Genomic DNA, 57671 nt, shown 5'->3' on the forward strand with positions numbered 1-57671 from the left:
CCCCTTTTTCTAGTCATACCGATGCGTTGGTTTACGCGCAATATAATTGCAATCACGCCGCTACGGTATCAGGAGCTTGAGAACAGAAACCGGCCCCGATCAAACGCCTATTTCACGATAAATCCATGCGCGTAAGGATCACGGTCATCAATGAAAATCGTGTTGTAACCATGCTTGCGTGCCCAGCCCTCGATCCCGGGCACGACCGCGTCATAGTCGCCGACCTTTGTCTGTTCGACGACGGAGACACGGAACTGCGATCCGATAATGCTTTCATGAACCAGCTCATGCGCTGGGTCCCACTTCCCCTTGCCAACCAATTGTGCCAGACGCGCAGAAGAGCCCGTCCCGCAGGGAGATCGATCAATCCCCTTATCACCGTAAAACACTGCATTGCGATGGGTGCTGTCAGGCTGGGTCGGTTTTCCAGTCCACTGGATATGTGACAGGCCCTTGATATCCGGGTGAAGTGGGTGAATGAACTCGCCAACCTCGTTCAGGCGACGACGAAGTTCCGGACTGATGCGCTGAAAATCGCCAACCGCGTATTCGGCCATGTCACGGAAGTTTTCCTGTGGCTCGACAATCGCATAGAAATTGCCGCCATAAGCAACATCAACCTTGATCGGGCCAAGATCGGGACAATCGACCTCGATATCCGTTTTATACAGGAAGGACGGTACATTGGTCAGCTTGACCGATTCCACGTAATCGCCAACCTGTTTGTATTCGGCAATCACCAGCCCGGCAGGCGTTTCAAGACGCAGTACTCCCGGGGTTTTCGGCTTTACCAGACCTTCCTCGATTGCCATGGTGACCGTCCCAATTGTGCCGTGACCGCACATCGGTAGGCAGCCAGACGTCTCGATAAACAGGATGGCTACATCGCAATCATCGCGGGTCGGTTCATAAAGGATCGAGCCCGACATGATGTCATGGCCACGCGGCTCGAACATCAGTCCGGTTCGTATCCAGTCATATTCCGCCTGAAAATGCGCACGCTTTTCAAGCATATTTGCACCTTCAAGCTTTGGTCCGCCACCGGCAACCACACGCACCGGATTACCGCAGGTATGTCCATCAATACAGAAGAAGCTGTGTTTTGCCATTTGGGGCGGCCTTATCCTTGGAAACGATCAATACGATACGGGGTCATGTTAATAGGCGGAGTCGCTTCACTCATCAGGTCGACGATCAGCCGTCCGGTGGTGGCCGCCATGGTCAGGCCAAGATGGCCGTGACCGAATGCGAAGAAGACATTTTCATGTTTGGGGCTTGCCGAAATCACAGGCTTGGAATCCGGCATTGAGGGGCGGAATCCCATCCATTCGGTGCCACCTTCAGCACTGAGTTTCGGAAGAACTTCCTTGCCTTTGGCAAACAGAGCCTTGGCGCGATCATAATTGGGGGCAGCAACCAGACCGCCAAGCTCAACCGCCCCGCCCACACGAATACCCATTTCCATCGGCGTCAGAACAAAGCTGTCATCGGCACAAATAATCATGCGCGATAGCTTCACGCCATTATAAGGGACCGTTGTGTTATAACCCCGTTCGGTATCAAGAGGCACCGATGAACCAAGTCGCGTGGCCAGCGTTTTTGACCATGCACCGCATGCAATAACAACCTTGTCAAAGGTAATCTGTTCACCTTGTGCCGTCATCGCGGCACGCGGTTTGCCATCGCGGTAAACGAAATCGATAACCTCGGCATTCTGAAACTTTCCACCGCGTTCGATGAAATGGTTGTAAAGGCCGGTAACAATCCTGAACGGATCCAGAACCCTGCCCCAATCCTCCTCCATCACACCACACGCGAAGATCGGGGCCAGATCGGGCTCAATATCCCTGACCTCATCCTTGGTCAGATCACGAATTTTGACCCCGTTACGACGGCGAAGATCAATTCCGTATCGGGCATCCCGGCGTGTTTTCTCGCTGCGATAAACACCCATAGCGCCTTCTTTTTTAAACACCGCACCGGAAAGACCTGCTTCTGCGATCACCGGATCGTAATCTTCCCAAGCACGGTTGAGGATGGCTGCTAATTCGGTCGCAATCTGCTCTACCCGGCTTTTCGAACTGGCGGCCAGGAAACGGATCAGCCACGGCATCATTTTAGGCAAATAGGACCAGCGCACCGAAAGCGGCCCCAGCGGATCCATCAGCCAGCCTGGCACATTTGTCCAGATACCCGGCATGGCAATAGGCGCGCATTCCGTGACGGCAATTCCCCCAGCATTACCAAAGGATGCCCCCATCCCCGGTTCTTCGCGATCCAGAAGGGTGACGTCATAGCCCTTCTTCAAAAGAGCCAAACCGACATTGACCCCGACTATCCCGGAGCCGACAACGACGGCATGCTGTTTTGACTGTGAGGGGGACTTTGAAGCGGAAGAAGGTTTTGGCATGTTCCGGGCCCTGACTGCTTTGGTGTGCGCGTTTTATCTTGATCTCTCGTCTCGTGCCAGAGGGCAGCAAACTCCCCTGCGAAAATCACAGGAGAGTTCACACTTGCCATCAAATCATACGCAAATGCAATCACGCCTTACGGAGCTGATGCGATGAATGCGTTGATTGCAAAGCGAATTAAAGTTTCGGGCGTGTGTCGATGGCTTTCTGGATGGTTGCGCGGATGCGTTCCATCTCCTCGCCAACCAGCGGAAGACGCGGAGCACGGACATGGGCCTTACCCACGCCGGTCATCTCCTGTGCCAGTTTGATATACTGAACAAGCTTGGCATGAACATCCATATGCAGGACCGGGGTAAACCAGCGATAGATTTCAAGCGCTTCCTTGTATTTCCCCTCAGACAGCAGCTTCCAAAGTGCGACCGATTCCTGCGGGAAAGCATCGGTAAAGCCCGAAATCCAGCCAACCGCACCCAGAACCTGGGTTTCCATGACAAGGTCATCCATGCCGCAGAACAGAACGAAACGATCACCACAGGCATTATAGATGTCGGTAATACGGCGCGGGTCGCCGGAGCTTTCCTTGATCGCAACCAGGTTCTTCACATCGGCAAGCTGGTTGAATTCTTCAGGCTTGATATCGATGCGATAGGCACCGGGGTTGTTATAGATCATGATCGGTAGCTTGGTCTTGGCAGCAACCGAGCGGAAATGCTTTATATTTTCGCGCGGATCGGCGGTATAGATCATACCCGGCAGAAGCATCAGGCCATCAGCGCCAAGTTCTTCGCATTTCTGCACGTAGCGAATGGCAGCCTGGGTCGAGTTTTCGGCAACGCCCGACAGAACCGGTATGCGACCGTTGGTAACTTCGACAGCAAGCTTGAGAACCGCGATTTTTTCTTCCGGCTCAAGGGCTGCGTTCTCGCCAACCGAGCCCAGCATGACAAGGCCGTCAACACCGGCCTTGATAAGGGCTTCGATCTGATGGGCGGTCATATCGAAATCGATTGAACCATCTTCATTCATCTGGGTGGCAACGGCGGGGAATACGCCAGTCCAGTTTACCTGCATGGAAAGTAACCTCCTGATTTGGTCGCGCGCCCATTAGTGGGTTAGACCGTTTAATCGCCCAAACCCGCGAATTCGCAGGCCCAAACTGCATATATGTATATTGTATACAAATTTTAGAATTCGATAGCAATGGGAAATTTTAGAAAACAAAAGGCCCCGCCATGCGGAGCCCATCTTGGTTTCATAGTCTCAGTTTTCCAATTTTATTACGGCATTAATCCCGGCTTGCCGGAGATAACATCAAGGGTCTCGCGGATGATCACTGCATCACACAGCTCCTGCTCGACCATGACACGCGCATTCTGGCCAAACTTCTGACGCTTTGCATCGTCCTCCATAAGGTTCTCAATCGCATCTGCCAAAGCTTCCGCATCACCCAACCCTACCAGCAAACCGGTCTGTTCCTGTTTTACGATTTCACGACAGCCTGGAACATCTGTTGCAACCATCGCCAGACCGCTCGCAGCGGCCTCAAGCAAAGACTTCGGCAACCCTTCCCGCCAAGATGGCAGAACAGCCAGATCAGATTGCCTGAGCAATTCAGCAACATCACTTCTTTTGCCAAGCCACTCTATCAAACCGTCATTCTGCCATTTCACAAGGCTTTTGGTATCGGCAGAGTCAGGATTTACCGGATCAGAATCACCGACCAAAAGTATTCGGTAATCTCGGGTTCTGGATTTGAGGATACGCGCGGCATCAACCAGTTCCGCCAATCCCTTGGACCACAACATTCGGGCCACGAAGATCACAGTTTTGCGTAAACCATCAATTCCATCCTGCTTCCCCGGATGGAATTGCCTGATATCCACCCCGGAACCACGCACGAGAGAAAGGCGCGTCTTGCGGAAGCCAAATCCACGCATCAGATCGAAATCATCCGAATTCTGAACAATGATGTGGATTGATGGGCATCTGGCATAAAATCGCAACAACATCGAAACCACAGCACGCACCAAACGCGCTTTGGTCCCGTTTGAAACGAACATGAACCCGAGCCCGGTTACCATGTTTACGGAACGACGCGCGCCAACCATCAACCCAGCAAGGCAAGATAAAACAACACATTGTATTGCGACATTGATAACCACATCCGGTTGCTCTCGACGGATAAGGCATGCAAGCGCCCTGATCGTCTTCAGCGATTTCAAAGGGCTAAGTCCACCGCGCGCAATCGGCACATCGATAACACGGAAACCCTCGGATCGCAGTTGGACAGCGGCGTCATTCGCGTTGCACGCGACAATCACCTCATCGCCACGCAAAAGTGCGGCCCGACCCAAACCAATCCGATGGGAAACGAAAGACCAATCCTCTCCGCAGACGAATAACAGTTTGCGACTACGCTTTGCCGAGACATTTTTTTTCATATGACGGATTCCGTGATTATGACATCGGCTTTGCTAAACGCCTGCCAAAGTCCCGTCAATGACGGATCGACCTGCACATACTGATATGATTTAATTCCTGTTCCATATTTCATCCCTAACGTGCATCAGGACGATATCATGACGGATATGCGGGCATTATTACGGTTTCCCGGTGAAAGGCGGCTTGCCGTGGCCGACTGCCCCGTTCCCGCCCTATTGCCCGGTACCATTCTGGTCCGCACAGAGATATCTGTCATCAGTAATGGTACGGAAAGACAGCAAGCTAGCGAAACCAAAGCGTCCCTTATTAGAAAGGCATGGCAGCGACCGGATCTGGTAGCGTTGACAATTGAAAAGTTTCGTCGCGACGGCGCGCAGGCAACCCTCAATGCCGTTAAAGGACGCCTTGGCAGACCAATGGCGACCGGATACGCCAATTGCGGAACTGTCGAGGCAATGGCCCCGGATGTCACCGACTTTGATATTGGTCAGCGCGTTGCCTGTGCGGGTATGGAGCATGCCAATCATGCAGAATATAACATTGTCCCACGCAATCTGGCTTGCCCCGTCCCCAACACTGTATCAGACGAGATGGCAGCTTTTGCCACCCTTTACGCCATCGGACTTCATGCCGCCCACCAAGGAGAACTTGAGATCGGGCAGAAGGTAGCCGTGATTGGATGCGGCCTAATCGGTCAAATAGTCACTCAAATCACAATCGCAGCCGGTGCGATTGTGACCGTGATTGAACCGTTTTCGGAGCGCAGAAAAAAAGCAGAAGAAAGCGGGGCCAAGTATGCCTATGCAGATATCAGCACCGCCCCTGTTGACCAGTTCGATGCTGTGCTTGTTTGCAGTAATAATAACAAAGCAGCACGCACCGTAATTGAATCGGCCGCAAAGCTTTGCCGTGATCGTGGCATCATTGTCTGCGTTGGAGACGTTGCTGTGAACGCACCGCGCAATATCCTGTATCGCAAGGAAATTACCATCCGGCAGGTGCGGTCCTATGGCCCGGGCCGTTATGACGCGAACTACGAGCAACTGGGACAGGACTACCCGATCGGCCATGCCCGATGGACGGTAAAACGGAACATGGCGGCAGCACTATCCCTGATGGAAAGTGGAAAGCTCGACCCGGCCTCGCTTATCTCCCATCGGATTAACCTGCATGAAGCTTCTGATTTTCTATCAGGAGGTGATGACCCGACCATAATGGCGACGGTCATTAAATATCATCGAACCGATAGCAAACCGCAACCACCAGCCCCAGTCAAAAAGATCAGCAAGCCTAATGTCATGCCGGTCCGGATCGGATTGATAGGCGCGGGAAATTACATGAACAGCGTTTTGCTCCCTCGATTAAAGCTGCGCAAAAAGGTCGCATTGAATGCGGTCGTCTCGGGCAAAGGTCTTTCGGCACTGGCCATCTGCCGGCATATGCCGGATATAACTACCGCGTCCGATCCGGATGAAATTCTGTCAAATCACGATATCAATACGGTGTTTATTGCCACCCGGCACGATAGCCATGCTGACCTCGCCAGTAAGGCCTTGGGCGCAGGGAAACATGTCTGGCTGGAGAAGCCGCTTTGCATCCATCCGAAACAGATCGGCGCACTCAAACAGGCCGCAGGATTGAGCCAAACACAGGTATTCATGGTTGGACATAATCGTCGCTTTGCGCCGATGACAGCCTGCCTGAAACAGCATCTAGTCAAAGGCAAAAAGCAATTCCGCTATCAGGTACGTCCCAATCCACTCCCTTCCGATCACTGGCTGTACCGTCCTGATCAAGGTGGCAGAACAATCGGAGAAATCAGTCATTTCATTGATCTGATTGGCTATCTGACAGGTGCTGAAATGATCAGCCTTTCATGTGACTGGATTGATCGCAAGGCCGGTGACAGCGTTTGGTACATGCACTTTGCCGACGGATCACGAGGCGAAGTTTCTTACATGCATGCCGCCCGACGCAATATGCCAAAGGAAACTCTTGAGGTCCTTGCACCGGGATTTTCTGCCACGATCCAAGATTGGCGGAAGCTTGTGATCAATGGCAACACTGTCATGCGAAAAGGCATTTTTAAAAGCCCTGACAAAGGGCATGACAACGCCATTGATTGCTTCATTGATGCCCTAAGCTCAGGCATCCACGACCATCGAATGCAAGGGATCGCAGCAGAAATAAGCTTGATGGACCAAATTCTGTCCGCGGCCGAAGGCAGCCGTCATGATGCCCCGGCATAAAGCACAATAAGCGGCAAAGTGATCACACTGATCAGCGTCGTGATCAGAATGGTCGTGGAAGACCGATCGATACAAACACTGTAGCTACCAGCAATGATTGCCACATTCGCCCCCGCAGGAAGAGCTGCAATCAGAACCACGATGGTCAACCACAGCGGTTGCAAGTCAAAAATAAAATGAGCGATCAGGAACACAAGAACCGGCTGCACAAACATTTTCGCAACAGTGCACAGCATGCTTGCGGACATATTGCCACGAACGGACTGCCCATAAAGCCCAGCCCCGACCAGAAGCAACGCGATTGTGGGCCCTGCCGTCCGAAACCGTTCGAGTGTTCCATCAATCATTTCGGGCAATCGAAGATCAATCAGGGACGCCAGTACACCAAGGATAATCGCAATGATAATCGGATTGCGCAAAACCCGAATGACACTGCGAACGACATTGGGCAACCAATGCCCGCCGCCAGAACGCGAACCTTCCACGATCATCACCGTAAGCCCCAACAAGGTCAGCGGATGGATCGACAGGATAATCAGAAGCGGTACCAGACCTTCTTCACCGTATACCGCCTGAACCAGAGGAATACCGAGCAGCACAATATTGGAGAAAACCCCGCCCATGGCGGTTACAGCCGCCTCGTCCGTTCTCGCCTTAAGCCACGCCCGTGCCACCATAAACACCAGTAAAAAGTTCAGAAGTGCGCCCGCATAGTAGCTACCCCACAAGCGCAAATCGAAATGCGCACTGATGTCGGATTGCGACAGGGTTTGAAACAACATAGCCGGAATAAAGGCATTCATCGCAAGGCGGGCAAGGAACGGAATGCCTTCGCGGCTGATAACGCGGAAACGGGTTAAAAGATAACCACACAGGATCGTCAAAAAAACAGGTCCAACTTTTCCAACGATCAGATCAAGCATCTTCCCCCCTGGCCGCCCGGTGACGGTCCCCAAACGGTCGCACCCTGTATCCAATAGCAGCAGTTCTATGAAAATACGGACGAATATCCGCAAAAAGAAAGGACAGTACCACGTGGTACCGTCCCGATCTTACAAAGCAATTTATGCGATGACCAGTCTGTAAAGCCATCGGACAACAGCGAAACTATTCAGCCCTGCTCTGTCATGGTTCGCTTGACCGCACTCTTCCAGCCGCCCAAAAGATGTTTCCGGCGACCAGCTTCAAGTTCTGGTTTGAATTCAGCATCCATATGCCAGTTTTCGGCGATATGATGGAGGTCGCGGTAAACCCCCGCCTGCAACCCCGCAAGATAGGCGGCACCAAGTGCAGTTGTTTCCGTCACAACCGGGCGCTGAACCGGAATATCAAGAATATCTGAGAGGTTCTGACACAACCAGTCATTGGCAACCATACCACCGTCAACCCGAACGGCCTTGGGCGAAACACCGTCTGCCGCCATCGCTTCGAACAGATCAAAGGTCTGATAACAAACGCTTTCAAGTGCGGCACGAACGAATTCACGTGGCCCCGTGTCACGGGTCAATCCGAAAATGGCACCGCGCGCATCCGGATCCCAATAAGGCGCACCAAGTCCGGTAAAGGCCGGAACAAGATAAACGCCGTGATTATCGTCAAGCGATTTGGCCAAACCTTCACTTTCGGCGGCCGATTTGATGATGCCAAGACCATCACGCAGCCACTGCACCGCCGCTCCGGCAACAAAAATCGCCCCTTCGATGGCATAGCTGGTTTTGCCATTCAAACGATAACCGACCGTGGTCAGCAAACGATGCTGCGATGTCACAGCATCATCCCCGGTATTGAGAATCACAAAACAACCGGTGCCATAGGTGCTTTTGATGTCGCCTGGCTCAAAGCAGCACTGACCGAATGCGGCCGCCTGCTGGTCGCCTGCCATACCCAGGACAGGAATTTCACGCCCAAAGATATCGGCATCCACCATTCCGAAATCGGCAGCACAATCCTTGACTTCCGGCAACATGCGCTTGGGAACACGGAAGATTTCGCACAACCTGTCATCCCAGACATTGTCGCGAATATTGAAAAGATTGGTGCGTGCGGCATTGGTGGCATCCGTCGCGTGCGATTTTCCGCCGGTCAAACGCCACAGCAGGAATGAGTCGACCGTACCAAACGCTAGGTCACCCTGTTCGGCCAGCGCCCGTGCACCGGTGACATGATCGAGTATCCACGCAGCCTTGGTTGCCGAGAAATACGGATCGATCAAAAGCCCGCTTCGATTATTGACATCAGTTTCAAGGTCCGGATCACGCTTTTTCAAATCATGGCACAAAGCCGCAGTCCGACGATCCTGCCAAACGATGGCATTATAAACGGCTTTGCCCGTCTTGCGGTCCCAAACCACGGTGGTTTCACGCTGGTTGGTGATGCCTATTGCCACAACGTTGGCAATATCGATCCGCGACAAAGCTTCGCGACAAACCGCAACAACCGTTTCCCAAAGGTCTTCAGGATCATGTTCCACCCAGCCACTATTGGGAAAATGTTGGGGAAATTCCTGTTGCGCGACCGCCACGGATCGGCCAGCGGCATCGAACACGATGGCGCGTGAGCTGGTGGTACCCTGATCAATTGCCAGAATGTAACGTGTATCGGTCATTTCTGTTTCCTCCCGAGCCGACAGTTGGTCTGCCGTACCGTTCCGGTCCTTTGCGGCGGCTGATTTTTACCGTGCATCCGACCGGTTCAACTGATTTTCTGTTTCTATTTAGAAAAGAAACACACCAAAAAACAATTCGTTTTCGAAAATTTTATCACATTTATTGACAAACCACCTATCCCGTTTGGCAGCTGATCAGCCAAAATGATATAAAAGACAACACGTTATCATACGCTCATCCAGCTTGAGCATTCATCAGGAAAAACGCCGCAATGATCATCGATCTGGTCTATGGCACCCGCCCCAACCTGATCAAGGCTGCCGCCCTTTATCTGACGTGGTGGGAAAGGCGCGATGATTTACCTTTTACCCTTCGTCTGATCGATACCGGCCAACACTGGGACCCGGCCCTTTCCGAAGGTTTGCGTTTTTCGCTTGGCATACCTGCTCCTGAAATCCGACTTGGAATCGGGCAGCCGGGAAATAACCGGAGCACACTCGTTCAGAATGCAGACGATGCCTATTGCCGGGTGCTAGACCAATCACTGCCGCAGGCAACGATCGTCATCGGTGATGTTAACGGCTCTTTGGGTGTCGCGCGCGCGGCAAGAAGACATTCGATTTTTCTGATCCACCTCGAAGCCGGCTTGCGAGGCGGGTTTGATGCCATTGCCGAAGAAGCCAACCGGACTGAAATTGACATCCTTTGCGACATGCATTGGGCCCCGGATGAAACTGCGGCCAACAACCTGCGCAAAGAAGGCATCGACGCAAAGGGAATCCAAAATGTCGGTAATATCATAATTGATGCGATGCTCCGCTTTGGTGGAACGAGCATACCAATTGATCCTTCTTCGCCCGGTACCGGGCCTGTATTACTGACGCTACATCGGGCTGAAAATATTGATAACCTTGTTCGACTATCATCAATCGTGAATGCGATTGTTGACCTTGCCCGGGAAACTCAAATCGTCTGGCCGCTTCACCACCGCGCGCAAGAATCCCTTGTAAAAAGCGATCTTTGGCGCCGTATTCGGGATGCCGAAAACATCAAGGTCACATCCCCCATGCTCTATCCCGATTTCCTGTCAGTTCTTTTTCACGCCCGCTATGTGATAACGGATTCTGGTGGTATGATTGATGAATGCGCCTGGCTTGGAAAAGCTGGATGTATTTTGCGACCGACAACAGAACGTCCGACTGCATTGAGTGCTTCCGCGCTGGAAATTTGTGAACCGGAAGACCTGGTCAAAAAAGCCACCAGCCTGTTCGAGGTAAAAATGCTCCCGTCCCCTTTCCGGCCTGCCGGCTGGGATGGTAAGGCAGCCGGGCGAATGCTTGATACGCTAATTCCGTTTGTTCGGTGAAGCTCACCGATAAATCGCGGCACGGGATTTGCAACCTTAAGTCCCATGACAGGATTTTACCGGCATTATTTTCCCATGGAGGATCGGGATGACAATATATGACACCCTGATGAGCATCACCAACACGGCGTCCAGCGTCAAAAGCACCTATGCGGCGGCAAAAACCATTGCGTCGAACAGTCGCCCCCTGCCCGAAGAGAACAAGGAAAAAAATGCCGATATCGCCTATATCAAGGAACACGGCTTCACGACTTATGTGAAGGAGCTTGAAGAACGCAAGATCGAAGAGATGCGCCGCAAGATCCTTCAATCGATGGGCCTTGATGAGGAAAGTCTGGCCAAGATGGGCGCAACCGAACGTCAAGCCATCGAAAAAGCGATTGCTGATGCGATCGAGGAAAAGCTGAACGGCGCGTCACTCGCCAACAAGCAAAACAACGACGATGAAACACCGTCAGAACGACGTGATCGCATGCAGGCTGAAATTGCATTCAACCCGAATATGTTCGACGTTTTCACAGCCCTTCAATCTGAACTTTCGGATGGCTCGGTCCAGTCGATCACATCCGATAACAAGAAAAAGAACGAGAACGCAGCATAACATTGTGATTGCGTGTAAAAACCAAAGGCGCTGTCATTTCGACAGCGCCTTTTTCGTTTCGGAAGTCCGAAAATGCCTTAATCGTCAATGCCTGCCATGCAGACATATTTGACTTCAAGGTAATCCTCTACCCCGTATTTTGAACCTTCGCGGCCGATACCGGATTGCTTGTAGCCGCCAAACGGGGCAACTTCGGTTGCGATCACACCAGCATTGACACCGACCAGACCGGTTTCAAGGCCCTCGGCCAGCTTCCAAATGCGGCTAATGTCGCGTGAATAGAAGTAAGAGGCCAGACCGAACTCTGAATCATTGGCCATTTCCAGCACTTCATCATCACTGTGGAAGCGGATCAGCGGTGCCATCGGACCGAAAGTTTCCTCGCGGAAGACCAGCATATCCCGGTTGGCATCGGCAATCACGGTTGGCTCAAAGAAGCTGCCGCCTTTTGCGTGGCGCTTGCCACCGGTCAGAACCCGGCCACCTTTGGAAACGGCGTCGGCAATCTGGTTTTCAACCTTCTCGACAGCCTTTTCCGTGATCAGCGGGCCAAGGACAACACCTTCTTCGGTGCCATCGCCAACTTTCATCGCCGATGCCTTGGCGGCATATTTTTCGGCAAATTCGTCATAGACAGCATCATGAACAAAGATACGGTTTGCGCAAACACAGGTCTGGCCACTGTTGCGGTATTTAGAGGCAATCGCCCCTTCGACTGCGGCATCAATATCAGCATCTTCACAGACTATGAACGGAGCATTGCCACCGAGCTCGAGGCTGATTTTTTTGACCGTGTCGGCACATTGACGCATCAGCAAACGTCCAACTGCGGTTGAACCGGTAAAAGTCAATTTGCGAACCGTCGGGTTTTCGGTCATTTCGGCACCGATGGTTTTGGCATCACCGGTCACTATAGATAGAAGCCCCTTTGGCAAACCGGCGCGTTCGGCCAGAACTGCCATGGCCAGAGCCGAATATGGAGTTTCTATTGCCGGCTTGACGACCATCGCACAGCCCACTGCCAAAGCCGGTGCCGCCTTGCGCGTGATCATCGCGGTGGGGAAGTTCCACGGCGTGATTGCCGCACAAACGCCAACCGGCTCTTTCAGAACAACAACCCGGCGCCCCTGTGCAAAAGTCGGAATAACATCGCCATAGATGCGTTTGCCTTCCTCGGCAAACCATTGGAGGAAAGACGACGCATAGGCTATTTCACCGCGCGCCTCTGCAAGCGGCTTGCCCTGTTCGGCCGTCATCAGGCGTGCCAGGTCTTCCTGATTTTCCATCATTAGGTCGTACCATTTCATCAAAATGGTCGAGCGTTCCTTGGCAGTACGTTTCTTCCACTGCTTTTGCGTCTTTTCGGCGACTTCAATCGCGTGGGCAACGGCATCGCGGCCCAAAACAGGCACAGTGCCAAGCACTTCGCCATTCGCGGGATTGGTGACCTGCTCGGTTTTGCCGTCTGGGGCGTCGACCCATTCACCGCCAATATAGGCTTGCTGGGTAAACAAGGACGGGTCTTTTAAAGAAACCATAGGAATGCCTCCGGAGTTTTGCTTTGGGATCGAAGCATGAAAGTCATGAACTTCATCTAGTTCGATCCGTGGTGGTTGCCACATCTTCGCAAGTTAAAAGACCATTTGGCAATCGCAAACACCTCGACCGCCGCGCTTTGCAACAAGATTGCGTTGCCCATCAGCCATGGCTGGCATTTTCGCATAGTCGGCTGGCAAAACCGTAAGCTTCCGCGCCCGGGGGCAAATTGCACCGGGCTGACGTTGCAATCTTATGCAATTAGGGAACAGGTGATCTGTTTTATTTTTTTCGGATTCAAACGATTCTGATCAACTTTCCAGATCAAACCGGATCATCCCGACATCGAACGGAGAGCCGAAACAAATCGTGCAGAATCGAAGACCTCAATTATAACAATACACTACAACCCCACATTCTTATTTCGTTATCGAAAATTAAAATTCTTCATAATTTTCGCTTGCAATTATTTTGGGTGGTTCGTAACGTTTTTGACATAACAGAATGACAGTTGAGAACATCTGTCACAAATCAGGGCAATCAGGGAGGAAGCGGTTGCTCACTTCAGAAACATACGACATTGCCATTATCGGCGGTGGCATCAACGGTGCAGGCATTGCGCGCGATGCGTCCGGCCGCGGCCTTAAAGTCTTTCTTTGCGAGAAGAACGACCTTGCAAGTGCGACTTCATCGGCCAGCACAAAGCTGATCCATGGCGGGTTGCGTTATCTGGAACATTACGAATTCCGTCTGGTGCGAGAGGCCCTGATCGAGCGCGAAGTGCTTTTGAACGCTGCCCCGCACATCATCTGGCCGCTACGCTTTGTTCTCCCCCACGTTAAAGGATTGCGTCCGGCCTGGATGATTCGATTGGGCCTGTTCCTGTATGATCATCTGGGGGGGCGCGAAAAACTTCCCGGCTCCGAAGGCATCCACCTTGATCATCATGTCGCCGGTGCCCCACTGGTAACTGGCATGAAAAAGGCGTTCATCTATTCCGATTGCTGGGTGCAGGATGCGCGCCTTGTTGTGCTTAATGCCATGGATGCCCGAAATCGCGGCGCAGTTATCCGTGTCGGCACCGAATGCGTATCGGCACGTCGCGAGGGCGATCTTTGGTCTGTTGCGGTTCGCGACAGTGCGGGTGAACACACGATCAAGGCCCGCTCGCTGGTCAATGCTGCCGGTCCATGGTGTGCCGAAATCCTTGACAAACGCGTCGAAGCGAAAAAGAAGCAAGGTATCCGCATGGTGCAGGGCAGTCACATCGTGGTGCCAAAACTGTTTGACCATGATTACTGCTATATCTTCCAGAATCCCGATGGCCGCATCGTATTTGCCATCCCCTACGAACAGGATTTTACTCTGATCGGCACTACGGACCGCGATTACGAAGGCGACCCGTCCAAAGTCGCGATCAGCAGCGATGAAATCAGCTATCTGTGCGAATTGTCCAACACCTATTTCGCTCACAAAATCGCACCGGCCGATGTCGTCTGGTCCTATTCCGGTGTTCGCCCGCTTTATGGGGATGGCTCCGAAGACGCATCCCAGGTCACGCGCGACTACGTTCTTGAAATCGATAATGGTGACAAGGGTGCGCCACTTCTGAACATTTACGGCGGCAAAATCACCACCTATCGCAAACTGGCCGAATCAGCGATGAGCAAACTTTCGCCCTATCTCGGGTTTGCGGATGATCGCTGGACCGATAGCGTGCCCCTTCCAGGGGGCGACATGCCTAATGGCGATTTCGAAAGCTATCTTGCTGCAACGCAAAAGAAATTTCCGTGGATTCCGGCGGCTCAACTCTACCGCTATGTGCGAAACTACGGCACACTGACCCACACCATCATTGGCGATGCATCCGACCTTTCGGGGCTGGGCACGCATCTTGGCGATGATATTTACGAATGCGAACTGCGCTATCTGGCGGCTCAGGAATGGGCGCGTACTGCCGATGACGTTCTGTGGCGCCGATCCAAACTCGGCCTGCATCTGTCAAAGGACACCCAGACCGCCATTGCGCAATGGTTTGCGACTGAAACCAAATCGAATAACGCCGTGAAAACGGGCGAAGGAACAAATGTGAAATGACCCTTACGCTTGAAAACATAACCAAGACCGTGGAAGGGGAAACCCACGTCGACGATGTGTCGATGTCGCTGGAGCCGGGATCATTTAACGTCCTGCTCGGGCGGACACTGGCTGGCAAAACGACGCTTATGCGCATTATGGCCGGTCTTGAACCACCAACCGGCGGACGCATTCTGGTCAATGGCAAGGATGTCACCGGCATGCCGGTTCAGAAACGCAACGTCGCCATGGTCTATCAGCAGTTCATCAACTACCCGTCGATGAGCGTCTATGACAATATCGCATCACCGCTTAAATTGCAGGGCGTTGATGCTGCTGAAATTGAACGCCGTGTGAAATCCACCGCCGAACTGATGCATATCGAACATCTGCTAGACCGACTGCCACAGGAACTTTCGGGTGGTCAGCAGCAGCGCACCGCCATGGCGCGCGCCATGGTCAAGGATTGCACTCTGCTGCTGCTTGATGAACCACTGGTCAACCTTGACTATAAACTGCGCGAAGAACTGCGCGAAGAAATCCCGAACCTTCTGGCGAAACGCGACACAATTGTCGTTTACGCCACCACCGAGCCGATGGAGGCCCTTTTGCTGGGCGGCAAATGCGCGGTGATGCATGAAGGTCGCGTAACCCAGTTCGGCCCGACGACGCAGGTCTATCACAACCCGGCATTTGTCGAGACGGGTCTGATCTTTTCCGATCCGCCGATCAATCTGGTCAAGGCCGAAGTCCGCGATGGCGCACTTTATCTGGCAAGCGGCCATCAGGTCCCGCTGACCGGCCATCTTTCGGTACTCGCGAATGGCCAATACACCATCGGGGTTCGTGCCAATCATTTGTCGGTCGATCAGACCAGTACGGAATGCGTTGCGATGCAGGGTCAGGTTGAACTTGCTGAAATCACTGGCTCCGAGACTTTTGTCCATGTCCATTTCAATGATGTTTCCTGGGTGATCCAGGAAGAAGGTGTGCACAACCCGCGGCTTGGCGAGGCAACCACCTTCTATGTCGATCCCAAACGTCTGTTTGCCTATGACGCCAATGATCGCCTTGTGGCGGCACCGCCCGTTGAAATTCAAAACGGCAAGGCCGCCTGAGGTTGGAGAATTAAAATGGCACGTATCGATCTTAAAAGCCTTGCGCACTCTTATTTCCCAGACCCGAAAGGGGACGAGGGCTACGCCCTTCGCCGCATGGAACATGTTTGGGAAGATGGCGGGGCCTATGCCCTTCTTGGCCCGTCGGGCTGTGGCAAGACCACTTTGCTTAACATCATTTCCGGTCTTCTGACCCCGTCCGAGGGACAGGTCCTTTTTGATGGCAAGGACGTCACCAGACTGGCCCCGGAAGAACGCAATATTGCGCAGGTTTTCCAGTTCCCGGTCATTTACGACACCATGACCGTTTACGAAAACCTTGCCTTCCCGCTGCGCAATCGTGGCGTTGATTCAAAACGGGTTGACGAACGTGTTCGCGAAATTGCCGGAATGCTCGACCTGACCGGCAAGCTAAAGCAAAAAGCACGCGGTCTGGGAGCGGACGAAAAACAGACGATTTCGCTTGGCCGCGGACTGGTTCGCGACGATGTTTCGGCGATCCTGTTTGACGAACCGCTAACCGTGATTGACCCGCATCTGAAATGGGTCCTGCGTCGCAAGCTTAAGGAAATTCACAACAAACTGCGCCCTACCATGGTCTATGTGACCCATGACCAGGTCGAAGCCCTGACTTTCGCCGACAAAGTCGTTGTCATGTACGGTGGCAAGGTCGTGCAGCTTGGAACCCCGCAGGAACTGTTTGAAAATCCGGCCCACACCTTTGTCGGTTACTTCATCGGAAGCCCCGGCATGAACATCATGCCCTGCAATATCGATGCAGGTGCAGCATGGATTGATGGCAAACGCATCGCGCTTTCGGATCGCCACATCGAAGCCGTTGCCAAGGCATCAGGCCCGATTGAACTTGGCATCAGGCCCGAATTCCTGCGCATTGAAACCGGTAACGGTTCCGAAGGCGATAACGGGATCGAGGTCAATATCGTCAAGGTCGAAGACCTTGGCCAATACAAGATCGCGACCACCCGTTTCGGGTCATCCGAAATGAAGGTCAAGGTTAGCGAAGATCAGCAGATCACAGGCCAAAGTGGCATCCTCCGGTTTGCACCGGAATGGACCAAGCTTTATGCCGACAGTCAGTTGGTCGCGTGAGGGGGATGGGGAAATGAACAAGATTACCAACAATAAGGCATGGTTCCTCGTCCTGCCAGTCTTCTTTATCGTCGCCATCAGCGCGATCATTCCTTTGATGACGGTCGTGAACTATTCGGTTCAGGATATTTTTGATCCGCAAACCCGTTTCTTTGTCGGTGCCGACTGGTTCCGTCAGGTCCTTGAAGACAGCCGTCTGCATGATGCCCTGATCCGCCAGATCATTTATACCGGCAGCGTGCTGTTCATCGAAATTCCGCTGGGTATTGGCATTGCGTTAACCCTACCACGCAAAGGCTGGGGTGTTTCGGCCTGCATGGTTCTTCTGGCTTTGCCATTACTTATTCCATGGAACGTGGTTGGCACCATCTGGCAGATTTTTGGCCGTGCCGATATCGGTCTTGGTGGTTATGCGCTTAACATGATTGGCATGGACTACAACTACAGCCAGAACCCGATGGATGCGTGGGTGACCGTCCTTGTGATGGATATCTGGCACTGGACCAGCCTGATTGTTCTGCTGTGCTATGCCGGTCTTCGGTCGATCCCGGATGCCTATTATCAGGCCGCCAAGATTGACGGTGCATCGAACTGGGCCGTATTCCGGTTTATCCAGCTTCCGAAAATGCAGTCGGTCCTCGTGATCGGTGTCCTGCTGCGCTTCATGGACAGCTTCATGATCTATACCGAACCCTTCGTGCTTACGGGCGGCGGGCCCGGTACGGCCACCACATTCCTCAGCCAGTTTCTGGTCACGATTGCAGTGGGTCAGTTCGACCTTGGTCCGGCTGCGGCATTCTCGCTGATCTACTTCCTGATCATTCTGCTGGTTTGCTGGGTTTTCTATACCGTCGTAATGAACGCCGGAAAGCGGGAGGAACAATAAAATGCGGTTCCAGAAACGTCATATCGCACTTCTTCTTTATATCGTGTTCCTGTTGCTGCCGATTTATTGGCTGTTCAACATGTCGATCAAGACCAATTCGGAAATCCTGGGCGCAATGACCCTGTTCCCGGATAATCCGACACTGGCAAACTATGCAACCATCCTGACCGATCCGGCATGGTATTCGGGCTATATCAACTCAATGATCTATGTCGGGATCAACGTCGTGATCTCGCTTCTGGTTGCTCTGCCCGCGGCATATGCTTTTTCCCGCTATAACTTTACCGGTGATAAGCATCTGTTCTTCTGGCTCCTGACCAACCGCATGGCACCGCCTGCCGTGTTCCTGCTGCCATTTTTCCAGCTTTATTCAAGTGTTGGCCTGTTTGACACCCATATTGCTGTGGCGCTTGCGCACTGCCTGTTCAACGTGCCGCTGGCCGTATGGATCCTTGAAGGTTTCATGTCGGGCATTCCAAAGGAAATCGACGAAACCGCCTATATCGACGGTTATTCCTTCCCGCGCTTCTTCACCACGATCTTCATTCCGCTGATCCGTTCGGGTATCGGTGTGACGGCCTTCTTCTGCTTCATGTTCAGCTGGGTTGAACTGTTGCTGGCCCGCACTCTGACGTCGGTCGATGCCAAACCGATCGTGGCCACCATGACCCGTACCGTTTCGGCATCGGGGCTTGATTGGGGTGTTCTGGCAGCGGCGGGTGTTTTGACAATCGTGCCGGGGGCTTTGGTGATCTGGTTCGTTCGCAACTACATCGCCAAAGGCTTCGCGATGGGCCGCGTGTAATCGGAAAACAGGAAGGAATAAAACAATGACTTGGATGGCCTGGACCCCGATTACCGCCGTGTTCTTTTCCTGCATCATTTTGATGCTGATCGGAATGGGAATATGGCAGGCGGTTTCACCAACCGTTCCGCGCCGTGGCTTCCTGCCGCTGGAAACAACCCGCGGGGATCGCCTTTTCATCAGTTTGCTTGGTGCAGCCTATATCCATCTCGGCTTTATGGCATTTAGCGATGCCGCCATCTGGATCGCATCAATCGTTGCCCTTTTCTGGCTCATCATCGTGATGCGATGGGGCTGAACAATCCGGAACGGTACTGTTTCCTGCAACGGTGCCGTTCCCGTCGTCATTCATCGCGGCGGGTACTGTCTTCCCCCGTCACGGGTGAACCGGATTTTTCCGGAAGTGCAATGGAAGACAACCAGGGAGGAACGACATGATCGTCAAAGCCAAAGGCTCCTCTGCCATTCTTAAAGGCAGTGCAGTTGCGGTCGCACTCGGTCTTGCGGTATTTGCCAATCCGGCAGCAGCAGACCAGTACACCGACGCGGCAAAAAAATGGATCGATAGCGAATTCCAGCCGTCGAGCCTTGATAAAGATGCCCAGATGGCCGAACTTGAATGGTTCATCAAAGCAGCCGAGCCGTTCCGCGGCATGGAAATCAACGTGGTATCCGAAACCATCACCACGCACGAATATGAATCAAAGGTTCTGGCCAAAGCCTTCTCGGAAATCACCGGGATCAAGCTGACCCATGACCTGATCGGTGAAGGTGACGTGATCGAAAAACTGCAGACCCAAATGCAGTCCGGTCGTAACATTTATGACGCCTACATCAATGACTCCGACCTGATCGGTACGCATTCGCGTTACGATGCGGTCGTTCCGCTGACCGACTTCATGGCAGGCGAAGGCAAGGACGTTACCTCGCCGACGCTCGACCTTGAAGACTTCATCGGCCTGTCCTTCACCACCGGTCCGGATGGCAAACTTTACCAGCTTCCCGACCAGCAGTTCGCGAACCTTTACTGGTTCCGCTATGACTGGTTCCAGCGCGAAGACCTGCAGAAGCAGTTCAAGGACAAATACGGCTATGACCTGGGTGTTCCGGTCAACTGGTCGGCATACGAAGACATCGCCGAATTCTTCACCAATGACGTGAAAGAAATCGACGGTAAAAAAGTCTATGGTCACATGGACTACGGCAAAAAAGACCCGTCTCTGGGTTGGCGCTTCACCGACGCATGGCTTTCGATGGCTGGCGCTGGCGACAAGGGCATCCCGAATGGTCTTCCTGTTGATGAATGGGGCATCCGCGTTGAAGGCTGCGCACCTGCAGGCTCCAGCGTCACCCGTGGTGGTGCGGCCAACGGCCCGGCGGCTGTTTACGCTCTGACCAAATACATCGACTGGCTTAAAGCCTATGCTCCGCCAGAAGCAGCCGGCATGACCTTTGGCGAAGCCGGTCCGGTTCCGGCACAGGGCCAGATCGCCCAGCAGATATTCTGGTACACCGCCTTCACCGCCGATATGGCGAAAAAAGGCACCCCGGTCGTGAACGAAGATGGCACGCCGAAATGGCGTATGGCACCTTCGCCGCACGGCCCGTACTGGGAAGAAGGCATGAAGCTTGGTTATCAGGATGTGGGTTCCTGGACCTTGATGAAGTCCACCCCGCCTGAGCGTCGTAAAGCTGCATGGCTTTATGCGCAGTTCGTCACGGCGAAAACCACCTCGCTCAAAAAGACCCTTACCGGTCTGACTCCGATCCGTCAGTCTGACCTTGATACCCAGGCGATGACCGACATCGCACCGAACTGGGGTGGTCTGGTTGAATTCTATCGTTCCCCGGCTCGCGTCCAGTGGTCGCCGACCGGCACCAACGTTCCGGATTACCCGAAACTAGCTCAGCTCTGGTGGCAGAACGTTGCCGAAGCTGTAACCGGCGAACGCACCCCGCAGGAAGCAATGGATAACCTTGCAACCGCGATGGACCGCGTTTTGGAACGTCTGGAACGTGCAGGTATCGGTGGTGAATGCGCACCGAAACTGAACGAGGAACAGGATGCCCAGTACTGGTTCGACCAGCCCGGTGCTCCGAAACCGAAACTTGATAACGAAAAACCGCAGGGTGAGACCGTCAAATACGACGATCTGATCGCGGAATGGAGTGCGGCCCAGAAATAATCCAGGCCTCACAACTGGGGGTGCCGGGGGTGATTTATCATCCCCGGCCGTCCCAACAATTTCTCTAACAACTTATTTGTTCGTACCGATTTCAAAACACGATCCGGCTTTTATGGATCGATAAAAACCGAAGACATCCGGCAAACCGGATGCAAGGTCCCATACAGGGAATGTCTGGCTCATGGCGGGCACGACAGGGAGGAAACAGTGAATACCGCGATTAAAAAACGTCGCGCTGGCCTTGGCATTCAAGGTCGGCTCATGGCTTCTTTTGCCCTGATTCTGGTGCTGGCCGGTATTTCATCGGTGGTTTCCTGGATCTCGTTTGGCAACAGTCGGGCGCTTGTCGCCGACATAACTAATGATAGCCTACCCTCGATCATCCGGCAGATGGAACTTGCCATGGATGGTGTCGGACTGGCGGCTCAGGCACCGGCACTGGCAACATCGCGCAATGCCGATGAACTGGCTGAAACAGAGGCACGCCTTGATGCCCTGATAGGCGATGCCCGCACCCGGCTTGGCGAAATTGCAGCGACCAATCCGGAACCTTTGATGTTGCCGGTTGCTCCGACCAATTCCGAAACGAACGCAAATGCGGGTGACGCAGAAACACCGGATCAGGTACCGAACCAGACCGTGGAACCGGAACAAACCGTTGCTGTCGACGCAATTGAAACCCTGACCGCACAGCTTGACGATATTGTTGCACGCCGCAACACACTGCATGAATTGACCATGCAGCGGCTTGAACTTGAAAAGCAGCGCGGTGATCTGACCCTTGATATGGTCTTTGCCTATAGCGATCTTTCAGAATTCATCAATCCGCTGGTCGAGGTTGTTGATATCGATGTCTCGCGCGGTATATCGCGTGTTGTAGATGGCAATAGCGATACGGTGGCTGAGCTGGAAGAAGCCATCAGATTTTCCCAACTGATTTCCGAAATCCGCGCCAACATGAATCTTGCATTTGGCATGTTGACCGCCGCCATCGCCGTGCCAGAAGGCGATGCCATGGACGAGGTCCGCAATCAATGGAGTTGGGCGGAACTTCGCATTTCAGACGCGCTGGAAAAATTGCCCAATAACAATGATGGCACTCAGATAAAAAAACTGGCCGAGGCATTGCTGGTTTATGGCGCAGGTAAAGACAGCGTTTTTGATCTTCGCGAAACCGAATGGGACAATCAGTACAAGACAGAACAAACTCTTGATGCGACCCTGACCAGCGCCGAAGCACTGAGTACATCCATCACACAACTCGTTGACGCCAAACGTCTTGAGGTTGACGACAGTGCAGCCAATGCGCTGACACAGGTGGTCCGTGATCAGCAGCTAATTGCCCTGATTGGTGTTACGGTGCTGGTGATCTCGCTTCTGATCCTGATTTTCTATGTCCGTGGCAACCTGATCAAACGTCTGCTGCGTGTGATTGACGGTATGCGCCGCGTCGCAAATGGTGATCTTTCGACCGAGGTTCGCGATGCCGGTCACGATGAAATCGGTCGCATGGCAGAAATTCTGGGACAGTTCCGCGAAACCAGTCTTGCCGCCCGGCGGGCCGAGGAAAATGTCACCCACGAACGCGAGATTGCCGAAACCGAACGCCGCCGCGCCATGCTGGAACTGGCCGACGCGTTCGAAGCATCGGTAATGCAGGTTGCAAAGGATGTCTCACGCGAGGCCGAAAACATCCAGATAACCTCCAATCAGGTGCGCGAACAGGCCGAAGTCGCATCCAGTAACGCCACAGGCGTTGCCGGTGCGTCCGAGGAAATATCGATCAATATGGCATCTGTTTCCGATGCGGCTAAGTCGCTGTCTGAGCGAGTCCGTGATACAGGCCTTCGCGCCCAGCAATCCGTGAATGCCGCCACCAACGCGGTCGATGCCGCCCGCCAGACCAGCGAAACCATGCACGAACTTGAAACCGGTGCCCAGGAAATCGGCGAAATCCTTAACCTTATTCAGGATATCGCCGCCCAGACCAACCTTCTGGCTCTGAATGCAACAATCGAGGCTGCCCGTGCAGGCGACGCAGGCAAAGGCTTTGCCGTCGTCGCGCAAGAGGTCAAAAACCTTGCCAATCAGACCGGCACGGCAACCGACCGGATTGCCCAGCGCATCACTGGGATCCAGACAACAACCGGTATCGCGGTGCAGGCCATTACCACCATCCGCGACAGCATCACCGGCATTCACGAAACGGTCGGCGAAATGTCGGCAGCAGTTGACGAACAACAGGAATTCGTCGCCGAAATCGCCAGCAACGTCGAACAATCCGCCACCGCGGCCAGTGAAATGAACGCAACAATTGCACAGGTCAGCACAGCAGCAGATGACAATCTAAAGGCCGTCGATGGCCTGCGACAGGCAACAGATCGTCTGCGCCATCAATCCGACGATCTCGGAAAGCGCGTGCGCGATTTCCTTGACTCCATCCGGTCCGAGCAAGCAACGACAACCCGCCAGCAAAACAACAAAACCATAGATGAAGCCTCCCTCCCGTGAGAGCACTTGTCTGGGGCCCGATAAGGATGCCCTTCCCCCGAACGTCACAGTCGGGTCCCGGATTTTTCACCCGGTTTCGTTGGCTGGCAAAAAGCGATACACAGGAAACAGCATGAAAAATCCAATCGCACATATCCTGAAATCCTCGACCGTGACGGCAGGCATCACGCTTTGCCTGATGGCGACGGCAACCGCCGCATCCCCGCTTGATGAAGGGATAAATTCGTATCGTCACGGCAATTTCGAAGCTTCGGCCAAAACATTTGCGCCGCTTGCCGAACAGGGCAACGCCACCGCGCAGTACCTTCTGGCCTGTCAGATGATTAACGGGGTTGGCGTCAATGCCGATGAAAAACGTGGCTGGGAGTTGATGAAAGCATCAGCCGACAATCACAATCCGGATGCCAGCATGGTCATCGCCCGAAGACTGGAAGCAACCGGTGCGAAAACCGACAATATCAGACTGCTTTATCAACAGGCTGCAGATCAGAACCAGACACAGGCAATGCTGTGGCTTGCCCTTGATGCAATGGATCAGGGCAAGCCTAATCAGGCAAAACAGCATCTGAGTACTGCATGGGAAACTGGCGATCCGCGGGCGGCAACCTTGCTTGCCAATCGGTTTGCAGACAGTGACACCGCCCGTTATCAATATCTGCGTCAAGCCGCCGAACGTGGTGAAATGCGTGCAGCGGCCTATCTTGCTGAAGAAGCCCGCATCCTTGGTGACCCCGTCGAAGCTATTGGTTGGTGCGCCATCGCGACAGGCCTTCCAGGCCATGATCAGCATGCGGACTGGAAATCGATTGGCGATGCCGTAGAAAAAAACTGCAGTCAGTATGACAAGGATCTCTCCTCAGCTGACCGCGCCACAAACCGCGAAAAGGTCGATCAGTTCCTTGCAAAATTCTTTGACGGCTACAAACCCTGGAAGCCATGGCGACCCTGCGCCGTGAACTAGCCAAATGAAAAAATCCCCGATCTTGCTGATAGGGGATTTTAACTTGCAGGCCACATTAATTAATCTGGATCGTCGGCTTTGACCGCCTCGACAAGAAGCGTACTTCCTTCAATCCCGCAGACACGGACTTTCTGACCTTCAACAAATTCCTCATCCGACTTCAGGACCCAGCTTGATCCATAGACGTTTTGACGAACGCGGCCATTGGTCGTCTTTTCAGTCAGAACAGTCGTTTTTCCGACCAGCGATGACCGCGTGCTGCTGACATCTTCCTCTTGCGCCTCCGAACGCGCGGGGCGAAAGAACCGCCGACCGATTACAAATGACAGCACACTGAACACGCCAAATGCGATCAGTTGTAGTTCCACCGAGACATCGGGAACCAACAGAACAACAAAACCCGCTGCTGTTGCCGCAACTGACAACCACAGGAAAATGATCCCCGGCAGCAACATTTCAAGCACCAGCATAAGGCAGGCCAGAATCCACCAATGCCAGAACTCGATGCCCAGTTCAGAAAATAAATTCATTTTGGCAATCTCGAGATCGTTTTAGCTTTTGTCTGTCTGAGAAATCGTTTTGATCAATTCGGTCACACCGCCAATCGATCCAACAACACCAGACGCATCCAGCGGCATGAAGACAAGTTTGCTGTTAGGGCTTGATGCGATCTGGCCAAGCGATTCAACATATTTCTGGGCAACAAAATAGTTGATTGCCTGAACATCGCCTTCGCGGATGGCCTTGGAAACCGTTTCGGTTGCTTTGGCTTCTGCCTCGGCGGTGCGTTCGCGTGCCCGCGCATCAAGCTCGGCAGCGGCCATGCGTCCTTCGGCAGCCAGGATCGCCGCAGATTTTTCACCTTCGGCGCGCTTGATGTTAGCTTCTCTCTCACCATCGGCCTCAAGGATCAGCGCGCGCTTCTCGCGCTCGGCCTTCATCTGACGGTTCATCGCTTCCGTAAGATCCTCGGGCGGCTGTACATCCTTGATTTCAACCCGGGTGATCTTAACCCCCCAATCACTGGTCGCTTCATCAAGAACAGCCAGAAGCAGCAGGCTGATTTTCTCCCGATTTGACAGCATTTCATCAAGTTCCATGGAACCAAGAACACTGCGCAAATTGGTCATGGCCAAATTCTGTACGGCATAATCAAGGCGCTCGACCTTATAGGCGGCATCTTTGGTATTGGTTACCCGGATAAAGACCACACCGTCGACCACAACGGATGCGTTATCGCGCGAAATCACTTCCTGGCTGGGGATATCAAGCACACGTTCCATAAGGCTCATGCGCTGTCCGACACGATCAAAAACCGGGATCAGGATATGCATTCCAGGATCAAGTGTCCGCAAATACCGACCAAGCCGTTCGACGGTAATTTCGTAACCCTGCGGCACGATCTTGACGCTCAAAAACGTCAGCACAACAGCCAGAAAGACAAAAGCGACAGAAAATATTGCAAAGGTCGAATGCATGATAAGCCCTAATTATTTAAGCTGGACGCCGAATAAACGGCATCAACAAGGTCCGTTTTATTCAAAACCTCAGCGAAACGATACGTTTAAAACAAAACAGATTTAATCATAGGGATAATATGCATTTGCTATGCAAGAAAATTGTGTGAATGCCTTATCGTAAAACCACCAGATACTTGAAGTACACGTCGAAACTCAAAGACGCTTTTCGTCGATATATCCCGACAGCATTTCATCAAGCGCACTGAGATCTTCGGGTGCGTTGACATTGACAAACGGAGCCATGTCGCCAGACCGCACCGGAAACGCCACATTAGCGGCCCCCATGGCACGCAGGGCCCCGCCAACGCGGCGGTCTTCATCGCGAAGTTGGTTGCCAATGATACCAGCCCCGGCGCGATGCCAGATAGCAGACAGGTAGTGATCCCGTCCGGCATGGCTGGCAAAGGCTGCTTTTTTACCGCCCTCTGTCGCCGCCTTAAGCAATTGGACGACCATATCATCGGGTACAATCGGGCAATCGACGGGAAAGGAAACCAGCCAGTCGACACCATCGGGCAAGCTCAATAGTCCGCCCAGAATCCCGCCCAACGGCCCCAGCCCCGGTTGGGGACTGTCTGGAACGACCGGCAGATTGAATTCAGCAAAAAATGCCCCGCCTTCGTTGCTGGAAATCATCAGGTGATTGCATTGCGCGGATGCCGCGCTGATCGCATGCGCAATCAAGGGTTTGCCTGCCAGTTCACGAAACGGCTTGTTTCCACCCATACGCCGCCCCTCGCCCCCGGCAAGAATCAATCCGGCGACTTTGGGATGATCGGACAGGCTGTTTGCATTGGCTGACATCGGCAGGATAACGTCCGTTTATTTTGATCACGATGGCATGGCAGCATTGCTGGGCAGGCATTTGCCAGTGGGGCATTTTGCCCCTATATCAGGGTCGAAGACAATGACAGCGTGCTGTCACGTGATCGGACGACCGAATACGCTTGATGATGACGACCGGGGACGGCCCCTTTGAACAAGGAGGCCGTTATGGCTTGGGTTGCATTACTTTTGGCCGGAATTCTGGAAGTTTGCTGGGCTGCGGGCCTTAAATATTCCAACGGTTTTACCAATCCTCTTCCGACAATTTTCACCCTGACGACCATGGCCGGAAGTTTCTGGCTGTTGACCTTTGCCATGCGTAGCATCCCGCTTGGCACCGCCTATGCGATCTGGACCGGTATCGGTGCGGTTGGCGCGGTGATATTTGGCGTGGTAGCACTTGGTGAAATGCTGAGTGTCGCAAGGATATTGTCCATTTCCCTGATCCTTGCCGGAATTGTCGGACTAAAGCTTTTCAGTCCGGCATGATCACTATCAAATGGAAACGGGCGGCCCCAAAACCGCCCGTTTCCCTGATTTTATTTGAATGAGGATAATCACACGCCGGCAGGAATGCCGCTACGCTCTACTTTACGCGGAGACGTCAGCTCTTTCCATTTCGAAAGCGCCTTGTTCACTGCTGGATAAGCATCCCGCCGCACGAATTCACCATCGCCGCATTTGCCAATCACGACGCCTTCTTCAGCTGCAATCCGGCCGCGGCTGATGGTGTAGCGTGGCAGACCGGTGACTTCATGGCCTTCGAACACGTTGTAATCAATTGCCGATTGCTGATGTTCGGCGGTGATGGTTTTCGATGCCTTCGGGTCCCAGACCACAAGGTCCGCATCCGCCCCGACAAGAATCGCGCCCTTGCGCGGATAGACGTTCAGGATTTTGGCGATATTGGTCGAGGTCACGGCAACGAATTCGTTCATCGTCAAACGACCGGTATTGACCCCATAGGTCCACAGCAACGGCATGCGGTCTTCAAGACCGCCGGTGCCGTTCGGGATTTTGGTAAAATCACCAACTCCCATGCGTTTCTGCTTTGTCGTGAAAGCACAATGGTCGGTCGCAACAACCTGCAAGCTGCCCGATGCCAGACCGTTCCAAAGACCGTCCTGATGCAGTTTGCTGCGGAAAGGTGGCGACATGACGCGACGGGCCGCGTGATCCCAGTCCGCGTTGGCATATTCACTTTCATCCAGAATCAGATGCTGAATCAGCGGCTCACCAAACACGCGCTTGCCATTGGCACGCGCACGGCGGATGGCTTCGTGCGCCGGTTCGCAGGACACATGCACGATATAAAGCGGCACATTGGCCATATCTGCAATCATGATCGCGCGGTTACACGCCTCGCCCTCGACATCGACAGGCCGGGAATAGGCGTGCGCTTCGGGCCCGTTATTACCAGCATCAAGCAGACGTTGCTGAAGTGTCGCGACCACATCGCCGTTTTCGGCATGAACCAGCGGCATCGCGCCGAGTTCCGAACAGCGAGAGAAGGATGCAAACATTTCATCATCATCTACCATCAAGGCCCCCTTATAGGCCATGAAATGCTTGAAGGTGTTGATGCCCTTTTCCTCGACAACGATTTTCATCTCGTCAAAGACCTGCTCTCCCCACCATGTGATCGCCATGTGGAAAGAATAATCGCAAACCGCCTTGGTCGATTTGTTATCCCACGCCTGAAGCGCTTCAAGCAGCGACTGATTGGGGGCAGGCAGGCAGAAATCGACAACCATCGTTGTGCCACCTGCAACGGCAGCCTTGGTGCCGCTTTCAAAATCGTCTTCGGAATAGGTGCCCATAAAAGGCATTTCAAGATGGGTGTGCGGGTCAATCCCACCGGGCATGACATAGCAGCCGTCGGCATCAACAACCTTGTCCCCGGTCAGGTTCTGACCGATCGCGGCAATCTTGCCATCTTCAATCAGGATATCGGATTTATATGTCAGATCGGCGGTAACGATTGTTCCGCCACGAATAACCATGGACATGGGTGGCTCCTTGTCTGTCAGTCTATCGTAAGGCCCGGAAAGTTGCGGGAAAGCCCCGGCATCCCTGCCCGTTTTCAGTTTCGTAAGATGGCTTGTCACCCGGCAGGTCAGTTACACCTGCCGAGTGACAGGATCGGATCGTTACATCGACGCCTTGTCGGTAACGACGTGGCTCCACGCACCCTCCGGCTTTTTGGTGATAACCGGGTCGGAACCGCCCGACAGAAGGCTATCAACGGTGCGCTGATAGGCCGCTTCGTCAAGCTTTCCGTCGTCATCCAGCAGCTTGGCAATTTCCTGCATCATGCGGATCTGATGCTTTTCTGTCTGGGCACCGGTTGCGTCGTTATCCAGAACGATCATTGCGGCGTCTTCCGGGTTTTCCTTTGCCCACTGCCAGCCCTTCATGCTCGCAGCAACGAAGCGGCCCATCTTCTCGACAAATGCCTCGTCCTTCAGATTGTCTTCAAGAACATAAAGGCCGTCTTCAAGCGTCGCGACACCCTGATCTTCGTATTTGAAGACGTTCAACTGATCTTCGGTGATACCGGCATCAATGACCTGCCAGTATTCGTTATAGGTCATTGTTGAAATGCAATCGGCCTGCTTTTGCAACAGCGGATCAACGTTAAAGCCCTGTTTCAGAACCGTAACACCCTTTTCGCTGCCATCGGTCGGAATGCCAAGCTTCGACATCCAGCTCAGGAACGGATATTCGTTGCCAAAGAACCAGACGCCAAGCGTACGACCCGGGAAATCATCCGGGCTTTCAACACCGGTCTCCTTAAGGCAGGTGAGCATCATGCCTGACTTGGCAAAGGGCTGCGCAATGTTGACCAATGCAACACCCTTTTCTCGCGACGCCAGTGCGGATGGCATCCAGTCGACGATCACATCGGCACCACCACCGGCAATAACCTGTGGCGGGGCAATGTCCGGGCCGCCCGGATTGATCGTGACGTCAAGACCGGCTTCTTCATAGAACCCCTTGTCCTGCGCCACATAGTAACCGGCGAACTGTGCCTGGGTTACCCATTTAAGCTGCAGGGTGACTTCGTCCGCTGCCATCGCCGAAAACGATGCCATACCGACACTTAACCCTAACGCAGTCGCAAATATTTTCTTCATTCGTCGATGTCTCCTCAGGTTATTGTCAAGTCCTCCCGACGGGCCGTCTTTTGATGCCTTTAATGGCGACGTACCCGAAATGACGGATGCCATGACGTCGCCTTTCTTTCGACGTAGGCCACAGCTCCGTAAAAGGCGGTCCCCGCCAGGGCCGCCAATGCAATTTCCGCCCAGACCATATCGACATTCATCCGCCCGACTTCTGTCGATATCCGGAATCCCATGCCCACAATCGGGGTGCCGAAAAATTCGGCAACGATGGCGCCAATCAGCGCCAGCGTGGAGTTGATTTTAAGTGCATTAAAGACAAACGGCATTGCGGCCGGTAGCCGCAACCGAAACAGGGTCGACCAGTAACCCGACGCATAAGTCGCCATCAGGTCCTTCTCAAGCGCGCCTGCAGCATTCAACCCGGTCACAGTATTCACCAGCATCGGGAAAAACGTCATGATCACGATCACTGCCGCCTTGGATTGCCAGTCAAACCCGAACCACATCACCATGATCGGTGCCACACCGATGATCGGCAGGGCAGACACCATATTGCCCAGCGGCAAAAGCCCCCGTTTCAGGAACGGCACCCGATCCACCGCAATCGCCACGATAAAGGCACTGCCGCAACCGATCACATAGCCGCTGATCACGGCCTTGATGAAAGTCTGATGGAAATCGGCAACCAGAATGTCGGTCGAATTGACAAAGCGAACGCCAATGGCACTTGGCGCAGGCAGCAAAACCTGCGGCACACCAAAACCGGCCACGATCACTTCCCAAAGGAACAGCAACCAGAAACCAAACGCGATTGGCACCAGAATATTCGCCGATTGCTGTTTGGCAGTTTCAACGCTGCGATAGCGCGCAACAACATCAATCCCCCGCCAGACAAACGCCCAAAGCGACAGGATAAACAACCAGAACCCGGTTCCAGCATGACCGGCAATACCATAATCATAAAGTGCTTCAATCGCCTGCCAGCAGCCAAACACCGCCACCGCAAGGATGATCGCCGCATACTGAATGTGCCCCACACCAAGCCACGTAAATGCAGCACCGGCAATCACACATAGTGCCATCGCCACCGCAATACCGGGAATGTCGCTGACAAAGGCGATCTGTTTGCCGCTTTCCGGATCAACCCCGCTCAGCGGAAAGATCAAAGCCAGCAAAGCCGCGATTGCCGCAACCAGACAGAATTTATCAAGTTTCACGTCGGTCATCTGCGTACTCCCATCCGGGCAAGAACGCGACGTTCACACCAGCCGACCAACACCACCATAATCGCGGCAACGAAGGCCGCCGTCAGTAATGCCGACCAGATCTGGATCGTCTGCCCGTAGTAGGACCCGGCCAAAAGGCGTGCGCCCAGCCCTGCCTGTGCCCCCGTCGGCAATTCACCGACAATTGCCCCCACCAGACTGATCGCAATCGCGACCTTCAGGCTGGCAAACAGATAGGGCATCGCCGATGGCAATCGCAACGCCCAGAAGGTCTGCCATTTCGAGGCATTATAGGTACGCATCAGATCAAGCTGGATCACCTGCGGCGACCGCAGCCCTTTGACCATGCTGATCGTCACCGGGAAGAAACACAGATAGGTCGAAATAATCGCCTTTGGCACCAGTCCCTTAAGGCCAATCGCACCCAGCACAACGACAATCATCGGTGCGATGGCAAGGATCGGAATGGTCTGGGATGAAATCACCCACGGCATCAGACTTTTTTCAAGTGTGATCACATGAACAATTCCGACCGCCAGCAGAATGCCAAGTGCGGTTCCGATCACAAACCCCAGCAGAGTCGATGAAAGCGTCACCCAGGTATGGTAAACCAGCGACCGTTTCGACGTGATCGCAGTCGCAAAAATGGTTTTATACATTTCCTGCGCGACCTGATGCGGGGCCGGAAGGATCGGTCGTTCCTGCGCCAGAGTATCTTCGATCAAACGCGTCGTTGTCCAGGTTTCCCCGGCACGGTTATAGCGGTCAATCTGGGTCGGCGCGTTCATGAACACCGCCCCGATATACCAGATGACAAACAGCGCAATCAGCACCACCGTCACCGGACCAGCCTGCCCGGACATCAAACGCGACCACAGCGATTCTCCGCCAATCGCGCCATTCATCGTTGCGGCATTACTCGTCATAGCTATGCCCCGCCCGCAGCCCTTCGCGCACACGATGGGCGACTTCCAAGAATTCTGGCGTTTCGCGGATGTCAAGGCCGCGATCCTTCGGGAAATCGGTTTTGATCACATCAATGATCCGGCCCGGCCTTGGCGACATCACAACGATCTTGGTCGACAGGTAGACCGCCTCGGGGATCGAATGGGTGACAAAGGCCACCGTCTTGTTGGTCCGCGCCCACAATTTCAGAAGCTGTTCGTTCAGATGATCGCGCACAATCTCATCCAACGCCCCGAACGGCTCATCCATCAGAAGCAGATCGGCATCGAAACTTAGAGCACGCGCAATTGATGCACGTTGCTGCATCCCGCCCGAAAGCTGCCACGGGAATTTCTTTTCAAACCCGTTCAGTTCAACAAGTTTAAGTGCCTCGTGCCCCCGCTTGATGCGTTCTTCGCGGGGAATTTCCATAATTTCCAGCGGCAGGGTCACGTTGCGTTCAATCGAGCGCCACGGCAGCAATGCCGGCGCCTGAAACACATAGCCATAGGCACGATTTTCACGCGCTTCCTGAGGTGAAACACCGTTGATCGAAATATCTCCACCCGTGGCTTTTTCCAAATCGGCAATCACACGTAACAGCGTGGTCTTGCCACAGCCCGACGGGCCAATAAAGGAAACGAACTCGCCGCGTTCGATTTTCAGATCAACATCAGACAGGGCATAGACCGGCCCGTCAGCGGTTTGAAAGGTCAACGACAGTTTTTGAATATCAACAACTGCGTCCGTGGATGCGGGCATTTGCGCCACATTATTGACGACTGCTTTTAACGCCATGGGGTATCCCCTGATCGAATGTCTCTCTAAAGCCTCCCTCAGGGTCGTTGCCCTGAACCTTGCCGACTTGTCTTTTGCCCGGTCATTTGGCGCCGGAATATAAAATGTCGGTCAAAGCAAAACGGCGAGCGGGACACATGCTCCGTTCGCCGTTAAATCTCAGTTGCCGTCGGTCAGGCGGGTATAGGTCGAAGGCCGACGGTCGCGGAAAAACTGCCATGTGTTCCGCACTTCACGTACCATGGACATATCCATGTCATGCACGATCAGTTCGTCCTGATCGCGCGATGCTTCCTTTTCAATCACGCCACGTGGATTGACAAAATAGCTCTGGCCGTAAAACTCGCCAATGTTCCACGGCATTTCCCAGCCAACCCGGTTGATCGCCCCGATATAACATCCGTTGGCAACTGCCGATGCGGGTTGTTCCAGCTTCCACAGATGTTCCGAAAGCCCGGCCACGGTTGCCGACGGATTAACGATATATTCCGCACCATTTAACGCCAGCGCACGCCAGCCTTCCGGGAAGTGTCGGTCATAGCAGATATAAACGCCAAGCTTGCAATATTGGGTATCAAACACCGGCCAGTCCGAAACGCCGGGCTTGAAGAAAAACTTCTCCCAGAAACCGGCAACCTGCGGAATATGGGTTTTGCGATATTTGCCAAGATAGGTCCCGTCGGCATCAATCACGGCGGCGGTGTTGTAATACACACCGGTAATTTCCTGCTCGTAGATCGGAACGACGATGACCATTTTATGCTTTTTGGCCAGTTCGCACATCAACTGCGTGGTCGGGCCATTCGGGATTTCTTCGGCCGCGGCGTACCATTTCGCATCCTGGCTCGGACAGAAATAGGGTTGTGTGAAAACTTCCTGAAAACACAAAATCTGCACGCCCTGCCGCCCTGCCTCTTCGATATAGGGCAGATGCGCGTCGATCATGGCCTGACGAATTTCGTCTGGCGACTGTTCGGTTGAACCCTTAAGGCTCATCTGAATCAGTCCGCCTCTCAGCATAGACATCCGAGATACCTCCTTGATCTGATATGTGCCATATGCCGGCTTTTGCCGATCTTGTGGCTTGGTCCGGTTTGCGTCCCCAATTCCCATGATGGGACGCAAACCGGAAAATCGTGAAACGTAACGTCTCCTTCGGGCTTTCGCCCTCCCTGTCCGCAGCGGAACAGGGGAAAAAATCCCTAGTCGATTTCTTTCAGCACATCGCGCAGCGTGCCAAACAGCTGATCGATATGTGATTTTTCAATGATCAGCGGCGGCGAAAGCGCAATGATATCGCCCGTCGTGCGGATCAGAATGCCCTTCTCGAACGCCTTCAGGAACGCGCTGAAGGCGCGCTTGGTCGGGAAACCTTCGATCCCTTCAAGCTCGATCGCGCCGATCAGGCCAAGGTTACGAATATCCTTGACCTTCGGCAGATCAATCAGGCTGTGAACCGCATCTTCCCAATATTGACCAAGTTCCTGCCCTCTGGTGTAAAGGCCGTCCTCTTCATAGGTCTCAAGCGTCGCAAGGCCCGCCGCACAGGCAACCGGATTGCCCGAATAGGTGTAACCATGGAACAGCTCGATCATGTTTTCCGGGCCGGACATAAAGGTATCATGGATGTCGTCGGTCGCGAAAACAGCACCCATCGGGATTGTCCCGTTGGTAAGCCCCTTTGCCGTTGTCACCAGATCCGGCTGAACGCCGAAATAGTCAACGGCAAACGGTGCGCCAAGACGACCAAAACCGGTAATGACTTCATCAAAGATAAGAAGAATACCATGCTTGGTGCAAATCTCGCGCAGGCGTTCCAGATAGCCTTTTGGCGGGATCAGAACACCGGTCGACCCAGCAACCGGTTCGACAATCACAGCAGCGATGGTCGACGGATCATGAAGCGCGCAAATACGTTCCAGATCATCGGCCAGAAACGCACCATGTTCCGGCTGGCCGCGGGTAACGCCGTTTTCGTCAGGCAGATAGGTGTGACGGATATGGTCAACCCCGCCCAGCATCTGGCCAAAGGTCTTGCGGTTGCCCGAAATACCACCAACCGAAATACCGCCAAAGTTAACACCGTGATAGCCGCGTTCACGACCTATCAAACGGGTCCGCTGCCCATCCCCGCGTGCCCGGTGATAGGCAATCGCGATTTTAAGCGCGGTTTCAACCGATTCAGAACCGGAATTGGTATAAAAAACATGGTTCAAATCGCCCGGCATAAGCTGCGCCAGACGGCTAGCAAGCTCGAACGCCTTGGGATGGCCCATCTGGAATGCCGGGGCATAGTCCAGCTCGTCCATCTGTGCCTTGACCGCCTCGACGATCTTGGGACGCTTGTGACCTGCGTTGCAGCACCAAAGCCCGGCAGTACCGTCCAGAATCTGGCGGTTGTCATCGGTCTGGTAATACATGCCTTCAGCACTGACAAGCATGCGTGGGGCCTGCTTGAACTGACGGTTTGCCGTAAACGGCATCCAGAATGCCGAAAGATCGTTCGGCCGGCTGATTTTCGTGGTGGCTGTCATAAAAAGGTCTCCCGTACCTTTCTTGTGCTTCCCTGACATCGTTCTGACGGACAGAATCCGTGACCAAACCAATGTCCGACTTTATTTAATATCCATCACACCCCGGATGCGTGATATGTCGCACACAGGACGATCAGAACTGCACCGCATGGCGGCACAGGAAAAAATCGTTAGCACGGGAATCTCCCATGCACTAGCGCTTTAAAGTCACCGGGAACTGGTTTCGAATTTTCGACTGCCAAATGCCATTTCAGCGACCCTGATTTTTGTTTACGGCACCGAATTTCTGTTTATCTTTCACCGGAGTTGTTCAAAATTCTGGACATAATCTGGTTGGTTCGGCGCGTATTTTAAACTTGCTTTTTAGTATCTAAAGTAGAGATTATTTTAACCTGACCAAACGGTCAAGATAAATGACGCAATTTCGGGGAACGTCGATGAGTGCAGTCAAATCCGGGCAAAACGGCGCACATAAAGCCGCCATTCGCCAGGAAAACGAAGAGCAAATTCTTGCCGCTGCCGAGCTGGTTTTTGCCGATTACGGCTTCAAGGGCGCAACCACCGCGCGGATTGCCGAAATTGCCAAGGTGCCCAAGGCCAATGTGCATTACTATTTCAGCACCAAGGAAGCCCTTTACCGCCGGATCATGGAAGACATTTGCGATCATTGGCTTGAAGCGGCAATGACATTTGAAAACAGTTCCGACCCGGCCGAAATTCTGCGCGGCTATATCGAAGCCAAGATGGATCTGTCGCGCGCACGTCCGCACGGCTCGCGCGTCTGGGCGCATGAAATCATCCGTGGCGCAAAGTTCTCGTCCGACTACATTTCAACCACGGTCAAAAACTGGCTTGATAGTCGCGTGGTAGTAATCAATCGCTGGATCACAGAAGGCAAGATGGACAAGGTCGAACCATACTCGCTAATGTATATGATCTTTGCCACAACACAGCATTACGCCGACTTTGCCCGTCAGATCGAAATCTTCAACAACGATCAACCGCTATCGGATACCCAATTCGCCGAGGCCAAGGAAAATGTCGTGCGCATCATCCTGAAAGGCGTTGGGCTGTCTTAAAGGCAACCAAGGCAACCACCGCAACAAAGCTGCCTGCCCCAACCCCACACTAATGAATAGTTGAAAAATATACCCATCCCCCAAATCTGAAATCGACAAACACTGATCTATTTTCAACGGGGGCCAGCATGCATTTTCAACGCGTATTCATGTACGCGATCGGATTTGGCATTATGCCTATGCTTATTCTGACGTGCCTGGTCCTGTCCGCAATCACTAATCATGCCCATGCCGCATCTGATACCTGCAAACAGATTGTCGTTGGTGGTGCGGCAGGATGGGAACCGATTTCTTACTTCGACAGCAATGGCCATGCACAAGGCATTTCGATTGATATCCTGCGTCGATACACGCAGGAAAACAATATCAGCCTGAAAGTACATTTTGAAATCCCGTGGAACCGGTCGATCCAGATGCTCGAAGCCGGTGAAATAGATGTGATGGCAGGCGCCTATTCCACGGCCGAACGGGCGATGACTTTCATCTATTCCCTTCCGTATGCATCCGATGATGTCATGGTCTTTCAGCATGTTGACCGACAATTTTCCGTGCAAAACATAGAAAGCCTGATCGGTCACAGCGGTGCCCGTCCCCAAGGCGGAAGCTACGGCGATTTCATTGACCGGTATGCCAATGATCGGCTCGACATGATTTATTCACCAACCGGCAACCGCATATTCGATATCCTGATGAACGGGCGGGTCGATTATGTGTTGCTCGGGCGGTATGACGGCATGGCCAATGTCGCGATTGATGGTATCGAGCAACAGGTAATTGCCATTGAACCACCACTGGCAGTGAATGAAGTTCAATTCATGTTTTCGCGCAGCAGCCCGTGCGTTCCACACATCGCCCGGATCAACGACTTGATCACGGAACTGGACAGAAACGGGCAACTTTCCGAATGGGTAGCCCTTCACCTGCCCAAATCCAACAGCAACTGACAAAAAAAGACCGGCACAAAGGCCGGTCCAGTCTGGAGTATTCAGGGGAGGTTCTCGATATCGCTTAAACCGACTGTGTCATGACCGTTTCATCGGCTTTGGCCAGAACGGCATGCAGCAAAACCTGCCCGCCTGCATCCGACCAATGCTTATGAACTTCTTCAATCTCGTTATGTGAAATGCCATCAACACACGGGATAAAGATCATCGCCGTCGGGGTCACTTGCGCCAGGTAGCACGCATCATGACCGGCACCCGACACGATCTCGCGAGCGGAATATCCGCCGATTTCGACAGCATTGCGGACTGCATCGACACAGGTTCTGTCAAACGGGACCGGGGCGTAATAGAAAATCTGTTCCAACTCGGTTTTCAGGCCGATGTCGGATGCGATTTTCTCCACTCCTTCGCGAAGCGCCTTATCCATATCGGCTAGGACCGCGTCGTCAGGATGTCGGAAATCAACAGTAAAGAACACCTCGCCCGGGATCACGTTGCGTGAATTGGGGTGAATCTGCATCATCCCAACCGTCGCACAGGCCAACGGGGAACGATCCAGACCGATCCTGTTGACCAGATCAACCACACGCGACGCACCCAACAATGCATCCTTGCGGGTTTTCATCGGCGTCGGGCCGGCATGGGCCTCAACACCGGTGAACTTGATTTCGTACCAGCGCTGCCCCTGTGCATCGGTGACAATGCCGATATCCTTGCCTTCATCTTCAAGGATCGGGCCCTGTTCGATATGGGCCTCGAAATACGCGCCCATCGGATGGGCATCAATCGTGGCTTCGTCATCACCAAGATAGCCGATGCGTTTCAATTCCTCGCCCATCGTCTTGCCATCGACATCAGCGCGCGAATGGCCGTAATCAAGATCGAACACCTTCGCAAAAACGCCCGATGCGACCATTGCCGGGGCAAAGCGCGACCCTTCTTCGTTGGTCCAGCAAACGACTTCAAGCGGTGCTTCGGTTTCATATTTGGCTTCATTGAGCGTCCGGATCACTTCAAGTCCCGAAAGCACACCATAAACGCCATCATATTTTCCACCCGTCGGCTGACTATCAAGGTGGCTTCCCATAACGACAGGGGGCAGTTCAGGATTACGACCTTCACGGCGGGCAAAGATATTGCCCATCTTGTCGATACGGATCGTGCATCCCTCGGCCTTGCACCATTTGATGAACAAATCGCGGCTTTCACGATCCAGATCGGTCAGCGCCAATCGGCAAACGCCATCCTTGGCGGTTTTGCCAATCTTTGCCATCTCCATCAGGCTGTCCCAAAGCCGGTCGCCATTGATCGACAGATTACGCACACTTGGTTGAACGGTCATGTAGATATCCTTTTGTCTGTCTTTCGGCTTTGGCGTTATTCGGCTGCCTGTCGCATCGGGTTTAACGGATGTTCCGGCCAGGTCATGTAAGGCTTGTCGGTTTTAACCGGCTCCATGGTGATGCAATCAGGGACCGGACAAATATGATAGCAAAGGTTGCAACCAACACATTCCTCGTCGATGACAACAAACTCACGGTGCCCGTCTTCCTTGACATTCATCGCAATCGCCTGATGCGATGTATCCTCGCATGCAATATGGCAACGGCCGCATTCGATACAATTGTCGGGGTTGATCACCGCCTTGGTATCGAAATTCATGTTAAGCTCGTTCCAGTTCGCGACCTGCGGCACGGCCGCACGCGTGAACTGTTCGACACTGGTGTAACCCTTGTCATCCATCCACTGGCTCATGCCATCGATCAAATCGTCTACAACCCGGAAACCATAGATCATCGCGGCCGTGCAGACCTGCACCGCATTTGATCCCAGCGCCATGAATTCAACGGCGTCTTTCCATGTGGTAATCCCACCGATGCCGGAAATATGCAGATCGCGGGTTTCCGGCGTGCGGGCAATTTCGGCGACCATGTTAAGGGCAATCGGCTTGACAGCCGACCCGCAGTAACCGCCATGCGTCCCCTTGCCATCAACCATCGGCTCGGGAACCATGCTGTCCAGATCGACCGAAATGATCGAGTTAACGGTGTTAATCAGCGACACGGCATCCGCCCCGCCTTTTAACGCGGCCTCCGCCGACCACAGGATATTGGTGATGTTTGGCGTCAGTTTGGTAAAGACCGGAATATCAACCGCATCCTTGACCCAGCGCGTGACCTGTTCGACCATTTCAGGAACCTGCCCGATGGCCGATCCCATGCCGCGTTCGCACATGCCGTGCGGGCAGCCAAGGTTAAGCTCGATCCCATGCACATCGCTTTCGGCGATCTGCTGTGCCAAATCCTTCCATGCCCGTTCTTCAATCGGGGCCATCATCGATCCGATAATCACATGATCGGGATATTCTTTACGGCATTCACGGATTTCCTGAAGGTTGACCGAAAGCGGCCTGTCGGAAATCAGTTCGATATTGTTGATACCAAGCAAACGGCGGTTCTGGTCATGATGCGCGCCATAGCGCGACGATACGTTAACCACCGGCGGGTCAATCCCCAGTGTCTTCCAGACAACGCCGCCCCATCCGGCTTCGAATGCGCGAACAACGTTGTATTTCTTGTCGGTCGGCGGTGCGGAGGCCAGCCAGAACGGGTTCAGTGAATTGATCCCGGCAATTTTGCAGCTTAGATCAGCCATTTTCTCTCTCCCTTTCTGGCTTATGCGGTTTTAAGGAACGCGTCGATGGCAATCGCGGCCTGCTTGCCGTCTTCGACCGATTGAACTGTCAGGTCCTCGCCACTTTTGATGCAATCCCCACCGGCAAAGATGCCAGAGGCGGTTGTCTGGTAATTTTCGTCGACCACGATCTTGCCACCGGCAATTTCCATCCCGGCAAGATCATCTGTTTTGATTTTCTGACCGATGGCCTTCAGAATCTGGTCGGCGCGGATTTCAAATTTCTCGCCGGTGCCGACAAGCTTGCCGTTCTGAAGTTCCGTTTTCTCGAACCCCATGCCGATCAGTTTGCCATTGGCCTTGATCGCCACCGGCTTGGCCCAGTGGCGCACGACCACGCCATTGATCTTGGCCAGTTCCTGTTCATATTCTGTGGCCGACATATGTTCAGCCCCGCGACGATAGACCAATGTGACTTCGTCCGCGCCAAGGCGTTTGGCCTGGATCGCGGCATCAACTGCAGTGTTGCCACCGCCGATCACGATCACATTATTGCCAACCGGCATGTCGGATTTCGGTTCGGTCTGGCGAAGTTGCTCGATAAAGGCAATCGCGTCATCAACACCATCAAATGCCTCTCCCGGCAGGCCAAGTTCGTTAGTCGCGCCAAGCCCGACCCCAACAAACACCGCATCATATCCGTCACGCAAAGCCCCAAGACTGATGTCACGGCCAAGCGCCTTGCCATACTCGATCCGGATGCCGCCAATGCCCAAAAGGAATTCAACCTCGCGCTGGGCGAAATCATTGGTCATTTTGTACGCCGCAAGACCATATTCATTAAGCCCGCCCGGCTTTGCCTTGGCCTCAAACACCGTCACATCATGGCCCAGCATCGCCGCGCGATGCGCGCATGAAAGCCCCGCCGGACCGGCACCGACCACTGCAATCTGTTTACCGGTCAGGGGGGCCCGTTTGAACGGATGGGGCAATTCATCGCGCGCCATCAGGTGATCAACCGCAAAACGCTGCAGACTGCCGATTTCAACCGCGACATCTTCGGACACATTGCGCACACAGGCTTGTTCGCACAGCACTTCTGTCGGACAGGCGCGCGCACAGGTGCCCCCCATGATATTGGCCGACAGGATGGTTTTGGCTGCCCCATCAGGGTTGCCGGTGCTGATTTTGCGGATGAAGCCCGGAATATCGATTGATGTCGGGCATGCCGTAACGCATGGCGCGTCATAGCAATACAGGCAGCGATTGCTTTCGGCCATGGCCTGCAAGGTGGAATAGGCCGGATGCAGATCGGAAAATCCGTCATCGGGATCATTATGGCCGATATGTCCCGAGCCGTGGCTAGCACCTGATTTCGAAACTTGCTTGCCCTGCAAGATGGTCATGTTTTGTCTCCCTGCCAAAAAGGCGTCCTCTCCTGGCGTCAGCGAGAGACAAAACAAGAATGGCATTCTCAAAAAACCAGCCGCCCTTGGAAGCCTAAAAAAGCTCCGGATGGATTTATGGCGTATGCGGACGGGCGGGCCCGACCAACTCTGGGTCTTCAATCAATGACATTCTTGGCGTATCCGTCCGGCTTATTGCCGGACTGTTTCCCAGTATTCGATCTGTCGCGCCTTTTTTGAATTTCGGGTTATTCCCGGTTGATAGCGCGTACAGATGCCTCTCTCTGACCCATACAGCATGTCCAATCCTGATCATTTGGTCAAGATTAAAATTCAACACAGGATTGCAAGATGTGTGAGACATTAAAATCGCGCTTTCCTATGCATCCAAGCGCGCAGGCTTCTTTTCTGTAGTGACCGTTTCCGCGACCGAAATCACCAGTACACAAATCGACATCAAAACAACTGAAATCGCCGATGCAGCAGGCAAATCACTGCCCGTTTCCGCAATTTTGGAGTAGAGCACCAGAGGCAGGATATTTACTTGTGTCCCAACCAGAGCTAACGCCGTACCGTACGCACCAAACGCCACCGCCGATGTAAGACAGAATGCCGAGACAAAACCCGGTACAAGTTGGGGCACCAAAACATCAACATGCGCCCGAAAACCCGACGCCCCCATAGTCTTTGCAGCCTGGATCTGGCTTCGGTCAAAATTTATAAGTGGTGGCAACAAGATCATCACTACCCGCGGTATCAGATAGTATGAGTAGGCAAATCCCAAGCCGATTGGCGAGAAAATAAATCCGCCAACAACAGAAGGCTCAGCCCCGACTTCCGCCAAAAGCATTGTAACAAATCCCGCCCTGCCAAAGGTCAGAATAAATCCATAAGCAATAATCAGCCCGGAAAACGTCAGCGGCAACGAGATCAGAAACATCAAAGCTGAGCGAAACCGTTCTGATTTTTGCGACAGATGCAAAGAGACGAAATAGCCCACGATCAAAGAAAAGAGCGGTGCCGCCAATCCGATCACCAGACTGCCACGCAACCCGGCCCAGAAAACGGGATCGGAGGCGACCCTGCCATAGGCAGAGCCACCATCCGAGAGCGAGTCAGCAACCACGAAAACCAGCGGCAAAATGAAGAACGCACCGAGAAACACCGTTGCCGGTAATGCAAGCCAGAGCAACGTGCTCTTGTGACGTCCAACCATTATCTTCATTCTCCGCTTTTCAGGTCTTTTTATTGCGTTAGATACTCAGTCAATCACCAAGAACGGCCTTGGACCAACCGGTATCAATATCCGCCTTCAGCGCAGTCGCCTTGACGATATCAATCGGGCGAATCTGAGGGGCGTCGGGCATTTTATCAGCCACTTCCGGAGACAGCTTGACACCTGGAACCGACGGACGGACATATCCTTCGGCAAAGGTGGCCTGGCCCTCATCTGTCATGATGTAGTTGAGCCAAAGCTTTGCAGATGAAGGGTTCGGACCGTTTTTAACCATGCTGATCGCATAAGGCGCAGCCGCCGATGCTTCTTTCGGGATGACGACATCTATGTCATCCCCCATGCCGTCCTTGTATTTCGCTTTCAAGCCATCATTTTCATATCCAATCCAGATCGGAATTTCGCCTTTGAGGAACTGCGCATAGGGCGTCGTCCCGACGGTGCGCAGGACATTACCGCTGTCATGCAGACGCGCAAGGTAATCGATACCCGGCTGAATGTTATCCATATCGCCGCCGTTGCCAAATGCCGCACCAAAAACAACAACCTGCCCCTGACCAGTCGAGCGCGGATCAAGATAGACAATCGAATTCTTGTATTCGGATTTCAGAAGATCAGCCCAGCTTTCCGGCGTTTCTTTGACCAGCTTTTTGTTTACCAGAAATGCAATATTGAGCTTGTGAACGGTAAACCATTTTCCGTCTTTCTCACGAAGCTCATCCGGCAGCTTGTCAAAATTGACAGGCTCAAACGGCGCAACAACATCCTTGGCAACCGCATCAAGTGCAGAACCGGCAAAGTAATAGGCAGTATCGGCTTGCGGACGATTGCGCGACTTGTCCAGCGCAACAACAGTCGCAGCCGAGCCTAGATCGTTATAGACCATTTCAACCCCCGGATAGCGGGCCTTGAAATTCTTGAATTGTGATGACCAGTTTGCCCAGGTCGGCCCGGTATCAAATGATACAATAAGACCTTCTTCCTGCGCTTTTTCATAAAGGGCCTGTTCACCATCATAAAGCTCAGGCCCGTCAAAGGCGCTGGCGGTAAACGGCGCAAGAGATAGAGCAGTAACCAGCGCCGCCTTGAACTTGAAATTCATCGAATGTCTCCTTGAGGGGGGATATCGGAATGGACTATGAGCGAAGAATCCGAACCTGGTCCGGAGCAATCGAGACACCCGCAACAGTGCCACGATATCCTGTTTCACCAGTTATGATCTGGTCTCCAAGGGCAATGTCGTATCGACGTACTGCGCCAAGGAACCTGTCCTGAACAAGATCACCTTGGAAATAATTTACGCTATGATGCGTCCCACCCTCTGCGGCGGAGGGCGCACTGATCACCGGCATAACGGCTTCGGGGCGAACAAGCAGCGTCACGGATGCGCCGACTTGCCAATCCTCTGCGTTACAGACGACTTCGCCAAGCTCGGTCAACACCCGGTTGGGGCACAGCACTTTGCCCGGCCACAGATTGGCCTTGCCGACAAAGGCGGCGACTGTTTTATCAACTGGATTGTCGTAAAGATCACGCGGCGCGGCAAGCTGAAGCAAACTGCCTTCATGAATGACGGCGACCCTGTCTGCCATGGACAAGGCTTCTTCCTGATCGTGGGTAACAAGGATCGCAGCGATGTTCGCCGTGCGCTGGATATGGGTAATCAGATCACGCATCTCGCCACGCAAAGAAGCATCAAGCGCTGACAACGGTTCATCAAGCAAAAGCGCCTTTGGCTGATAGACAAGCGCACGTGCAAGCGCAACACGCTGCTGCTGCCCTCCAGAAAGGGTCGCGGGCAGGCGATCACCGGCATGAGCCAGACCGACCTCCTGCAAGGCTTTGCATGCGCACTCAATTCGTTCATCTCGTGCAACACGGCGAAGCTGAAGCGGGTAGGCTATGTTTTCAAGCACCGTCATGTGCGGGAACAGGGCGTAGGACTGAAACACAATACCAAGATCACGATGCCGTGCAGCAACACCTTTCATATCGCGACCGCTGATCTCGATGCGTCCCTGCTGCGGGTCCATAAATCCGGCGAGAAGCTTCAAAAGCGTACTCTTCCCGGAACCGGAGGGACCGATCACCGCCAGCAGTTCTCCGGTTTTGACATCAAAATTGATATCAGTAAGACCGCCTTTGCCATCCGCATAACGATAGGTGACATTTTCAAAACGGATGGTCATGGGCGTGCCTTTTGACGAAAATGTGAGAAATGCGCCCCGGCAGCACTGGCACATGCCGCCATCAAGGCAAGAAAGATCAAAACCACCGTGGCCGCACAAGCCAACCCGGTCGCACCATAAAATGCCTGCAACAGGACAACCGGATAGGTTCGCGAAAGAAAGCCCGCCACAAGGTTGGAAATCTGGAATTCACCAATGGAAATCGCTGTAACCATCATCAGACCGGACAAGAGGCTGTAGCGGAGCGAGGGAATAACGATATCGCGAAAACGCTGCCAGAAACCTGCACCAAGCGTTTCGGCGACCCTTTCCATTCCAGCAATACCAAGCCGATCCATATCCCCAAGGAGGGTTCCCACCAGATATGGCAGCGTCAACACCACATGCGCACAGACCAGAAGCCAGGTCGTACCGAGCCAAGGGGTATAATTGCTTGAAAATACGATAATAAATCCAAAGCCCAAGACAAGCTCAGGTACGGCAACGGGCAATAGGGTGAAAATACGCGCGGCCAGTCGAACGCCACGGTTAGCTGCCGAGAACACTGCGTAAGCAAACGGCACCCCAAGCAGAACGTTGATAACACATGTAGCAACAACGACCTGCAAACTGGTCAGAAAGGCACGCTGAAAACTGGAATCCCCGGCGACCTCAAGGTACCAATCGAATGTCATACCGCTGGGCAGCAGGCTGTTGGTCCAGCTCGTGCCGAAGGACCCTACCACCAACAGAAGAATCGGTGTCACCAGATACAAACAATATAAAAAAGTCACCAGACCCATAAAAAAATTCCAGAGTGGCAAGACTAGAAGGGAAACGATATCGCGGCCAAAAAAATGGCCCACCGAACATCGTCCGAGGGCCAAGCTATGCGAGTCTGAAAATTTACACAAATGTAAGTTTAATGACATTTGTGAACACAAAATCGTCGCGCCTGTCAATTCACACCCAGCCCCAAAAATGCACTGGCGATCTTTGACAAAACAGTATCGACATCCTCGCAGCGCACGACGCCGGGCACAACCGGCGCACTGGGCAGAGCGAAAACAGGACGATCATAATGCAGCCCATAAGCCATTTCCGTGATCGTGCCATATCCACCGCCCACAGCAATCAAAAGCCGTGCGGACCTTGCAATAATGGAATTACGCGTCGGACCAATACCGGTTGCTAACGGGATTGTGACATATGGATTTGCCGTATCGAACTCATCACCGGGCAACAGACCAAGAACCATCCCCCCCGCCTCATGAGCCCCACGTGACGCGGCTTCCATAACACCAGTACGCCCGCCAGTCAGCAGGGTATAGCCGATTTCAGCCAACCCCTTCCCCAGCGCTTCGGCATCCGCGCACTCAGCGTCACTGGCAATCTTTGCGCCAATGACCGCAACCGGAACCTGACGCACTTTTTGATTCTGAAACAACCAGCGCACAGCCTCTTGTGGGGTAACCGCCTGTAAGTTCACCTCGGATATCGCAACCAAACCGGCGACCTCATCGTCCCGAGCTTCCCAGCAAAGTGCCCAAGGATCAAATACTTTGCCCGCACAGCGCAGGACAGAGTTTCCCGTATCAATATGCAATTGCATGTTGCAATATCCTTTTTCCATCGCAATAAACTGGCCCGTTATGTAAACTAATTTACAATTCGAAACCAGAAAAGATTACAAGGCAGAAGAATGACATCGCCGACGACGCACGATATTCCAGTCGATCTGAGCCCCAGACAAAATGAAATCCTTCACATCATCCGCGATCAGGGATTTGCAACTCTTGAAGCTTTGGCCGACATTTTTGAGGTGTCGACACAAACCATTCGTCGCGATGTCATCGACCTCAGCAAACAGGGATTTTTGCAACGTTTTCATGGCGGCGCAGGCCTGCCCAACAGCATGGTCCGTCTGGGGCATGAACAGAAAAACCGCCTTTCGCCAGAAGCCAAACAACGTATCGGAGAGCGCGCAGCACGCATGATCCCGAACGGGGCATCTGTATTTCTTGATGTCGGTACCACGGTCGAAGCCCTTGCCCGTGCCCTTGGTAAACATCGTAACCTGCGACTGGTGACCAACAGCTTGCTGTGCGCTTCAATCGCCTCGGCGCAATCGCATCAGGAGATTCACGTTATCGGTGGCCTTATATACGGCAGCGACGGATCCCTGGTCAGCAATGACGCCCCCGCAGCCATTCGACGCTTTGCCTTTGATTACTGCGTGATCGGGTGTTCGGGCTTTGATAAAAATGGCACTCCGCTCGATCATGACAGGCAAAAGGTCGCGATCAAGAATGCAGCGATCCGCTCGTCACGGCACAGCATCCTGATTGCGGATCAATCGAAATTCCAAGCCCATCCCTTCATGCGAATTGCCGAAACCACGGATTTCAGTGATTTCGTTACCGACATGATCCCACCACCCCACATCAATGATGCCTTTGAACAGGCAGGGGTCTGCATCACCGTCGTCTGATAGAGAGTGACACCAACACTTCGTAATGCAAGGACATGGCTGTTGCGCAGCAATGCTCCTATGCAACATGGCGCAAATATGCGATTTTAATCGGCACAGGCAGCAGGCTGTGATAGAAGCCGCAACACAAGATTTCCCGCAGACGACAAAATAGAAAAGACCCGCAAGTGATGAGTAATCAATCGCGCCGTTCCGAATTGCTGATGCCCGCTGGCTCGCTCGAAAAACTGAAAGTCGCCGTCCTTTATGGGGCTGACGCGGTTTACATGGGCACGCCGGACCTCTCACTTCGGGTCAAAAGCCAGATGTCGCTTGATGATGTGGTCGAAGGGATCGACTTTGCCCATGAACATGGCGTTCGCGTTTACCTGACGCTGAACCTGTTCTCGCATAACAAGGATATCGACAAGCTGCCGGAATATGTCGACACCGTGCGCAAGGTCCGCCCCGACGGGCTGATCGTTGCCGATCCCGGTGTTTTCATGTTTGTCCGTGAACATGCACCGGAACTTGACCTGCATGTTTCGACACAGGCCAATGTCTGTTCGTGGCAGTCGGTCAAATTCTGGCAAAGCATCGGTGCCAAACTGGTCGTTCTGGGCCGCGAGGTTTCCTACGAGGAACTGACCGAAATCCGCGCCAAATGCCAGGACATCAAGATCGAGGCCTTCGTGCATGGCTCGATGTGCATGACCTATTCCGGGCGTTGCCTGTTGTCGAACTTCATGGCCGAACGCGGCGCCAATCAGGGGGCATGTGCCAATTCGTGCCGCTGGAAATACAAAGTCCACATGAAGCTCAAGGACGGCACGGTCAAGGAACTCAAACTGACCGAAGAAAACCTCGAAATGTTTGACTTCTTCCTTGAAGAAGACATGCGTCCGGGCGAACTGATGGAAATTCAGGAAGACGAACGCGGCTCCTACATCCTCAATTCGCGCGATCTTTGCATCATGCCGAAGCTCGAAGATTACCTGAAAATCGGTGTCGATAGCCTCAAGGTCGAAGGCCGCGGCAAAAGCCCCTATTACGCGGGGCTGGTTGCACGTGCGTATCGGATGGCCATTGATGACTGGTACAAGGACCCGGAAAACTGGTCTGCCGAAGAATATATGAAGGAACTGGCGACCATCCCGAACCGTGGCTATACGTTGGCATTCCATGATGGCCGTCTGACCAATTATGCACATGGCTATGACAGTAATACCAATGTGTCCGATTGGGAATTTGCCGGGATGATTGAAGAAGTCGAAGACGACGCCTTCATCATGTCGGTCAAAAACCGCATGCTGCCCGGCGATGTGATCGAAATCGTCCCGCCGCGCTCGCGCCAGACCATTTTCATCCGCATGTATGAATTCATTGATGCTGCCACCGGCAAGGTCGGCGAAGCGGTGCATGCCAACACCCATCCGCGCATCCGCCTGCCGTTCTCCCTGTTTGAACAGGAAGACCCTGAATTCCTGAAGCGCGAAATCCTGCCGATGACCATCGTGCGCAAGGAAAAGGCCCTGTCCGAAGACGAATGGCAACGCCTGAAACTTGATCAGGAAGGCCACAAGATAGAAATGGGCAAAGGCAACGAAGAACGCTATGACGCCAAACGCGAAGCGCTTCAGAGCGCCCTTGATGACCGCCAGAAAGAACGCTCTTTCAGAACGCCCCGCATCGGCACCAAGGGTTGCTGCGGCCGTGGCTGCAACGGTTGCCTGATCTTCTGGCACGATGAAAGCTACGCCAAGGCGCGTGACATTCTTGCCAAACGCAAACAGGGCGAGATGCTCGAAAAAGACGGCAAAACGATTGCGGCTGAATAAGCTCGCGCCAAGCCCGAAGACAGAAATGGCAGTCTGATCAGGCTGCCGTTTTCTTTTGACTACCTGATTGCCTTTTCGGCCTGTTGCTCCAGCTTGTCGATCCGGCGCAAGCCCAGCCAGCCCAAGGCAAGAAACATAACAAGCAGGATCGGACTGAGCAGCGTCAGATTGCGTTCCAGAAGTTCCGACATCCCCTCGCCCAAGACGTATCCAAGCGCAAAGAACGCTCCGATCCATATCAGGATCGAGATGATGCTCAGAGGCAGGAACCGCATGAATGACATGGAACTCATGCCGACCGGAAACACACTGATCGAGCGGATGGTGTTGGGATAGCGACACAGCATGATATAGGCGACACCATAATGCTCGAACAGGCGCATGGTTTTGCCCAACCACTTTGAAAACGAGTCAGGAAGTTTTCTGACAATCGCATCGCCGTATTTCCGGCCCAGCCAAAAGCGCACCATGTCTCCGACAAATGCGCCGGAAATCATCGCAGCCATGGATGGCCCGATCAGAAGGCTTTCGGATACGACAAAGATGCCGACAAAAACCGGCAGGATGCTAGCCTTGCTGACGCAATAGGTAAAGATCAGCGTATAGACCAGTTGCTGATGATCCTGAATCCAAAGATTTATTGTCTCGAACACGTCCGCACTCGCCCGACTGCCCCAAAGATAAGAAGGTTTCTAGATCAGTCAGGTCATATAAGCGAGTGTGCGGCTTCACACTATCATTAAGTCTCTTCGGATGTTTTGCCATCCAGAGGTTCACACCCCAGTGTGATCACAGAATTAAATACGTGACAAGCAAGGTGAGCTATGTGGCTTTGTAGCTCCGTGAGAAGTGCAACATCAATTGCGGTCTCAAATCTCCTCAGCTTTCGATCCACATAAAACACTTCAGACTGCCCTCTACTATCCGGCGCTCTCCAAGACCCGTGGCATAGTGGATTTCTGTAGGCAGCAACTTTCTTCAGCTCGTCGATTAACTCATCAATCATCAAAATCCGAACATTTTGATGAGCACGCACTGCATTTTCAAAATCAACGATTAGTTTCCCTAAAGGATCATACAAAGCCTTCGCTAACGTCAATTCCCATTTATCTAGCGCTTCTTCAGCTTGCTCTTCAGGAGCTTTCTTTGCTCCTGTTATGGCGGAAATAGCATGTCCAAGTCTTTCTTCCAAAAACCCGAATGAAGCAATCACACGACCTAACTGTTCCCAAAGTTCAGGAGGATGTCTATGCGTAGGAAACTGAGCAGGTTGGCTAGATGGATCACAATCCAAGAGCTTGGGTTTATGCTTAGGCTCCATTTAAGACCACCCTACACAAGTGATTAAGCTTCGGTCACACGATTTCAAACCGGATCGGCTGAGCACCTTCCCAAAGCGTCATCTTGCCGAGCTTCTCAAGGTCCTCAAAATTGCTGATGACCGTGATGAAATGGTTGCCCGCAAGCTGGCCGACCTTGGATGCAAAATGCACACCGCCATAGGCCAGCAGGATTTCGGTTTCGCTGATCCCGCCGGGATAGAGGATGATCTGGCCCGGAGCCGGAAAACTGGTATGGTTTTCGTAACCGACACCAAACTGATAATCGCCAAGCGGCATCCACACGCCCTCGCCGCTCCATCGGACATGGACGGCTTTGCTTTCAAACGGCATGCGATCCATGAACGCCTTGCAGGTTTGCGGCGCCTTGTCGATTTCAAGCCCCCCGTCAAAGGTAAAAGGGCCAGCGGTGATTTTAATCTTGGTCATGATAAATCCATTCAAACAAATAGCATGATCCAGCCCCACGCAAACGCAAGACTGATCAGGGTAACCGGGATGCCGATGCGGGCATAATCGCCAAAGCCGATGGTAATACCGGCGGCACGGGCCTGTTCGACCGCAATGATATTGGCAACCGAACCGACAATTAAAAAGTTGCCCGACAATGTGCTGAAAACCGCAAGCCCATGCAACAGCTCCGGCGTCCAGTCCGGGCCAAGCGACAGCAACATCATGACCAACGGCACATTGCCAATCGTGTTACTGCCCGCAAGCGAAAGGGTTGCCAGCACCGCCGGATTATCAATCCGAAGCCCGGACAAAGCATCACGGAAAAACGCGGCAATAGCATCATCCCCGGCCATTGCCCCGGTAACGATGAACAGCCCGCAAAACAGGGCCAGCAAATGCCAGTCGACTCTGCCCAGCACCTGATCAGTGCCAAGCCTTCGGCTGAGCAACAGCACGGCCACAATCAGCAGTGACCAAAGGGCGCGGTCCTCGACAAAGATAAAAATCGCAATTACCGCAAGGGTCGCCGCCACCGCCTTGATCAGCATCAGCCGGTCAAGGATGATCGCAGTGCCTTCGTCCAGCGCCGAGCCGTTTGGCACCGGATCAAACGCGGCCCGTGTCATCGGCCCAAAGCCAATCACGCCATAGACAATTAAAAGCCCGATCAGGGCGGGCACTCCGCACGCCAAAAGGAAGGCGGTAAAATCAAGCTGCCCGAATTCGGCAATCATCAGGTTCTGCGGATTGCCGATCAATGTCGCGGCCGATCCGGCATTGGCCGCACACGCCACCGCAATCACATAAGGACGCGGATCAAGCCTGCGTGCCATCACCCCCTGTATCAGGATCGGCGTCACCGCCCAGACGACAACATCGTTGGTCATCACCGCCGACAGGCCGCCACAAATTGCAATCACCCCGGCCAGAAGCCCGCGCGGAGTCAAATCAAGATGGGTGATCCGGCTACCGATCCAGTCAAAGAAACCGCTGGCGGCATATTGCGATGACAACACCATCAGGGTCAGCAAAACCGAAAGTGTCGCGAAATCGACCGATGCGAGTGCCGCATCCCCATCAACCGCGCCGCTTAACAAAAGCACCAGCGCCCCGATCAGCGCAATCCCCGTGCGATTGATCGCAAGCCCCGGCCAACGCCCCAGCGCCATGCCGATGTAGACTCCGCCAAATACGGCAACAACCAGCCAGTCCAATCCGTGTCATCCTGTTTAAATTCGGCGCGCAATAGCCGCCTGTTATTTACCGCTACTCTGGTAATCGGACGCGGTCAATCACATCTCGGGCAGGCTGCGGGATATGCACAAATTGCAATGCCCCATGTTGAAATCCGATAAATCACCTTCTTGCCAATCCCAAAACCGGCCTTTCGCGCCATTTTGTGCGAAGCAACATGCTTTGTTCGACGTTTCTGCGGTTGTTCCATGACAAAACGCCATAAAATTTCACTTGCACGTGGAGTTTAACAGGCGTACATCGCGACTTGCCCAAAGTCGCACGTGCCTGTGGTGGTCCTGCTTATGGAACCCTGTAGGACTTACTTAAAGCAACGACGGTGTAGGGCTTTTTTGGTCTCAGGTGGTTGTCCAAATACCACCGACACTGAAGAGGCACACCATCATTGCCCTACGTGCGGACGGGAAACTCCCATCCATAGCGAGGCAAAAAGTTTCGCAAGTTCCGGTAGGCACCGGAGCTTATCAGCCTGTCGGTAGTCCGCGTTACTGCGCCTCCACCGCGCCTAAACGCATCAGGTACCGCAAGCTGCCATATCGTGGAATGGGAGAACGCCCCAATGGCAACGCAGCGTATTATCGATTTTCTCGCCCAGAACCGACCGGAAGGTCCGTGCCTGGTCGTCGACCTTGACGTGGTTCAGCGTAACTACGAAACCTTCACCCGTGCCCTGCCGGATTCCCGCATTTTCTATGCGGTCAAGGCAAACCCGGCACCGGAAGTTCTCAGCCTGCTTGCCGATCTAGGTAGCAACTTCGACACTGCATCCGTGCCCGAAATCGAAATGGCGATGGCCGCAGGTGCGAGCCCAGAGCGTATTTCGTTTGGCAACACCATCAAGAAAGAACGCGACATTGCGCGTGCCTACGAAATGGGTGTTCGTCTGTTCGCCGTTGATTGCGTGGAAGAAGTCGAAAAGATTGCCCGTGTTGCGCCGGCTTCGCGTGTGTTCTGCCGTATCCTGACCGACGGCGAAGGTGCCGAATGGCCGCTGTCGCGCAAATTCGGTTGCGCGCCGAGCATGGCGCTTGAAGTACTCGAACATGCCCATCACATGGGTCTGGACGCCTATGGCGTTTCCTTCCATGTCGGATCGCAGCAGTGCAATCTTGATGCTTGGAACATCGCCCTTGCAGAAGCCTCTTCGATTTTCCGCACCCTGGCCGAAAAGGGCATCGTCCTTCGCATGGTCAATATGGGCGGCGGTTTCCCGACCCGTTATCTGCGCGACGTTCCGGCAACCGAAGCATACGGTGCTGCAATCATCGACGCGCTTCACAACCATTTCGGCAATCACATGCCCGAAACCATCATCGAACCGGGCCGTGGCATGGTTGGCGATGCAGGCGTGATCAAAGCTGAAGTCGTTCTGATTTCGCGCAAACATGCCGATGACGATGTGCGTTGGGTTTACCTTGATATCGGTAAATTCGGCGGCCTTGCCGAAACCATGGACGAGGCAATCCGTTATCCGATCACCACGATCCATGACGGCGGCGATGTTGCACCGTGCGTTCTTGCAGGTCCGACCTGTGATTCGGCCGACGTACTCTACGAAAAGAAACCCTACGACCTGCCGGTTGCACTGACAATCGGTGACGAGGTTCTGATCGAAGCAACCGGTGCTTATACCACCACTTATGCCTCGGTGGCGTTCAACGGTTTCGCACCGCTGACCGCCTATGTGATCTAGGGATCGCATCAATGATCGTGATTGATCGCGAAAACAGCCTTTCGCACGTTGAACGTGAAAAGCTGCTTGATCGCGTCATGGGTCCGGCGCGCTTTCAGAAATCGTCTGAATTGCTGCGTCGTGGCCGCCTTCCGGCTGACGGTCTGGCGTTTGTCGCCTTTGATGGCAAACACATGATCGGAACTGTCCGGTTGTGGAATGTCAAAGCCGGTGACAGCGGATCTTCGCTGTTGCTGGGGCCGCTTGCGGTTGAAAAGGCCTATAACGGCTCGGGCGTTGGTGCGGGTTTGATGTATGCGGCGCTCAATGCTGCACAGTCAGCCGGGCACCAGTCAGTTCTGCTGGTCGGCGACCCGGATTATTACGCGCGCTTCGGCTTCCATGCGGCCCCTGCCAACGGGCTTCTGATGCCCGGACATTTTGATCGCCACCGGTTCCTTGGCATCAATCTTGGCAATGGCGATGCCCTTTCAGGTTCCACGGGCATCCTTCGGGCCACTGGCCAGATGACACATTAAGATGGCACATTGATAAAACCGACCTTAATCTGATAAAAAAGCCCCGCAGCCGATGCTGCGGGGCTTCTCTGTTGCGGGCTTTTCGATCATCAACTAGTGCAGTTGTTGCGCGACAGCCAGCCGATAAAGATACCGTTATGTTCAAGCCGCTGATGGCTGAAACATTCGCCGCCGGGATAGGCACCGCTTGCCGGAGTAAAGCGCACGGTTCCCTCGCCTGGCAGACGGTTGGTATTGGCCTCGACCAGTTCGGTATGAACCTCGCCAAGTCCATCTGTTGGCGCAAGACAGTCATAGCGCCCGCCATTATTATTGATCGTGCGAACGCCGACCATGCCATGGTTCAACGGCCAGGCTTTCAGAACCGATGTCAGATCACCGCTTGATACGGCAAGGCAGGAATTGATTGCTGGCATCAGTTCGTTGATCAAACGTGTCCATTCCGGATTGTCGGGCTTTTCAAGTTCCTCGATATCGACGACCGGGAAATCGCCGGGGGCAAGTGCAAGCCCGGTAATTTCGGCCGAAACCGCACATTTGGTCGAACCACTCGGCCCGGTCCAGATCGCTTCCTGCCCTTTGCCACGAATTGAATATATCTCGTTGGCATATTCGTATCCCGACCCGGTCCGCTTGATGTTCAGAATCAGGGGTTCCCGGCCAAGGAATTCCACGACCGCCTCGTCCTTGCGGCCTTCAAATGTTGCAAAGAACCGGCTTTTATCCTCGCAGACAAAGGTCTGGCGTCCGGTAACCGGGGCCATTGCCGCCTCGACCAGGGCGGCTTCGATCCGGCTTAATGCGACCTTGCTTTGTGCCATCGCACCGCTGACTTCATGTTCATCCGGGGTACCCGGCGTGCCATTGACGGTTTTTGATCCCCCGGCAAACCGTCCCATCGCAAAATCAAGATTCAGGGTAAAGTTCAATGTCTCGCCATCGCTGCTGCCACCAAAATTGATACGCTTGGCATCTTCGGTGAAGCGCAGCAATGTGCCATTACGGTAATAGAATTTGATGTCCGAACTGCCATAATCGCCAAGGTCACGATGTTCCTCGACATAGACCGGCTCACCGTCTGTCGTGACATAGGCCTTGAATGTCGCCTTGCTGTCCCCGGCGCTATAACTGCCCGGGATCACGCGCAGATCGGGCAATTGCGCCTTGATGGCCGCTACATCGCGATCAACATCGGAGCTACCACCATTCCGTGCGGCGGCGGCGGATTCCGGTCCGACCCGCTTGACCAGAACCGAGACATCATCGGGCGCATCATTGGTCAGCACGGGATATGCCTGATCATTGCGAAACAGAAGATCGCCATTCTTGGTCTCGATCTTTGCCTCGATCACATATCGATGGCGTGGATCAATCTGTTTGGCGTCATAGGGCAGGATAAATACCATCGGCGGATTGGTCACCGGATGGGTGATGGATGCAATTTCCATCGACGGCGCATCGGCTTTTGATACATCAAGAAGTCGCACGACAAGGTTCGCACTGTTTGGTGCCAGCGCAATCCTTTCGCGGAAAACGACGGTGCCGGTAACCCGGTCCTGATTGGATTGTAGTCCGGTACAGCCCGTGACCAGGGCCAAAAGCCCGATCATCAATACCGCCTGCAACCTTCCCCAAATCCATGAAGAGAGTTTCATTATGGCCTCAGTTTGCTCGTGTTTTTATCGGGTGTAGTCCCCCACCCCTAATCGTGAACGCAAACAACAAGAAAACCAAGGCCAAAAAGCGGCAAAATTACTGATTAAAGTTATGTTATTTCATCACGGCACTCAGGCGGCAAAACCGCCTGACACCATGGAACCCAGTACCTGCCTAACCGGCAAAGCGGGTGCAAACCTGCCCCGCCACATCGGTTTCAATCGACAACAAAGCACCTTCAAGATCGTTGCCATTGCCGTCCAGCCCGACGGATGCTGACGTGATATAAAGCGTCTTGAGATCCGGGCCACCAAAAACACAACTGGTCGGCTGGGTCACCGGCAATTCGACTATACGATCCACCGATCCATCGGGTGCAAACCGGATCAGGCAACTCCCCCCCCAACGCGCGTTCCAGATATAGCCATCCGCATCCATTGCCGATCCATCCATATTCCCGCGCGCGTGCGGGCCAAAGAACAGTTTCGGGTTTGAAGGCACACCGGTCGCCATATCGAAATCATAGACATCAAGCGTGTTCCTGATCGTGTCGCCAAAGAACATCTTTGTGCCATTGGCCGACCACAGCAACGTATTGGAAATCCCGATATCAGCAACAAAGCGTTTGATATCGCCATTCGGCTCGACCCGGTTCAAAGTTCCCGTCGATACCGTCACGGGCAGGTCTTCGCCATTCGGGCCAATATTGTTTTGCATGCTCCCGTGCCAGAACCGCCCTGCCGGATCGACACGCGCCTCGTTCGACCGATTGCCGGGGTGATCTGCATCTGGGGCAACAAACGGCGTGGTCTGTCCACTTTCGGCATCCAGAAACGCCAAACCGTCGGCCAAGGCCACCAACAGCCCGCCAATCGTGCGTGGTACGATGGCCGATACTGGCTGATTGAAAGTCCAGCTGCGCGATCCGCCATCGCTCGGGCGCAAGGCGAATGCGGTTTTACCGACAATGTCGACCCAATAAAGGACACCATCCTCGACATCCCAATGCGGTCCTTCGCCCAGCGTACAGCGCAGATTTGGCAGAACCGTTTTAACTTTGGACATAATATCTCCCTGATATTCTGGCGGGTTTTCCCCGTTTTAACCTGTCCCTTTAATGCAAACCAGTCGGCCATCAAGC

The 57671-nt window shown here is 53.6% G+C and carries 50 protein-coding genes; 19 read left to right on the forward strand and 31 right to left on the reverse strand.

Annotated elements, in window-relative coordinates:
• Positions 1–107 precede the first annotated feature (107 nt).
• The 4 genes from TH3_RS13490 to TH3_RS13505 all read right to left on the reverse strand — a co-directional run bounded on the left by TH3_RS13490 (position 108) and on the right by TH3_RS13505 (position 4855).
• Positions 108–1109, reverse strand: a complete 1002-nt coding sequence (locus TH3_RS13490; RefSeq protein ID WP_007091512.1) for a 4-hydroxyproline epimerase — start codon at positions 1107–1109, stop codon at positions 108–110.
• A gap of 11 nt (positions 1110–1120) precedes the next feature.
• Positions 1121–2410, reverse strand: coding sequence for an NAD(P)/FAD-dependent oxidoreductase (locus TH3_RS13495; protein WP_007091513.1), 1290 nt, complete (start codon positions 2408–2410; stop codon positions 1121–1123).
• A gap of 178 nt (positions 2411–2588) precedes the next feature.
• On the reverse strand, positions 2589–3485 hold the full coding sequence (locus TH3_RS13500) for a dihydrodipicolinate synthase family protein (protein ID WP_007091514.1): 897 nt from the start codon (positions 3483–3485) through the stop codon (positions 2589–2591).
• A 206-nt stretch (positions 3486–3691) separates the two neighbouring features.
• Positions 3692–4855 carry a glycosyltransferase family 4 protein gene (locus TH3_RS13505; RefSeq protein ID WP_007091515.1) on the reverse strand — a complete coding sequence of 388 codons (1164 nt, stop codon included), beginning with the start codon at positions 4853–4855 and terminating at the stop codon, positions 3692–3694.
• Between the two features lie 216 nt (positions 4856–5071).
• Here TH3_RS13505 and TH3_RS13510 point away from each other — a divergent pair, with 216 nt between their 5' ends.
• Complete coding sequence (locus TH3_RS13510; RefSeq protein WP_167710573.1) at positions 5072–7105, forward strand: bi-domain-containing oxidoreductase; 2034 nt, start codon at positions 5072–5074, stop codon at positions 7103–7105.
• Here the strand turns inward: TH3_RS13510 and TH3_RS13515 are convergent.
• Entirely contained in the window at positions 7087–8028 is a 942-nt protein-coding gene (locus TH3_RS13515) for an AEC family transporter (RefSeq protein ID WP_007091517.1), read from the reverse strand. The genes TH3_RS13510 and TH3_RS13515 overlap by 19 nt on opposite strands.
• A gap of 188 nt (positions 8029–8216) precedes the next feature.
• Complete coding sequence (gene glpK, locus TH3_RS13520; protein ID WP_007091518.1) at positions 8217–9710, reverse strand: glycerol kinase GlpK; 1494 nt, start codon at positions 9708–9710, stop codon at positions 8217–8219.
• A gap of 272 nt (positions 9711–9982) precedes the next feature.
• Here glpK and TH3_RS13525 point away from each other — a divergent pair, with 272 nt between their 5' ends.
• Positions 9983–11077, forward strand: a complete 1095-nt coding sequence (locus TH3_RS13525; protein WP_007091519.1) for a UDP-N-acetyl glucosamine 2-epimerase — start codon at positions 9983–9985, stop codon at positions 11075–11077.
• Positions 11078–11165: 88 nt separating this feature from the next.
• Positions 11166–11678: a hypothetical protein gene (locus tag TH3_RS13530; RefSeq protein ID WP_007091520.1), complete on the forward strand. Its 513-nt coding sequence runs from the start codon at positions 11166–11168 to the stop codon at positions 11676–11678.
• A gap of 77 nt (positions 11679–11755) precedes the next feature.
• On the opposite strand, the gene TH3_RS13535 is transcribed toward TH3_RS13530, so the two are convergent.
• Positions 11756–13216, reverse strand: coding sequence for an NAD-dependent succinate-semialdehyde dehydrogenase (locus TH3_RS13535; protein WP_007091521.1), 1461 nt, complete (start codon positions 13214–13216; stop codon positions 11756–11758).
• A 553-nt stretch (positions 13217–13769) separates the two neighbouring features.
• Here TH3_RS13535 and glpD point away from each other — a divergent pair.
• The 9 genes from glpD (at position 13770) to TH3_RS13585 (ending at position 24867) form a co-directional block, all read left to right on the forward strand.
• Positions 13770–15311 (forward strand): glycerol-3-phosphate dehydrogenase, encoded by a 1542-nt coding sequence (gene glpD, locus TH3_RS13545; RefSeq protein ID WP_007091523.1) that lies wholly within the window; start codon positions 13770–13772, stop codon positions 15309–15311.
• A complete protein-coding gene (locus TH3_RS13550; RefSeq protein ID WP_007091524.1) occupies positions 15308–16408 on the forward strand; it encodes an ABC transporter ATP-binding protein in 1101 nt (366 codons plus the stop codon). The genes glpD and TH3_RS13550 overlap by 4 nt, the downstream gene beginning before the upstream one ends.
• 15 nt (positions 16409–16423) lie before the next feature.
• Positions 16424–17518 carry an ABC transporter ATP-binding protein gene (locus TH3_RS13555; protein WP_007091525.1) on the forward strand — a complete coding sequence of 365 codons (1095 nt, stop codon included), beginning with the start codon at positions 16424–16426 and terminating at the stop codon, positions 17516–17518.
• Between the two features lie 13 nt (positions 17519–17531).
• On the forward strand, positions 17532–18404 hold the full coding sequence (locus TH3_RS13560; RefSeq protein ID WP_007091526.1) for a carbohydrate ABC transporter permease: 873 nt from the start codon (positions 17532–17534) through the stop codon (positions 18402–18404).
• Position 18405: 1 nt separating this feature from the next.
• Positions 18406–19209: a carbohydrate ABC transporter permease gene (locus TH3_RS13565; RefSeq protein ID WP_007091527.1), complete on the forward strand. Its 804-nt coding sequence runs from the start codon at positions 18406–18408 to the stop codon at positions 19207–19209.
• 25 nt (positions 19210–19234) lie between these two features.
• Entirely contained in the window at positions 19235–19507 is a 273-nt protein-coding gene (locus TH3_RS13570; protein ID WP_007091528.1) for a DUF2160 domain-containing protein, read from the forward strand.
• A 136-nt stretch (positions 19508–19643) separates the two neighbouring features.
• On the forward strand, positions 19644–21395 hold the full coding sequence (locus tag TH3_RS13575; RefSeq protein WP_007091529.1) for an ABC transporter substrate-binding protein: 1752 nt from the start codon (positions 19644–19646) through the stop codon (positions 21393–21395).
• Between the two features lie 261 nt (positions 21396–21656).
• Positions 21657–23906 (forward strand): methyl-accepting chemotaxis protein, encoded by a 2250-nt coding sequence (locus tag TH3_RS13580; protein WP_040059944.1) that lies wholly within the window; start codon positions 21657–21659, stop codon positions 23904–23906.
• A gap of 112 nt (positions 23907–24018) precedes the next feature.
• Positions 24019–24867, forward strand: coding sequence for a tetratricopeptide repeat protein (locus TH3_RS13585; protein ID WP_007091531.1), 849 nt, complete (start codon positions 24019–24021; stop codon positions 24865–24867).
• Between the two features lie 59 nt (positions 24868–24926).
• Here the strand turns inward: TH3_RS13585 and TH3_RS13590 are convergent, their stop codons facing one another.
• From TH3_RS13590 to TH3_RS13600, 3 genes are all read right to left on the reverse strand, one after another.
• Positions 24927–25397 carry an NfeD family protein gene (locus TH3_RS13590; RefSeq protein WP_007091532.1) on the reverse strand — a complete coding sequence of 157 codons (471 nt, stop codon included), beginning with the start codon at positions 25395–25397 and terminating at the stop codon, positions 24927–24929.
• Between the two features lie 21 nt (positions 25398–25418).
• Positions 25419–26345 (reverse strand): SPFH domain-containing protein, encoded by a 927-nt coding sequence (locus TH3_RS13595; protein ID WP_007091533.1) that lies wholly within the window; start codon positions 26343–26345, stop codon positions 25419–25421.
• A gap of 195 nt (positions 26346–26540) precedes the next feature.
• Positions 26541–27191 carry an NTP transferase domain-containing protein gene (locus TH3_RS13600; RefSeq protein ID WP_007091534.1) on the reverse strand — a complete coding sequence of 217 codons (651 nt, stop codon included), beginning with the start codon at positions 27189–27191 and terminating at the stop codon, positions 26541–26543.
• A 189-nt stretch (positions 27192–27380) separates the two neighbouring features.
• Here TH3_RS13600 and sugE point away from each other — a divergent pair, with 189 nt between their 5' ends.
• Entirely contained in the window at positions 27381–27701 is a 321-nt protein-coding gene (gene sugE, locus TH3_RS13605; RefSeq protein ID WP_007091535.1) for a quaternary ammonium compound efflux SMR transporter SugE, read from the forward strand.
• A 68-nt stretch (positions 27702–27769) separates the two neighbouring features.
• On the opposite strand, the gene hydA is transcribed toward sugE, so the two are convergent.
• The 7 genes from hydA to aptA all read right to left on the reverse strand — a co-directional run bounded on the left by hydA (position 27770) and on the right by aptA (position 35843).
• Positions 27770–29221, reverse strand: a complete 1452-nt coding sequence (gene hydA / locus TH3_RS13610; protein ID WP_007091536.1) for a dihydropyrimidinase — start codon at positions 29219–29221, stop codon at positions 27770–27772.
• A gap of 141 nt (positions 29222–29362) precedes the next feature.
• The gene (locus TH3_RS13615) at positions 29363–30349 is read right to left on the reverse strand and encodes an ABC transporter substrate-binding protein (RefSeq protein WP_007091537.1); all 987 of its coding nucleotides are present in this window, start codon (positions 30347–30349) and stop codon (positions 29363–29365) included.
• A 59-nt stretch (positions 30350–30408) separates the two neighbouring features.
• Complete coding sequence (locus tag TH3_RS13620) at positions 30409–31566, reverse strand: ABC transporter permease (RefSeq protein ID WP_007091538.1); 1158 nt, start codon at positions 31564–31566, stop codon at positions 30409–30411.
• The gene (locus TH3_RS13625) at positions 31563–32492 is read right to left on the reverse strand and encodes an ABC transporter permease (protein ID WP_007091539.1); all 930 of its coding nucleotides are present in this window, start codon (positions 32490–32492) and stop codon (positions 31563–31565) included. Before TH3_RS13625 ends, TH3_RS13620 begins: the two co-directional genes overlap by 4 nt.
• Positions 32482–33273 (reverse strand): ABC transporter ATP-binding protein, encoded by a 792-nt coding sequence (locus TH3_RS13630; RefSeq protein WP_007091540.1) that lies wholly within the window; start codon positions 33271–33273, stop codon positions 32482–32484. Before TH3_RS13630 ends, TH3_RS13625 begins: the two co-directional genes overlap by 11 nt.
• A 195-nt stretch (positions 33274–33468) precedes the next feature.
• Positions 33469–34335, reverse strand: coding sequence for a nitrilase-related carbon-nitrogen hydrolase (locus TH3_RS13635; RefSeq protein ID WP_040060999.1), 867 nt, complete (start codon positions 34333–34335; stop codon positions 33469–33471).
• A 176-nt stretch (positions 34336–34511) separates the two neighbouring features.
• Positions 34512–35843 carry an omega-aminotransferase AptA gene (gene aptA, locus TH3_RS13640; RefSeq protein WP_007091542.1) on the reverse strand — a complete coding sequence of 444 codons (1332 nt, stop codon included), beginning with the start codon at positions 35841–35843 and terminating at the stop codon, positions 34512–34514.
• 437 nt (positions 35844–36280) lie between these two features.
• Between aptA and TH3_RS13645 the strand changes: the two genes are divergently transcribed.
• Together TH3_RS13645 and TH3_RS13650 are read left to right on the forward strand one after the other, a co-directional pair.
• The gene (locus TH3_RS13645) at positions 36281–36922 is read left to right on the forward strand and encodes a TetR/AcrR family transcriptional regulator (protein ID WP_007091543.1); all 642 of its coding nucleotides are present in this window, start codon (positions 36281–36283) and stop codon (positions 36920–36922) included.
• Positions 36923–37095: 173 nt separating this feature from the next.
• On the forward strand, positions 37096–37866 hold the full coding sequence (locus TH3_RS13650) for a substrate-binding periplasmic protein (protein WP_167710575.1): 771 nt from the start codon (positions 37096–37098) through the stop codon (positions 37864–37866).
• 64 nt (positions 37867–37930) lie between these two features.
• On the opposite strand, the gene TH3_RS13655 is transcribed toward TH3_RS13650, so the two are convergent.
• From TH3_RS13655 to TH3_RS13690, 8 genes are all read right to left on the reverse strand, one after another.
• Positions 37931–39208 (reverse strand): Zn-dependent hydrolase, encoded by a 1278-nt coding sequence (locus TH3_RS13655; protein ID WP_007091545.1) that lies wholly within the window; start codon positions 39206–39208, stop codon positions 37931–37933.
• A gap of 35 nt (positions 39209–39243) precedes the next feature.
• The gene (gene preA, locus TH3_RS13660; protein ID WP_007091546.1) at positions 39244–40521 is read right to left on the reverse strand and encodes an NAD-dependent dihydropyrimidine dehydrogenase subunit PreA; all 1278 of its coding nucleotides are present in this window, start codon (positions 40519–40521) and stop codon (positions 39244–39246) included.
• 20 nt (positions 40522–40541) lie between these two features.
• The gene (locus TH3_RS13665) at positions 40542–41906 is read right to left on the reverse strand and encodes an NAD(P)-dependent oxidoreductase (protein WP_007091547.1); all 1365 of its coding nucleotides are present in this window, start codon (positions 41904–41906) and stop codon (positions 40542–40544) included.
• Between the two features lie 379 nt (positions 41907–42285).
• On the reverse strand, positions 42286–43131 hold the full coding sequence (locus TH3_RS13670) for an ABC transporter permease (protein WP_233421776.1): 846 nt from the start codon (positions 43129–43131) through the stop codon (positions 42286–42288).
• Between the two features lie 40 nt (positions 43132–43171).
• On the reverse strand, positions 43172–44242 hold the full coding sequence (locus TH3_RS13675) for an extracellular solute-binding protein (RefSeq protein ID WP_007091549.1): 1071 nt from the start codon (positions 44240–44242) through the stop codon (positions 43172–43174).
• 34 nt (positions 44243–44276) lie between these two features.
• A complete protein-coding gene (locus tag TH3_RS13680) occupies positions 44277–45329 on the reverse strand; it encodes an ABC transporter ATP-binding protein (RefSeq protein WP_007091550.1) in 1053 nt (350 codons plus the stop codon).
• A complete protein-coding gene (locus tag TH3_RS13685; RefSeq protein ID WP_233421777.1) occupies positions 45326–46174 on the reverse strand; it encodes an ABC transporter permease in 849 nt (282 codons plus the stop codon). Before TH3_RS13685 ends, TH3_RS13680 begins: the two co-directional genes overlap by 4 nt.
• A gap of 92 nt (positions 46175–46266) precedes the next feature.
• Entirely contained in the window at positions 46267–46920 is a 654-nt protein-coding gene (locus TH3_RS13690) for a TIGR00725 family protein (RefSeq protein WP_007091552.1), read from the reverse strand.
• A 90-nt stretch (positions 46921–47010) separates the two neighbouring features.
• Between TH3_RS13690 and TH3_RS13695 the strand changes: the two genes are divergently transcribed.
• Both TH3_RS13695 and TH3_RS13700 read left to right on the forward strand, forming a co-directional pair.
• Positions 47011–47799: a DeoR/GlpR family DNA-binding transcription regulator gene (locus TH3_RS13695; protein ID WP_007091553.1), complete on the forward strand. Its 789-nt coding sequence runs from the start codon at positions 47011–47013 to the stop codon at positions 47797–47799.
• A 170-nt stretch (positions 47800–47969) separates the two neighbouring features.
• Complete coding sequence (locus tag TH3_RS13700) at positions 47970–49616, forward strand: U32 family peptidase (RefSeq protein WP_007091554.1); 1647 nt, start codon at positions 47970–47972, stop codon at positions 49614–49616.
• A 59-nt stretch (positions 49617–49675) separates the two neighbouring features.
• Here the strand turns inward: TH3_RS13700 and TH3_RS13705 are convergent, their stop codons facing one another.
• From TH3_RS13705 to TH3_RS13720, 4 genes are all read right to left on the reverse strand, one after another.
• Positions 49676–50269, reverse strand: a complete 594-nt coding sequence (locus tag TH3_RS13705; protein WP_007091555.1) for a DedA family protein — start codon at positions 50267–50269, stop codon at positions 49676–49678.
• Between the two features lie 86 nt (positions 50270–50355).
• Positions 50356–50937: a hypothetical protein gene (locus TH3_RS13710; RefSeq protein WP_007091556.1), complete on the reverse strand. Its 582-nt coding sequence runs from the start codon at positions 50935–50937 to the stop codon at positions 50356–50358.
• A gap of 34 nt (positions 50938–50971) precedes the next feature.
• Positions 50972–51385 (reverse strand): DUF3830 family protein, encoded by a 414-nt coding sequence (locus TH3_RS13715; protein ID WP_040059953.1) that lies wholly within the window; start codon positions 51383–51385, stop codon positions 50972–50974.
• A gap of 11 nt (positions 51386–51396) precedes the next feature.
• The gene (locus TH3_RS13720; RefSeq protein WP_007091558.1) at positions 51397–52623 is read right to left on the reverse strand and encodes an ArsB/NhaD family transporter; all 1227 of its coding nucleotides are present in this window, start codon (positions 52621–52623) and stop codon (positions 51397–51399) included.
• 599 nt (positions 52624–53222) lie between these two features.
• Between TH3_RS13720 and TH3_RS13725 the strand changes: the two genes are divergently transcribed.
• Together TH3_RS13725 and TH3_RS13730 are read left to right on the forward strand one after the other, a co-directional pair.
• Positions 53223–54356 (forward strand): type III PLP-dependent enzyme, encoded by a 1134-nt coding sequence (locus TH3_RS13725; RefSeq protein ID WP_007091559.1) that lies wholly within the window; start codon positions 53223–53225, stop codon positions 54354–54356.
• Between the two features lie 11 nt (positions 54357–54367).
• Positions 54368–54874 carry a GNAT family N-acetyltransferase gene (locus TH3_RS13730; RefSeq protein WP_007091560.1) on the forward strand — a complete coding sequence of 169 codons (507 nt, stop codon included), beginning with the start codon at positions 54368–54370 and terminating at the stop codon, positions 54872–54874.
• Between the two features lie 89 nt (positions 54875–54963).
• Here TH3_RS13730 and TH3_RS13735 read toward each other — a convergent pair whose 3' ends face one another.
• Positions 54964–56529, reverse strand: a complete 1566-nt coding sequence (locus tag TH3_RS13735; protein ID WP_037988618.1) for a YbaY family lipoprotein — start codon at positions 56527–56529, stop codon at positions 54964–54966.
• Positions 56530–56704: 175 nt separating this feature from the next.
• Positions 56705–57595 carry an SMP-30/gluconolactonase/LRE family protein gene (locus TH3_RS13740; protein ID WP_007091562.1) on the reverse strand — a complete coding sequence of 297 codons (891 nt, stop codon included), beginning with the start codon at positions 57593–57595 and terminating at the stop codon, positions 56705–56707.
• Between the last annotated feature and the right edge of the window lie 76 nt (positions 57596–57671).

Source organism: Thalassospira xiamenensis M-5 = DSM 17429 (assembly GCF_000300235.2).
Classification (GTDB): Bacteria; Pseudomonadota; Alphaproteobacteria; order Rhodospirillales; family Thalassospiraceae; genus Thalassospira; species Thalassospira xiamenensis.

What these genes read in the sequence shown, in the direction of transcription:
- TH3_RS13490 (WP_007091512.1), bottom strand. Translation starts at nt 1,109, where the DNA reads ATGGCAAAACACAGCTTCTTCTGTATTGATGGACATACCTGCGGTAAT.
- TH3_RS13495 (WP_007091513.1), bottom strand. Translation starts at nt 2,410, where the DNA reads ATGCCAAAACCTTCTTCCGCTTCAAAGTCCCCCTCACAGTCAAAACAG.
- TH3_RS13500 (WP_007091514.1), bottom strand. Translation starts at nt 3,485, where the DNA reads ATGCAGGTAAACTGGACTGGCGTATTCCCCGCCGTTGCCACCCAGATG.
- TH3_RS13505 (WP_007091515.1), bottom strand. Translation starts at nt 4,855, where the DNA reads ATGAAAAAAAATGTCTCGGCAAAGCGTAGTCGCAAACTGTTATTCGTC.
- TH3_RS13515 (WP_007091517.1), bottom strand. Translation starts at nt 8,028, where the DNA reads ATGCTTGATCTGATCGTTGGAAAAGTTGGACCTGTTTTTTTGACGATC.
- glpK (WP_007091518.1), bottom strand. Translation starts at nt 9,710, where the DNA reads ATGACCGATACACGTTACATTCTGGCAATTGATCAGGGTACCACCAGC.
- TH3_RS13525 (WP_007091519.1), top strand. Translation starts at nt 9,983, where the DNA reads ATGATCATCGATCTGGTCTATGGCACCCGCCCCAACCTGATCAAGGCT.
- TH3_RS13530 (WP_007091520.1), top strand. Translation starts at nt 11,166, where the DNA reads ATGACAATATATGACACCCTGATGAGCATCACCAACACGGCGTCCAGC.
- TH3_RS13535 (WP_007091521.1), bottom strand. Translation starts at nt 13,216, where the DNA reads ATGGTTTCTTTAAAAGACCCGTCCTTGTTTACCCAGCAAGCCTATATT.
- TH3_RS13550 (WP_007091524.1), top strand. Translation starts at nt 15,308, where the DNA reads ATGACCCTTACGCTTGAAAACATAACCAAGACCGTGGAAGGGGAAACC.
- TH3_RS13555 (WP_007091525.1), top strand. Translation starts at nt 16,424, where the DNA reads ATGGCACGTATCGATCTTAAAAGCCTTGCGCACTCTTATTTCCCAGAC.
- TH3_RS13560 (WP_007091526.1), top strand. Translation starts at nt 17,532, where the DNA reads ATGAACAAGATTACCAACAATAAGGCATGGTTCCTCGTCCTGCCAGTC.
- TH3_RS13565 (WP_007091527.1), top strand. Translation starts at nt 18,406, where the DNA reads ATGCGGTTCCAGAAACGTCATATCGCACTTCTTCTTTATATCGTGTTC.
- TH3_RS13570 (WP_007091528.1), top strand. Translation starts at nt 19,235, where the DNA reads ATGACTTGGATGGCCTGGACCCCGATTACCGCCGTGTTCTTTTCCTGC.
- TH3_RS13575 (WP_007091529.1), top strand. Translation starts at nt 19,644, where the DNA reads ATGATCGTCAAAGCCAAAGGCTCCTCTGCCATTCTTAAAGGCAGTGCA.
- TH3_RS13580 (WP_040059944.1), top strand. Translation starts at nt 21,657, where the DNA reads ATGGCTTCTTTTGCCCTGATTCTGGTGCTGGCCGGTATTTCATCGGTG.
- TH3_RS13585 (WP_007091531.1), top strand. Translation starts at nt 24,019, where the DNA reads ATGAAAAATCCAATCGCACATATCCTGAAATCCTCGACCGTGACGGCA.
- TH3_RS13590 (WP_007091532.1), bottom strand. Translation starts at nt 25,397, where the DNA reads ATGAATTTATTTTCTGAACTGGGCATCGAGTTCTGGCATTGGTGGATT.
- TH3_RS13595 (WP_007091533.1), bottom strand. Translation starts at nt 26,345, where the DNA reads ATGCATTCGACCTTTGCAATATTTTCTGTCGCTTTTGTCTTTCTGGCT.
- TH3_RS13600 (WP_007091534.1), bottom strand. Translation starts at nt 27,191, where the DNA reads ATGTCAGCCAATGCAAACAGCCTGTCCGATCATCCCAAAGTCGCCGGA.
- sugE (WP_007091535.1), top strand. Translation starts at nt 27,381, where the DNA reads ATGGCTTGGGTTGCATTACTTTTGGCCGGAATTCTGGAAGTTTGCTGG.
- hydA (WP_007091536.1), bottom strand. Translation starts at nt 29,221, where the DNA reads ATGTCCATGGTTATTCGTGGCGGAACAATCGTTACCGCCGATCTGACA.
- TH3_RS13615 (WP_007091537.1), bottom strand. Translation starts at nt 30,349, where the DNA reads ATGAAGAAAATATTTGCGACTGCGTTAGGGTTAAGTGTCGGTATGGCA.
- TH3_RS13620 (WP_007091538.1), bottom strand. Translation starts at nt 31,566, where the DNA reads ATGACCGACGTGAAACTTGATAAATTCTGTCTGGTTGCGGCAATCGCG.
- TH3_RS13625 (WP_007091539.1), bottom strand. Translation starts at nt 32,492, where the DNA reads ATGACGAGTAATGCCGCAACGATGAATGGCGCGATTGGCGGAGAATCG.
- TH3_RS13630 (WP_007091540.1), bottom strand. Translation starts at nt 33,273, where the DNA reads ATGCCCGCATCCACGGACGCAGTTGTTGATATTCAAAAACTGTCGTTG.
- TH3_RS13635 (WP_040060999.1), bottom strand. Translation starts at nt 34,335, where the DNA reads ATGTCTATGCTGAGAGGCGGACTGATTCAGATGAGCCTTAAGGGTTCA.
- aptA (WP_007091542.1), bottom strand. Translation starts at nt 35,843, where the DNA reads ATGACAGCCACCACGAAAATCAGCCGGCCGAACGATCTTTCGGCATTC.
- TH3_RS13645 (WP_007091543.1), top strand. Translation starts at nt 36,281, where the DNA reads ATGAGTGCAGTCAAATCCGGGCAAAACGGCGCACATAAAGCCGCCATT.
- TH3_RS13650 (WP_167710575.1), top strand. Translation starts at nt 37,096, where the DNA reads ATGCCTATGCTTATTCTGACGTGCCTGGTCCTGTCCGCAATCACTAAT.
- TH3_RS13655 (WP_007091545.1), bottom strand. Translation starts at nt 39,208, where the DNA reads ATGACCGTTCAACCAAGTGTGCGTAATCTGTCGATCAATGGCGACCGG.
- preA (WP_007091546.1), bottom strand. Translation starts at nt 40,521, where the DNA reads ATGGCTGATCTAAGCTGCAAAATTGCCGGGATCAATTCACTGAACCCG.
- TH3_RS13665 (WP_007091547.1), bottom strand. Translation starts at nt 41,906, where the DNA reads ATGACCATCTTGCAGGGCAAGCAAGTTTCGAAATCAGGTGCTAGCCAC.
- TH3_RS13670 (WP_233421776.1), bottom strand. Translation starts at nt 43,131, where the DNA reads ATGAAGATAATGGTTGGACGTCACAAGAGCACGTTGCTCTGGCTTGCA.
- TH3_RS13675 (WP_007091549.1), bottom strand. Translation starts at nt 44,242, where the DNA reads ATGAATTTCAAGTTCAAGGCGGCGCTGGTTACTGCTCTATCTCTTGCG.
- TH3_RS13680 (WP_007091550.1), bottom strand. Translation starts at nt 45,329, where the DNA reads ATGACCATCCGTTTTGAAAATGTCACCTATCGTTATGCGGATGGCAAA.
- TH3_RS13690 (WP_007091552.1), bottom strand. Translation starts at nt 46,920, where the DNA reads ATGCAATTGCATATTGATACGGGAAACTCTGTCCTGCGCTGTGCGGGC.
- TH3_RS13695 (WP_007091553.1), top strand. Translation starts at nt 47,011, where the DNA reads ATGACATCGCCGACGACGCACGATATTCCAGTCGATCTGAGCCCCAGA.
- TH3_RS13700 (WP_007091554.1), top strand. Translation starts at nt 47,970, where the DNA reads ATGAGTAATCAATCGCGCCGTTCCGAATTGCTGATGCCCGCTGGCTCG.
- TH3_RS13710 (WP_007091556.1), bottom strand. Translation starts at nt 50,937, where the DNA reads ATGGAGCCTAAGCATAAACCCAAGCTCTTGGATTGTGATCCATCTAGC.
- TH3_RS13715 (WP_040059953.1), bottom strand. Translation starts at nt 51,385, where the DNA reads ATGACCAAGATTAAAATCACCGCTGGCCCTTTTACCTTTGACGGGGGG.
- TH3_RS13725 (WP_007091559.1), top strand. Translation starts at nt 53,223, where the DNA reads ATGGCAACGCAGCGTATTATCGATTTTCTCGCCCAGAACCGACCGGAA.
- TH3_RS13730 (WP_007091560.1), top strand. Translation starts at nt 54,368, where the DNA reads ATGATCGTGATTGATCGCGAAAACAGCCTTTCGCACGTTGAACGTGAA.
- TH3_RS13735 (WP_037988618.1), bottom strand. Translation starts at nt 56,529, where the DNA reads ATGAAACTCTCTTCATGGATTTGGGGAAGGTTGCAGGCGGTATTGATG.
- TH3_RS13740 (WP_007091562.1), bottom strand. Translation starts at nt 57,595, where the DNA reads ATGTCCAAAGTTAAAACGGTTCTGCCAAATCTGCGCTGTACGCTGGGC.